66 protein-coding genes and 1 tRNA gene (2 of these 67 cut by a window edge) are annotated in these 53,285 nt (G+C 67.4%); 35 read left to right on the top strand and 32 right to left on the bottom strand.

What is annotated here, in order from left to right; translation table 11 throughout:
- From sufU to htpX, 10 genes are all read right to left on the bottom strand, one after another.
- On the bottom strand, positions 1–101 hold the beginning of the coding sequence (gene sufU / locus TMO_RS00570; RefSeq protein ID WP_014743628.1) for a Fe-S cluster assembly sulfur transfer protein SufU. The gene continues 403 nt to the left of window position 1, outside the view; the window shows 101 of its 504 coding nt (coding positions 1–101); it begins with the start codon at positions 99–101; its stop codon lies off the left edge, out of view.
- A gap of 11 nt (positions 102–112) precedes the next feature.
- Positions 113–1,357 carry a cysteine desulfurase gene (locus TMO_RS00565; RefSeq protein WP_051045281.1) on the bottom strand — a complete coding sequence of 415 codons (1,245 nt, stop codon included), beginning with the start codon at positions 1,355–1,357 and terminating at the stop codon, positions 113–115.
- Complete coding sequence (gene sufD / locus TMO_RS00560; RefSeq protein WP_014743626.1) at positions 1,357–2,706, bottom strand: Fe-S cluster assembly protein SufD; 1,350 nt, start codon at positions 2,704–2,706, stop codon at positions 1,357–1,359. The genes TMO_RS00565 and sufD overlap by 1 nt, the downstream gene beginning before the upstream one ends.
- A gap of 4 nt (positions 2,707–2,710) precedes the next feature.
- Positions 2,711–3,469, bottom strand: coding sequence for a Fe-S cluster assembly ATPase SufC (gene sufC / locus TMO_RS00555; protein ID WP_014743625.1), 759 nt, complete (start codon positions 3,467–3,469; stop codon positions 2,711–2,713).
- 93 nt (positions 3,470–3,562) lie between these two features.
- Complete coding sequence (sufB, locus tag TMO_RS00550) at positions 3,563–5,008, bottom strand: Fe-S cluster assembly protein SufB (RefSeq protein ID WP_014743624.1); 1,446 nt, start codon at positions 5,006–5,008, stop codon at positions 3,563–3,565.
- Positions 5,009–5,134: 126 nt separating this feature from the next.
- Entirely contained in the window at positions 5,135–5,572 is a 438-nt protein-coding gene (locus TMO_RS00545) for an SUF system Fe-S cluster assembly regulator (RefSeq protein ID WP_014743623.1), read from the bottom strand.
- A 150-nt stretch (positions 5,573–5,722) separates the two neighbouring features.
- Positions 5,723–7,795: a heparinase II/III domain-containing protein gene (locus TMO_RS00540; RefSeq protein WP_014743622.1), complete on the bottom strand. Its 2,073-nt coding sequence runs from the start codon at positions 7,793–7,795 to the stop codon at positions 5,723–5,725.
- Positions 7,796–7,873: 78 nt separating this feature from the next.
- Positions 7,874–8,599, bottom strand: coding sequence for a ribulose-phosphate 3-epimerase (rpe, locus tag TMO_RS00535; RefSeq protein ID WP_014743621.1), 726 nt, complete (start codon positions 8,597–8,599; stop codon positions 7,874–7,876).
- Positions 8,600–8,650: 51 nt separating this feature from the next.
- The gene (locus tag TMO_RS00530) at positions 8,651–10,276 is read right to left on the bottom strand and encodes an RsmB/NOP family class I SAM-dependent RNA methyltransferase (protein ID WP_014743620.1); all 1,626 of its coding nucleotides are present in this window, start codon (positions 10,274–10,276) and stop codon (positions 8,651–8,653) included.
- A gap of 7 nt (positions 10,277–10,283) precedes the next feature.
- Positions 10,284–11,195, bottom strand: a complete 912-nt coding sequence (gene htpX, locus TMO_RS00525; protein WP_014743619.1) for a zinc metalloprotease HtpX — start codon at positions 11,193–11,195, stop codon at positions 10,284–10,286.
- A 156-nt stretch (positions 11,196–11,351) separates the two neighbouring features.
- Between htpX and TMO_RS00520 the strand changes: the two genes are divergently transcribed.
- The 7 genes from TMO_RS00520 to TMO_RS30145 all read left to right on the top strand — a co-directional run bounded on the left by TMO_RS00520 (position 11,352) and on the right by TMO_RS30145 (position 14,810).
- Positions 11,352–11,531: a DUF1674 domain-containing protein gene (locus TMO_RS00520; RefSeq protein WP_014743618.1), complete on the top strand. Its 180-nt coding sequence runs from the start codon at positions 11,352–11,354 to the stop codon at positions 11,529–11,531.
- Between the two features lie 154 nt (positions 11,532–11,685).
- On the top strand, positions 11,686–12,069 hold the full coding sequence (locus tag TMO_RS00515; protein ID WP_014743617.1) for a hypothetical protein: 384 nt from the start codon (positions 11,686–11,688) through the stop codon (positions 12,067–12,069).
- 157 nt (positions 12,070–12,226) lie between these two features.
- Positions 12,227–12,559 carry a hypothetical protein gene (locus tag TMO_RS00510; RefSeq protein WP_145978041.1) on the top strand — a complete coding sequence of 111 codons (333 nt, stop codon included), beginning with the start codon at positions 12,227–12,229 and terminating at the stop codon, positions 12,557–12,559.
- Positions 12,560–12,577: 18 nt separating this feature from the next.
- The gene (locus tag TMO_RS32895) at positions 12,578–12,799 is read left to right on the top strand and encodes an NAD(P)-binding protein (protein ID WP_081598710.1); all 222 of its coding nucleotides are present in this window, start codon (positions 12,578–12,580) and stop codon (positions 12,797–12,799) included.
- 101 nt (positions 12,800–12,900) lie between these two features.
- Positions 12,901–14,151 (top strand): GMC oxidoreductase, encoded by a 1,251-nt coding sequence (locus TMO_RS00500; protein WP_145978040.1) that lies wholly within the window; start codon positions 12,901–12,903, stop codon positions 14,149–14,151.
- Positions 14,152–14,173: 22 nt separating this feature from the next.
- Positions 14,174–14,410, top strand: coding sequence for a hypothetical protein (locus tag TMO_RS31485; protein WP_041604761.1), 237 nt, complete (start codon positions 14,174–14,176; stop codon positions 14,408–14,410).
- A gap of 19 nt (positions 14,411–14,429) precedes the next feature.
- Positions 14,430–14,810, top strand: a complete 381-nt coding sequence (locus tag TMO_RS30145) for a c-type cytochrome (RefSeq protein WP_187297797.1) — start codon at positions 14,430–14,432, stop codon at positions 14,808–14,810.
- Between the two features lie 148 nt (positions 14,811–14,958).
- On the opposite strand, the gene acs is transcribed toward TMO_RS30145, so the two are convergent.
- From acs to TMO_RS00475, 4 genes are all read right to left on the bottom strand, one after another.
- Positions 14,959–16,917 (bottom strand): acetate--CoA ligase, encoded by a 1,959-nt coding sequence (acs, locus tag TMO_RS00490; protein ID WP_014743614.1) that lies wholly within the window; start codon positions 16,915–16,917, stop codon positions 14,959–14,961.
- 112 nt (positions 16,918–17,029) lie between these two features.
- Positions 17,030–17,389 carry a Rieske (2Fe-2S) protein gene (locus TMO_RS00485; RefSeq protein WP_014743613.1) on the bottom strand — a complete coding sequence of 120 codons (360 nt, stop codon included), beginning with the start codon at positions 17,387–17,389 and terminating at the stop codon, positions 17,030–17,032.
- 1 nt (position 17,390) lies between these two features.
- Positions 17,391–17,810 (bottom strand): EVE domain-containing protein, encoded by a 420-nt coding sequence (locus TMO_RS00480; protein WP_014743612.1) that lies wholly within the window; start codon positions 17,808–17,810, stop codon positions 17,391–17,393.
- 21 nt (positions 17,811–17,831) lie between these two features.
- Complete coding sequence (locus tag TMO_RS00475) at positions 17,832–18,116, bottom strand: YciI family protein (RefSeq protein ID WP_014743611.1); 285 nt, start codon at positions 18,114–18,116, stop codon at positions 17,832–17,834.
- Positions 18,117–18,373: 257 nt separating this feature from the next.
- Between TMO_RS00475 and TMO_RS00470 the strand changes: the two genes are divergently transcribed.
- The 5 genes from TMO_RS00470 to TMO_RS00450 all read left to right on the top strand — a co-directional run bounded on the left by TMO_RS00470 (position 18,374) and on the right by TMO_RS00450 (position 23,848).
- The gene (locus tag TMO_RS00470) at positions 18,374–19,357 is read left to right on the top strand and encodes an NAD-dependent epimerase/dehydratase family protein (protein WP_014743610.1); all 984 of its coding nucleotides are present in this window, start codon (positions 18,374–18,376) and stop codon (positions 19,355–19,357) included.
- Positions 19,358–19,487: 130 nt separating this feature from the next.
- Positions 19,488–20,327 (top strand): TSUP family transporter, encoded by an 840-nt coding sequence (locus TMO_RS00465; protein ID WP_014743609.1) that lies wholly within the window; start codon positions 19,488–19,490, stop codon positions 20,325–20,327.
- 117 nt (positions 20,328–20,444) lie between these two features.
- The gene (locus TMO_RS00460) at positions 20,445–21,608 is read left to right on the top strand and encodes an oxygenase MpaB family protein (protein WP_014743608.1); all 1,164 of its coding nucleotides are present in this window, start codon (positions 20,445–20,447) and stop codon (positions 21,606–21,608) included.
- 24 nt (positions 21,609–21,632) lie between these two features.
- On the top strand, positions 21,633–22,805 hold the full coding sequence (locus TMO_RS00455) for an oxygenase MpaB family protein (protein ID WP_014743607.1): 1,173 nt from the start codon (positions 21,633–21,635) through the stop codon (positions 22,803–22,805).
- Positions 22,802–23,848 carry a sulfotransferase family protein gene (locus tag TMO_RS00450; RefSeq protein ID WP_014743606.1) on the top strand — a complete coding sequence of 349 codons (1,047 nt, stop codon included), beginning with the start codon at positions 22,802–22,804 and terminating at the stop codon, positions 23,846–23,848. Before TMO_RS00455 ends, TMO_RS00450 begins: the two co-directional genes overlap by 4 nt.
- 11 nt (positions 23,849–23,859) lie before the next feature.
- On the opposite strand, the gene tsaD is transcribed toward TMO_RS00450, so the two are convergent.
- Complete coding sequence (gene tsaD / locus TMO_RS00445; RefSeq protein WP_014743605.1) at positions 23,860–25,017, bottom strand: tRNA (adenosine(37)-N6)-threonylcarbamoyltransferase complex transferase subunit TsaD; 1,158 nt, start codon at positions 25,015–25,017, stop codon at positions 23,860–23,862.
- A gap of 105 nt (positions 25,018–25,122) precedes the next feature.
- Between tsaD and hemC the strand changes: the two genes are divergently transcribed.
- The 5 genes from hemC to fumC all read left to right on the top strand — a co-directional run bounded on the left by hemC (position 25,123) and on the right by fumC (position 31,542).
- Positions 25,123–26,112 carry a hydroxymethylbilane synthase gene (hemC, locus tag TMO_RS00440; protein WP_014743604.1) on the top strand — a complete coding sequence of 330 codons (990 nt, stop codon included), beginning with the start codon at positions 25,123–25,125 and terminating at the stop codon, positions 26,110–26,112.
- 60 nt (positions 26,113–26,172) lie between these two features.
- The gene (locus tag TMO_RS00435) at positions 26,173–26,949 is read left to right on the top strand and encodes a uroporphyrinogen-III synthase (protein WP_014743603.1); all 777 of its coding nucleotides are present in this window, start codon (positions 26,173–26,175) and stop codon (positions 26,947–26,949) included.
- Between the two features lie 119 nt (positions 26,950–27,068).
- Positions 27,069–28,568, top strand: coding sequence for a mitofilin family membrane protein (locus TMO_RS00430; RefSeq protein WP_014743602.1), 1,500 nt, complete (start codon positions 27,069–27,071; stop codon positions 28,566–28,568).
- Positions 28,565–29,962, top strand: a complete 1,398-nt coding sequence (locus TMO_RS00425; protein ID WP_014743601.1) for a heme biosynthesis protein HemY — start codon at positions 28,565–28,567, stop codon at positions 29,960–29,962. Before TMO_RS00430 ends, TMO_RS00425 begins: the two co-directional genes overlap by 4 nt.
- Positions 29,963–30,135: 173 nt before the next feature.
- Positions 30,136–31,542: a class II fumarate hydratase gene (gene fumC, locus TMO_RS00420; RefSeq protein WP_014743600.1), complete on the top strand. Its 1,407-nt coding sequence runs from the start codon at positions 30,136–30,138 to the stop codon at positions 31,540–31,542.
- 114 nt (positions 31,543–31,656) lie between these two features.
- Here the strand turns inward: fumC and TMO_RS00415 are convergent, their stop codons facing one another.
- Positions 31,657–33,126, bottom strand: coding sequence for a hypothetical protein (locus TMO_RS00415; RefSeq protein ID WP_014743599.1), 1,470 nt, complete (start codon positions 33,124–33,126; stop codon positions 31,657–31,659).
- Between the two features lie 191 nt (positions 33,127–33,317).
- Here TMO_RS00415 and TMO_RS00410 point away from each other — a divergent pair, with 191 nt between their 5' ends.
- Together TMO_RS00410 and TMO_RS00405 are read left to right on the top strand one after the other, a co-directional pair.
- Complete coding sequence (locus TMO_RS00410) at positions 33,318–34,790, top strand: hypothetical protein (protein WP_145978037.1); 1,473 nt, start codon at positions 33,318–33,320, stop codon at positions 34,788–34,790.
- 71 nt (positions 34,791–34,861) lie between these two features.
- Positions 34,862–34,936, top strand: a tRNA-Thr gene (locus TMO_RS00405).
- Positions 34,937–35,053: 117 nt separating this feature from the next.
- On the opposite strand, the gene TMO_RS00400 is transcribed toward TMO_RS00405, so the two are convergent.
- From TMO_RS00400 to TMO_RS00390, 3 genes are read right to left on the bottom strand one after another with little or no spacing between them, the layout of a single operon-like run.
- Positions 35,054–35,311, bottom strand: coding sequence for a hypothetical protein (locus TMO_RS00400; protein ID WP_014743597.1), 258 nt, complete (start codon positions 35,309–35,311; stop codon positions 35,054–35,056).
- Positions 35,312–35,316: 5 nt separating this feature from the next.
- A complete protein-coding gene (locus TMO_RS00395) occupies positions 35,317–35,727 on the bottom strand; it encodes a hypothetical protein (protein WP_014743596.1) in 411 nt (136 codons plus the stop codon).
- A gap of 10 nt (positions 35,728–35,737) precedes the next feature.
- Positions 35,738–35,953, bottom strand: coding sequence for a hypothetical protein (locus tag TMO_RS00390; RefSeq protein WP_014743595.1), 216 nt, complete (start codon positions 35,951–35,953; stop codon positions 35,738–35,740).
- A 309-nt stretch (positions 35,954–36,262) separates the two neighbouring features.
- Here TMO_RS00390 and TMO_RS00385 point away from each other — a divergent pair, with 309 nt between their 5' ends.
- Positions 36,263–36,520 carry a hypothetical protein gene (locus TMO_RS00385; protein WP_014743594.1) on the top strand — a complete coding sequence of 86 codons (258 nt, stop codon included), beginning with the start codon at positions 36,263–36,265 and terminating at the stop codon, positions 36,518–36,520.
- 233 nt (positions 36,521–36,753) lie between these two features.
- On the opposite strand, the gene TMO_RS00380 is transcribed toward TMO_RS00385, so the two are convergent.
- From TMO_RS00380 to TMO_RS30140, 12 genes are all read right to left on the bottom strand, one after another.
- On the bottom strand, positions 36,754–37,962 hold the full coding sequence (locus TMO_RS00380) for a tyrosine-type recombinase/integrase (RefSeq protein ID WP_014743593.1): 1,209 nt from the start codon (positions 37,960–37,962) through the stop codon (positions 36,754–36,756).
- The gene (locus TMO_RS00375) at positions 37,962–38,279 is read right to left on the bottom strand and encodes a hypothetical protein (protein ID WP_014743592.1); all 318 of its coding nucleotides are present in this window, start codon (positions 38,277–38,279) and stop codon (positions 37,962–37,964) included. The genes TMO_RS00380 and TMO_RS00375 overlap by 1 nt, the downstream gene beginning before the upstream one ends.
- Positions 38,279–38,536 (bottom strand): hypothetical protein, encoded by a 258-nt coding sequence (locus TMO_RS00370; protein ID WP_014743591.1) that lies wholly within the window; start codon positions 38,534–38,536, stop codon positions 38,279–38,281. Before TMO_RS00370 ends, TMO_RS00375 begins: the two co-directional genes overlap by 1 nt.
- Positions 38,523–38,879, bottom strand: coding sequence for a hypothetical protein (locus TMO_RS00365; protein ID WP_041604760.1), 357 nt, complete (start codon positions 38,877–38,879; stop codon positions 38,523–38,525). The genes TMO_RS00370 and TMO_RS00365 overlap by 14 nt, the downstream gene beginning before the upstream one ends.
- A complete protein-coding gene (locus tag TMO_RS00360; protein WP_014743589.1) occupies positions 38,872–39,153 on the bottom strand; it encodes a hypothetical protein in 282 nt (93 codons plus the stop codon). Before TMO_RS00360 ends, TMO_RS00365 begins: the two co-directional genes overlap by 8 nt.
- Entirely contained in the window at positions 39,150–39,569 is a 420-nt protein-coding gene (locus TMO_RS00355; protein WP_014743588.1) for a Lar family restriction alleviation protein, read from the bottom strand. The genes TMO_RS00360 and TMO_RS00355 overlap by 4 nt, the downstream gene beginning before the upstream one ends.
- Positions 39,566–40,282 carry a hypothetical protein gene (locus tag TMO_RS31480; protein WP_014743587.1) on the bottom strand — a complete coding sequence of 239 codons (717 nt, stop codon included), beginning with the start codon at positions 40,280–40,282 and terminating at the stop codon, positions 39,566–39,568. The genes TMO_RS00355 and TMO_RS31480 overlap by 4 nt, the downstream gene beginning before the upstream one ends.
- A gap of 4 nt (positions 40,283–40,286) precedes the next feature.
- The gene (locus TMO_RS00345) at positions 40,287–40,688 is read right to left on the bottom strand and encodes a hypothetical protein (RefSeq protein WP_041604759.1); all 402 of its coding nucleotides are present in this window, start codon (positions 40,686–40,688) and stop codon (positions 40,287–40,289) included.
- Positions 40,688–41,101: a hypothetical protein gene (locus TMO_RS00340; RefSeq protein ID WP_014743586.1), complete on the bottom strand. Its 414-nt coding sequence runs from the start codon at positions 41,099–41,101 to the stop codon at positions 40,688–40,690. Before TMO_RS00340 ends, TMO_RS00345 begins: the two co-directional genes overlap by 1 nt.
- A complete protein-coding gene (locus TMO_RS00335) occupies positions 41,094–41,315 on the bottom strand; it encodes a hypothetical protein (RefSeq protein WP_014743585.1) in 222 nt (73 codons plus the stop codon). Before TMO_RS00335 ends, TMO_RS00340 begins: the two co-directional genes overlap by 8 nt.
- Positions 41,316–41,399: 84 nt before the next feature.
- Entirely contained in the window at positions 41,400–41,813 is a 414-nt protein-coding gene (locus TMO_RS31125) for a hypothetical protein (protein WP_145978036.1), read from the bottom strand.
- Between the two features lie 23 nt (positions 41,814–41,836).
- Complete coding sequence (locus tag TMO_RS30140) at positions 41,837–42,172, bottom strand: helix-turn-helix domain-containing protein (RefSeq protein WP_086015123.1); 336 nt, start codon at positions 42,170–42,172, stop codon at positions 41,837–41,839.
- 103 nt (positions 42,173–42,275) lie between these two features.
- On the opposite strand from TMO_RS30140, the gene TMO_RS00325 reads away from it, so the two are divergent.
- The 7 genes from TMO_RS00325 (at position 42,276) to TMO_RS00295 (ending at position 44,635) form a co-directional block, all read left to right on the top strand.
- Positions 42,276–42,506, top strand: coding sequence for a helix-turn-helix domain-containing protein (locus TMO_RS00325; RefSeq protein ID WP_041604758.1), 231 nt, complete (start codon positions 42,276–42,278; stop codon positions 42,504–42,506).
- Positions 42,503–42,763, top strand: a complete 261-nt coding sequence (locus TMO_RS00320; RefSeq protein WP_014743583.1) for a hypothetical protein — start codon at positions 42,503–42,505, stop codon at positions 42,761–42,763. Before TMO_RS00325 ends, TMO_RS00320 begins: the two co-directional genes overlap by 4 nt.
- The gene (locus TMO_RS00315; protein ID WP_041604757.1) at positions 42,763–43,032 is read left to right on the top strand and encodes a hypothetical protein; all 270 of its coding nucleotides are present in this window, start codon (positions 42,763–42,765) and stop codon (positions 43,030–43,032) included. The genes TMO_RS00320 and TMO_RS00315 overlap by 1 nt, the downstream gene beginning before the upstream one ends.
- A gap of 149 nt (positions 43,033–43,181) precedes the next feature.
- A complete protein-coding gene (locus TMO_RS00310) occupies positions 43,182–43,532 on the top strand; it encodes a hypothetical protein (protein WP_014743582.1) in 351 nt (116 codons plus the stop codon).
- Positions 43,529–43,753 carry a hypothetical protein gene (locus TMO_RS00305; protein WP_014743581.1) on the top strand — a complete coding sequence of 75 codons (225 nt, stop codon included), beginning with the start codon at positions 43,529–43,531 and terminating at the stop codon, positions 43,751–43,753. Before TMO_RS00310 ends, TMO_RS00305 begins: the two co-directional genes overlap by 4 nt.
- Positions 43,746–44,312: a hypothetical protein gene (locus TMO_RS00300; RefSeq protein WP_041604756.1), complete on the top strand. Its 567-nt coding sequence runs from the start codon at positions 43,746–43,748 to the stop codon at positions 44,310–44,312. The genes TMO_RS00305 and TMO_RS00300 overlap by 8 nt, the downstream gene beginning before the upstream one ends.
- Complete coding sequence (locus tag TMO_RS00295) at positions 44,312–44,635, top strand: hypothetical protein (protein ID WP_014743579.1); 324 nt, start codon at positions 44,312–44,314, stop codon at positions 44,633–44,635. The genes TMO_RS00300 and TMO_RS00295 overlap by 1 nt, the downstream gene beginning before the upstream one ends.
- Before the next feature lie 32 nt (positions 44,636–44,667).
- Here TMO_RS00295 and TMO_RS00290 read toward each other — a convergent pair whose 3' ends face one another.
- Positions 44,668–44,973, bottom strand: coding sequence for a hypothetical protein (locus TMO_RS00290; RefSeq protein WP_014743578.1), 306 nt, complete (start codon positions 44,971–44,973; stop codon positions 44,668–44,670).
- Between the two features lie 128 nt (positions 44,974–45,101).
- Here TMO_RS00290 and TMO_RS00285 point away from each other — a divergent pair, with 128 nt between their 5' ends.
- The 8 genes from TMO_RS00285 to TMO_RS00250 all read left to right on the top strand — a co-directional run.
- Positions 45,102–46,208, top strand: coding sequence for a toprim domain-containing protein (locus TMO_RS00285; RefSeq protein WP_014743577.1), 1,107 nt, complete (start codon positions 45,102–45,104; stop codon positions 46,206–46,208).
- The gene (locus TMO_RS00280; RefSeq protein ID WP_145978035.1) at positions 46,201–48,042 is read left to right on the top strand and encodes a hypothetical protein; all 1,842 of its coding nucleotides are present in this window, start codon (positions 46,201–46,203) and stop codon (positions 48,040–48,042) included. Before TMO_RS00285 ends, TMO_RS00280 begins: the two co-directional genes overlap by 8 nt.
- A 617-nt stretch (positions 48,043–48,659) precedes the next feature.
- Positions 48,660–49,187 carry a hypothetical protein gene (locus TMO_RS00275; protein ID WP_014743575.1) on the top strand — a complete coding sequence of 176 codons (528 nt, stop codon included), beginning with the start codon at positions 48,660–48,662 and terminating at the stop codon, positions 49,185–49,187.
- 86 nt (positions 49,188–49,273) lie between these two features.
- Entirely contained in the window at positions 49,274–50,662 is a 1,389-nt protein-coding gene (locus TMO_RS00270; protein ID WP_145978034.1) for a TerL, read from the top strand.
- A gap of 9 nt (positions 50,663–50,671) precedes the next feature.
- Positions 50,672–51,244 carry a hypothetical protein gene (locus TMO_RS00265; protein WP_014743573.1) on the top strand — a complete coding sequence of 191 codons (573 nt, stop codon included), beginning with the start codon at positions 50,672–50,674 and terminating at the stop codon, positions 51,242–51,244.
- Positions 51,245–51,248: 4 nt separating this feature from the next.
- A complete protein-coding gene (locus tag TMO_RS00260) occupies positions 51,249–51,455 on the top strand; it encodes a hypothetical protein (protein ID WP_041604754.1) in 207 nt (68 codons plus the stop codon).
- A 1-nt stretch (position 51,456) separates the two neighbouring features.
- Positions 51,457–53,067, top strand: coding sequence for a portal protein (locus tag TMO_RS00255; protein WP_014743572.1), 1,611 nt, complete (start codon positions 51,457–51,459; stop codon positions 53,065–53,067).
- Positions 53,068–53,084: 17 nt separating this feature from the next.
- A protein-coding gene (locus TMO_RS00250; RefSeq protein WP_041604753.1) for a hypothetical protein crosses the window boundary here: on the top strand, positions 53,085–53,285 show its 5' portion. It continues 66 nt past the right edge of the window; only the first 201 of its 267 coding nucleotides appear in the window; it begins with the start codon at positions 53,085–53,087; the stop codon falls past the right edge of the window.

The following is a 53,285-nucleotide window of genomic DNA, read 5'->3' as shown; positions in this document are numbered from 1 at the left end:
GGGTCCAGCCGGCCGAAATGCCGCGGGTTGCGGTTATGCTCCAGGATGATCTGCTGATAGAGCGACCGGAGGTCGTCGTCGAGGGCGGTATCGGCCGGCATGGCGGGTCTCCTCAGCCCATGAACTTCACGACCTTGCGCAACCCGTCGACCAGCGCATCGACCTCGGCGCGGGTGTTGTACATGCCGAAAGACGCACGCGCCGTTGCCGGCAGGCCGAAACGGGCCATCAGCGGCTGGGTGCAGTGATGACCGGTGCGCACCGCGATGCCCTGCTGATCCAGGATCGTGCCGATATCATGCGGATGAATGCCGTCGATGGCAAAGGACACCACACCCGCCTTTTCGCGCGCTTCGCCCACGATCTTCAGCCGGTTGATCTCGCGCAGCCGTTCATGAGCATAGACGGTCAGGTCGTGCTCGTGGGCTGCCACGGCCTCGACGCCGACCGCGGCCAGATAGTCGAGCGCGGCGGCAAAGGCGATCGCCCCCACGATATGCGGCGTGCCGGCCTCGAACTTCGCCGGCGGCGGCGCATAGGTGGTCTTCTCGAAGCTCACCGTCTCGATCATGTCGCCACCGCCCTGCCAGGGCGGCATGGCTTCCAGCAGCGGCAGCTTGCCGTAGAGCACCCCGAAGCCGGTCGGCCCATAGGCCTTGTGTGACGAGACCGCATAGAAATCGGCATCCAGCGCCCGGACATCGACCCGCATATGCGGCAGGGCCTGAGCGCCGTCGATCACCGCAATCGCCCCCGCGGCATGGGCCGCATCGATCATCCGCTGCAGCGGCAGGATGGTACCGAGTGCGTTGGAGACATGGGCCACGGCCATGATCTTTACCCGGCCGCCGGCGATCATCCGATCGAAGGCATCCTGGTCGACCTCGCCGGTATCGGTCACCGGCACCACCATCAACCGCGCGCCGGTCTGCTCCGCCACGATCTGCCAGGGCACGATGTTGGAGTGATGCTCCAGATGGGTGATCAGGATCTCGTCACCCGGTTTCAGATTGGCCCGGCCCCAGGTATAGGCGACGAGGTTCAGCCCTTCGGTGGTGCCGCGGGTGAAGACGATCTCCCGCTCGGACGCGGCATTGAGCCAGGCCCGCACGGTTTCGCGCGCCGCCTCGTAGGCCGAGGTCGCCTTTTCCGACAGGTAGTGCACGCCCCGATGGACATTGGCGTAAGAGGTCTCATAGACCGCCCGCTCGACATCCAGCACCTGGCGCGGCTTCTGCGAGGAGGCCGCATTGTCGAAATAGACCAGCGGTTTGCCGCGCACCTGGGTGGCCAGGATCGGGAAATCGGCGCGGATCCGCTCCACGTCGTAAACCGGCAGGGTCTTCTGATCGGTCATCACGCCGTCGCCTCCTTCGCGACCGTCTCGTTCAGCACGGTCTGGGCCATGTGGCGGTCGACCCAGCCCGAGACCTGCTCGCGGAAGGTCTCGAAGGGCAGACGGTCGACGATTTCCTCGGCGAAGGCCCGGGTCAGGATCCGCCGGCCTTCGGCGGCATCCAGTCCGCGGCTTCGCAGGTAGAAAAGCTCCTGCTCCGAGATGGCACCGACGGTCGCGCCATGGGCGCATTTCACCTCGTCGGCATGGATCTCGAGCTCGGGCTTGGGCAGGATCTCGGCCTCACGCGAGGCAAGCAGGTTGCGGCTCGACATCTCCGCATCGGTGCCGATCGCCCCCGGAAGGACATGGACCCGGCCGTTGAAGATGCCGCGCGCCCGGCCACCCGCCACACCCTTCCAGGTCTGGGACAGGCGGCAGTCGCGAGCGCGGTGCTCGACATTGGACCGGGTGTCGGTCTGCTGCCCGGCACCGATGGCGAAGAGCCCGTCCAGCGTCGCCGCCGCGCCGCGGCCTTCCAGGGCCACGTCCAGCGTGTGGCGCGACAGCCGGCCGCCCATGTCGATCTGGATCATGTCGAGTTCGGCATCGCCCGCAATCGACGACGCCAGCCGGTCGATATGGAAGCCCTTCTCGCCGCTGGTCTGCAGGCGGATCAGGGTCAGCTTCGCCCCGCGACCAAGGCGGATCTCAACCGTCGCATTGACGAAGGCGGTCTCGCCGGCAAGGCCGCGCCAGTGCTCGATCACCGTCGCCCGGGCATTCTCGGCCAGATCGATCACGATCCGCGGCTGCGCGACCACCGGCATGCGGGGGGCGAGGGCGTGATGGAGCAAGTGCACCGGCCGGGCCAGTTCCACCGCGCGCGGCACCAGAACCGCCGCACCATCGGCAAGCGCCGCCTGATTGAGGGCGGCAAAGCCGTCACGATCCCCGCGCGCCACCTGCCCCAGCACCGCATGCACCCGATCAGGGGCGGTGGTGAGTGCCCGGGACAGCCCGGCGACCACCACCCCGTCGGCCAGTTCCCCCACCGCCGAGAGTTCGTCGGAGAAGACCCCGTTCACCATGGCGATACGGTCGCAGTCGAGCCCCTTGGGCACGATCGGCTGCAGATGCGCCCAGGTCAGCCGCGGTGCCGCCGCATCGGCGGCGGCGAAGCTCTGGCCGTAGAGCGCATTCAGGCGAAGATTGCGCCAGTCCTCCTGGCGCGGGGTCGGCAGGCCCAGGGCACGGAACCCGTCCCGACCGGCCGCCCGCAGCGCCTCCAGCCAGTCCGGCCCGGTCTTGGCTCCCTGGGCCGCGATCAGCAGATCCAGCTTGTCGGGCGTGGCATCCAGAACCGCCATGGTCTCAGGCCTCCGCCCCGGCGAGATCCTCGACCCAGCCATAGCCCTTCTCCTCCAGTTCGAGCGCCAGCGACTTGTCGCCGGAGCGCACGATCCGGCCGCGGGCCAGCACATGGACGAAATCGGGCACGATATGGTCGAGCAGGCGCTGATAATGGGTGATCATCACGAAGGAGCGTGCCGGATCGCGCAGCGTGTTCACACCATCGGCCACCGCCTTGAGCGCATCGATATCCAGACCACTGTCAGTCTCGTCCAGGATGCAGAGTTTCGGCTCCAGCACGGCCATCTGGAAGATCTCGTTGCGCTTCTTCTCGCCGCCCGAAAAACCGGCATTGACCGGGCGCTTCAGCAGGCTTTCGTCCAGATGCACGATCTTCAGCTTCTGGCGGACCAGCTTCAGGAACTGCACGCCGTCCAGTTCGGGCAGGCCCTCATGCTTGCGGCGGGCATTCAGCGCCGCCTTCAGCAGATAGGTGTTGTTCACACCCGGGATCTCGACCGGATACTGGAAGGCCAGGAACACGCCCGACCGAGCCCGTTCTTCAGGCGCCATCTCCAGCAGATCCTGCCCCATATAGGTGACCGACCCCTGCGTGACCTCATAGCCGTCGCGGCCGGCCAGGATGTGGGAGAGCGTGCTCTTACCGGCGCCGTTCGGACCCATGATGGCGTGGACCTCGCCGGGGCGCACGTCCAGGTTCAGGCCGCGCAGGATCTCCTTGCCGTCGACGCGGGCGTGCAGGTCGCGGATGATGAGCATGTTGGTCCTCGAATGAGATCGTCCGGCGGCCTTGCGCGGCCGCAATGCGTCAGGCCCGGCAGAATCCCGGGCCGCGGGAAACGGATGGCCGGGTCAGCCGACGCTGCCTTCCAGCGTGATGCCGAGCAGTTTCTGCGCCTCGACCGCGAACTCCATCGGCAGCTCCTTCAGGACGTCCTTGCAGAAGCCGTTGATGATCATCGACACGGCATCCTCGGCCGAAAGCCCGCGCTGCATCAGATAAAACAGCTGGTCGTCGCTGATCTTCGAGGTGGTTGCCTCATGCTCGACCTGCGCCGTGGGATTGCGGCTCTCGATATAAGGGAAGGTATGCGCCCCGCAGTCAGGCCCCAGCAGCAGACTGTCGCACTGGGTATAGTTGCGCGCGCCCTCCGCCCCCTTCTGCATGCGCACCAGGCCGCGATAGGTGTTCTGGCCACGTCCCGCCGAAATACCCTTGGAGATGATCGTGCTGCGGGTATTGCGCCCGATATGGATCATCTTGGTGCCGGTATCGGCCTGCTGGGCATTGTTGGCAACCGCGACCGAGTAGAACTCGCCGATCGAGCCGTCACCCTGCAGAATGACGCTGGGATACTTCCAGGTGATCGCCGAGCCGGTCTCGACCTGCGTCCAGGAAATTTTGGAATTGGCCCCGCGGCAGGCGCCGCGCTTGGTGACATAGTTCAGGATGCCGCCCTTGCCGTCCTTGTCGCCCGGATACCAGTTCTGAACGGTCGAGTACTTGATCTCGGCATCCTTCATGGCGATCAGCTCGACCACCGCCGCATGCAGCTGGTTCTCGTCGCGCATCGGTGCCGTGCAGCCTTCGAGATAGCTGACATAGGCACCTTCTTCCGCGATGATCAGAGTCCGTTCGAACTGGCCGCTGCCGGCGGCATTGATGCGGAAATAGGTCGACAGCTCCATCGGACAGCGCACGCCCTTCGGCACGTAGACGAAGGTGCCGTCCGAGAACACGGCCGAATTGAGCGCCGCATAGAAATTGTCACCGACCGGCACCACCGATCCCACATATTTCTGGACCAGCTCCGGATATTCGCGCACCGCTTCCGAAAACGAGCAGAAGATGATGCCGAGTTCCTTGAGCTTGCCCTTGTAGGTGGTGGCGACCGACACGCTGTCGAGCACCGCATCGACGGCGACGCCGGCCAGCATCTCCTGCTCCTTGAGCGGGATGCCGAGACGCTCGTAGATCTTCAGCAGCTCGGGATCGACCTCTTCCAGGCTCTTCGGCGCGTCGGCCCTGGCCTTGGGGGCGGAGTAGTAGATGATCGACTGAAAATCGACCTTGGGCTTCTTGAGGAAAGCCCAGTCGGGCTCCTCCATCGCCTGCCAGGTCCGGAAGGCCTTGAGCCGCCACTCCAGCATGAAGTCGGGCTCTTCCTTCTTCGCGGAGATCACGCGGATGACGTCCTCGTCGAGACCCGGCGGCACGTTGTCCGCGTCGATGTCGACATGGAAGCCTTCCGTGTACTCGCGGGCGACAAGCGCCTCGACTGCGTTCTTGCTCGTCATCACTCGTCCTCCGCGCGCCCGTTCTTTAACGAACGGCCCGTCCATCGGGCCGGCGGGCGTCGCCTCTTGATCTCGTCGTCACCAGCCCGGAGACCGCCCGCGCCGGCCAGAAACTTACGGTCCGGCTCAGCCCGCCTGCGCCGCGGGGAAGGGCTGCACAGCCGCATCCGCCGCCATGTCGGCAAGGCTGATCCCTTCCAGTGCGCGGCTGATCGCCCGGTTGATCCGGATCCAGTTGCCGCGGGTCTGACACACGCTTTCCTGCCGGCAGGTGCCGGGATGTTCGATGCATTCCATGATGGCCACGGGGCCTTCCAGGCTCTCGACGATGTCGACCACCCGGATCTCGGCCGCCGGCCGCGCCAGGCGATAGCCGCCATGCGCGCCACGATGCGAAATCAGCAGACCGTCCCGCGCCAGGGTCTTGGCCAGTTTGGCGACGGTCGGCGCGGGAATGGCCAGCTCTTCGGCAAGCTCCGTCACCCGATGAACCCGATCGGGGGCGTTGGCGATATGGGTCAGAACCACGATCCCATAGTCGGTGAGCTTGGCGATTTTCAGCATCGGACGGTCTGTCCCGGGTCGGATGGGCCGGTCGGACACGAGGGCCACGGGGGCCTCGCGCCAATCAGGACTGTTCAGGTCCTATATCGGTCATCGGCGTCCGGAAGGCAAGACCCAACTTTGGCAAAAACGCAAGGCGCGGTGCGGCTTTCACGCAGTCGCAGGCGGGTCCGCGATGCCGTCGCGTTCGGCGCCCTGCGGCACCGACGGCGCCTCCGTCACAGCCGGCACCGCGCGGCGGGGATCATCGATGCGCGCAGGTCGGGCATCGAAGCCGCCCTGCGGCCGCACATCCCCCTCACCCCTGGGCTGAACCTGCTGGAACGCCCAGCGCACCCGGGTCTCCGCCCCCTCGGCGACGCCGCTCACCACCACCTGCTGGGCCGGGCGCACCCGCCCCTCATGGCCCATATGGACACTCTCTTCGATCGCGATGCTGGCGCCATCGGCCCGGACATACCAGCCCGGGCCGTGGACCGGCCGCACCAGCACGGCGGCGCCGCCCTGAATGGGTAAGGCCTTGACGGCGGGATGAAGATGGAAGCGCAGCGCGAAGCGGACCGGCGCCTCGCCACGCCCCGGCAGGGCGATAAAGCGGTCTTCGCCACGCAGATCGTCGCCGTCCGGCCCAAGATAGAAGCGGCGGGCATGGACCAGGCCGTGATCACGGAAGCCGTGATGGGTGAATTCCAGCCACTGTGCCCCCTCGTCGTCGCGGCGATCGATGGTGACCGGCGGGCCGGCCTTGCGGCGACGTTCCCCAGATCCGGCTTCGACTCGCTGCGGCCCCTGGTCTTCGACCGTTACACCGGAATGTGCAGCCGCCTGGGTGACGGCCTGCATCCAGGGCCCGGGCCTCGCGACATAGGCGCCGCAATTGACCACCAGCCGCTCGCGCCCGGTCGACATCTCGAATGACGAGAAACCGGAAAAGCCGGCCTGTCCGGCGGTGACGGGTGCCGGCAGCCCCAGATCGACCAGCACCGTGGTCCGGCGGGCGGCCAGACGCTCGAAGCCGCCGACGGCGCCGTCCAGTCGTTCCATGCCGCGGGCCGGCACATGCCCCAGCACCTGATCGACCCGGGCCGCCGGAATCTCCGGCGTACCGTTGAACAGGGCCAGCACGCCGTCACGATGACGCATCAGCCGGAGTGCTGCAGCCAGCCGGCTGATCAACTCGTCGAACCCGGCCGGCAGATCGGCGTCATGGGCGGCGGCGATCGTCTTCAACTCGACCAGATCCGAGACGAGATCGAGCTGACAGACCGGCGAGCGGGACTGATGCACGCCGTCGGCATGGATCTGACGCTCCAGCGCCTGCATCAACAGCTTCGCGATCCGGGCGAGCCTGCGCCGGCCGGCCCCCAGCGCCGCCCGCCCCATCCACAGGCCGCGGAGCGCCTGGATACGCTCGATTCCGTCCAGACGACGCCATTTGACCATCCGCTCCAGACGGTCGGCATGCTGGCGCAGTGCCGCCATCAGGCGACGATCATCGGTGCGGGCCGCCTGCAGCCGGTCGTCATCGGCGTCGATGAGGAAATTCGCATGCATCGACAGCGCCGCCAGCCGGCGGCCGGCAATGCCCGGCGACCAGACATAGGGCTGGAATTCAGCCCGGTCGGCCGCGATCCATTCAAAAACGAGTGCGCGGGCCAGCGCCCGGGCGCGGGAGCCATGGGGCCCCGCCACAGCCCTCAGATGGCCCAGCCACTGAAAGCCCTGCCAGGCGACCAGCCAGGCATCCGAGGCCTCGTCGGGCAGCCAGTCCGGCCGCGACAGCGCAGGGGTCGGGGCGTTGAAGACCATTGCCGGCGTCTCGCCCTCCGCCGACACGTCACCGCCTTCCAGCAGGGCCGCATCTTCAGGGCGCGCGGTATCGTCCAGGATCGGCTCAGGGGCTGGCGGCTGCGCCGGCACCGGGGTCAGCTCGATGTCCGGCTCGTCGTCGCCCCGGGCCATCCCGTCCTCGTCGGGGCGAAACGGGTCCGGGCCCAGCTTGTGACTGGCTTCCACCACCTGCCCCGCCAGACGGAAATGCCCCTGTACCATCTCCACGCCGCGGTGCGGGTCGCCCGGGCGCAAGGGTTCCAGCACGCGTTTCAGCCCGCCGCGCGCATCCGGCAGCGGGGCCACGAACCACCGATGAGCCAGCGCTCTCAGACGATCGCCGGCGCCAGGCAGCGGACTTCCGGGCGGCGGCATGCGCGTGATCGCGGCCATGGGCCTCTGGTCTCTCGATTGCGGGGGGAGAAAAGGAAGACGCGTAGACGGAGACGGGATCGGAAGGGGAGGGCGGCATCAGCCGCCGGTGCGCCCCCGATCTGCGCCGGCGCGCAATGCCCGGATGTTCGGAGCGTAAGCCTCGGCACCGCCCTTGAAGGCGGCCGACCCTGCAACCAGCACATCCGCCCCGGCGGCGGCCACCAGGGCCGCCGTTTCGGGCGTCACGCCACCGTCGACCTCAAGATCTATCGCCCGGCCGGTGGCATCGATCTTCGACCGCAGGATGCGGATCTTGTCGAGCTGGGACGGGATGAAGCTCTGGCCGCCGAAGCCGGGGTTCACGCTCATCACCAGCACCAGATCCAGATCCGGCAGCACATAGTCCAGCACCTCGGGCGGGGTGGAGGGGTTGAGCGACACCCCCACCTTCACCCCCAGCGACTTCACCAGCTGCACGCTGCGATGCAGATGCGGCCCCGCCTCGGCATGGACGGTCACGATGTCGGCCCCGGCCTCGACGAAGGCCGGGATGTAGGGGTCGACCGGTGCGATCATCAGATGGACGTCGAACACCTTCTTCGACCACGGCCTCAGCGCCTTCACCACCATCGGGCCGATGGTCAGGTTCGGCACGTAGTGGCCGTCCATGACATCGACATGGATGTAGTCGGCCCCCGCCTGATCGATGGCGGCGACCTCATCGCCCAGCCGGGCGAAATCGGCCGACAGGATCGACGGCGCAATCCGGATCGGTGCCTGGCTGGGGGTGGCGGAGCGGCTGCTGGCGGCGGATGCGGTCATCAGGTGGGAAGCCTCCGACGGGGCCGTCATGACGGCTGGTTACGGGTGGTCTCAGGCGGCGTCGCGGCGTCGCAGACGGACGGCGAAGAACCCGTCCATGCCGCCGGCATCGGCAAGCAGGGCGGGCGTGGTGCGCAATTCGCCGGCGGCATTGATCGCAACGCCGAGCCGGGCAGGAAGTTCATCGGCACCGATCGGCACGCGTTCGGCGTCAAAACCGCGGTCGAGCACCCGGCGGACAAGATCCTCGCCCTCCGACGGTTCCAGCGAACAGGTGGCATAGACGACCACGCCGCCCGGTTTCACCAGTTTCAAAGCCGCCTCAAGCAGCTTCTCCTGCAGCTCCGCCAGTTCCGCCACCTGATCCGGGCGCTTCGACCAGGCGAGGTCGGGGCGCCGGCGCAGCGTGCCGGTGCCCGAGCAGGGGGCGTCCAGCAGCACGGCATCGGCCGCGCCCTCGGGCCGCCATTCAAGAAGATCGGCGGTCACCGGCGTGACGTCGGTGAAGCCCAGCCGGGCCATGTTCTCACCCAGGCGCATCATCCGCCGGGCACTGCGATCGACGGCGGTGACATGGGCCCCGGCAGCCGCCAGCTGTGCGGTCTTGCCGCCCGGCGCCGCGCAGAGGTCGTAGACCAGCTTGCCCTTTACATCGCCGAGCAGCATGGCCGGCAGGGTGGCGGCCAGATCCTGAACCCACCACGCCCCTTCGTCATAGCCCTCCAGCCGGTCGACACCACCCTCGGCCCGATCGAGGCGGACGGTGCGGCCACCGACGGCACGGCCGCCGAGCTTTTCGGCCCAGGCCGCCGCCTCGCGCGGGTTTCTGACCGACAGATCGATCGGCGGCTCGCGCAGCAGCACCTCGGCGATGGCATCGGTCGTCTCCACCCCATAGGCCGCCTCCCACGAGGCACGCAGCCAGCGGGGCAGGTTTTCTCGCTTGGGATCGATCTTCGCGGCCGCGGCGATCTGATCGCCCTCGGCCGCCAGCCGGCGCAGCACCGCATTGACCAGACCCGAGAGGCCACCGAGCCCGCCCGCTTGGGCGAGGCGCACGGCATTGTCCACCGCGGCATGATCCGGGGTCGACAGAACCCTGAGATCGGCCAGCCCCAGGCGCAGGACATGCATGGCCTTTTCGGGTGCCGGCCGCTGCATCACCCGGCCGAGCAGCCGGTCGAACTCGCCCTTCCGGCGCAGCACGGTCGCGACCAGCATCCGGGCGTGGGCACGGTCGCGCGGCTCCAGCCGGTGGAAGCCCGGATGGGTGGCGACCGCATCATCCAGCGGCCGGCCGTCATCCAGCACATCCATCAGCAGTTCGGCCGCGATGGCCCGCGAGGGCGTCGGCTCACGAAAGTCGGCGCGGGGCCGCGGCTCATGGGCGTGATCGCGGGCCGCACGATAGCGGTCGTTCCGGGGCTTGCCGCCCTGGATCCGGCCGTCGCGATCCCCCTGATAGCTCCGGTCGCGGCCCTGGGGCGGACGGGCGCCGCGGGGGCGGTCACCGGCAGCCTGATCACGGGCGGGACGGTCGTCATGAGAGGGCCGGGCATCACGAGAGGGCCCGGAATCACGAGAGGGCCCGGAATCACGAGAGGGCCCGGAATCACGAGAGGGGTGGGCGCCGCGGTCGTTGCGGCGGTCGTCCTCGGGGCGGCGGGGCGGGCGCATCCGGCGCTCAGCCCCAGGGGCCGCGGCGCGGGCCGCGGGCAAAGCCCACCGGCGCGCCGGCCGGCGCGGTGCCCACGGTCATGGCGCGCAGGCGCGCCACCCGGTCGGCGGTGGTCGGATGGGTGCGGAACAGGCTGTCGACGGCGTTGGATTTCAATGGGTTCACAATGAAGAGATTGGCCGAGGCCGGGTTGTGTTCGGCGTGGCCGTTGACCACGCGGCGAGAGGCGTTCTCAAGACGGGTCAGCGCCGAGGCGAGCCAGTCGGGCCGGCCGCAGATCTCGGCACCGATGCGATCGGCCTGATACTCGCGCGAGCGGCTGATTGCCATCTGCACAAGAGCCGCGGCGACGGGCGCCAGCATCGAGATCAGCAACACGCCCACGAAGCCCAGCGGATTGGGGTTGCCGTTGTCGTCCCGCGAACCGCCGAAGAAGAAGGCGAAGTTGGCGAGCATGCCGATCGCACCTGCGATGACCGAGGTCACCGTCATGATCAGGGTATCGCGGTTGCGGATATGGGCAAGCTCGTGGGCCACCACACCGGCAACTTCTTCAGGCGACAGCGCCTGCAGCAGGCCGCGGGTCACCGCCACGGCGCCCTTTTCAGGCGAGCGGCCGGTCGCGAAGGCATTGGGCTGCGCCTCTTCGACGATGTAGAGCTTCGGCATCGGCAGGCCGGCATTGGCGGCGAGCCGTGCCACCATGTCGTACAGTTCCGGTGCCGCACGCGGATCCACTTCGCGCGCACCATACATGCGCAGCACCAGCTTGTCCGCGTTCCAATAAGCGAAACCGTTCATCACCACGGCGATCAGCAGCGCAATCATCATGCCGCTGCCACCGCCGATCAGATAGCCCACGACCATGAACAGCCCGGTCATGACCGCGAGCAGCACTGCCGTTCGGATGTGGTTCATGGGATGTGTCGAGCCCGGATGGAGGACGAGGCCGCAGGCGGCTTCCGCATCGGGCGGGGGTGCGCCGCCGGAACGCCTGACATATATGGACAGGCACGGGGGCTTCAAGCGAAACCGCCCGCATCGGTGTCATGCAGTGCAGGAGGATCAAAGGCTATGACCGAAAAGACGCAGAACGACGCCGGCCGCGCCGTAGCCCCGGACGCGCCCCCCGCGACGGACACGACCACCCCGGCACCCGCACCGGAAAAGCCCACCGAAATCGGCGGCCCCAAGGGGCTTGATCCGGTCCGTTACGGCGACTGGGAACGCAACGGGAAATGCGTCGACTTCTGAGAAGGTTGACGGCCGTTCACCCCCACTTCGACCCGCCCTGTGCAGGGCGTTGATCGGCGGCAGGATACGGTGTGGAAATGCGCGCCCGGCGGTCTCAGCCCCCGGGCCGCTCCGCATCGACGGGTCACACCAATCCGCACAGAAAGGGTCGTCCATGAACGCCCTCGCCGCCTTCCATCTGCGTGCCGCAGCGATCTATGTCGCTCTCGGCATGGCCGCGGGCATCGCCATGGCCGCGAGCCAGCACTTTGAATACGGGCCTGCCCACGGCCATCTCAACCTGCTGGGCTTTGCATCATCCGCCATCTATGGGCTGGTGCTGAAGGACCGCCCCGATCTGGCAGCCACCCGCTTTGCGGTGGCACATGCCATCCTCGCCCATCTGGGACTGGTGGTGATGACAATCGGTCTCACCATCCTGTTCTCGGGCGACGTCGCGACGGGTGAACCCGTGGCCAAGGCAGGTAGCGTCCTGGTCCTATTGGGTGGGCTCGCTTTCATCAAGCTCGTATTCGCCGCGACGCGTCGCAGTATCTGAATCAATCTGCGGGCAACGGCATCGCCGGAGCGGTCTGATCAGATCGGCTGACGATCGAGCATGGCCCGATCAGGGTTAACATGCTATTCGATAAGCGGACGTCCGAGCCCGCTCGGCCGAATCGCATACAGGCACTGAAATCAGGAGAGGCCTGCCCGTGAATCGTCGCACGTTCCTTTCATTGTCAGCCGGATGCGTCACCGCCGTGACAGCTAGTGCCGCGTTGGCACTGCCCGCGGCGCCACAGACGGCAGACTCCCTCGCCAAGCTCGGCAGGCGGGCCATCGCGGATCTTCCGGCCGCTGACGTTACCGCTTTGCGGGCAGAAGGTAAGCGGCTTCCTCAGCGCGACATGAGCGCCCTGCGCTCGATGAAGAGGGAGATTGCCGAAGATTTTCGTCAGGGCCGCACGGTCCAAATCGGCGGTATCTCCTTCTCGCGGACCGAGACATCAATCTTCATCCTGGCCGCCGATTCCACCGGGAAGTGATTTTGAGGTTGTTTTAGAATGACATCTGGATTCATCGATGCGCGCAACAGTGACGCAGGCGACCTGATTGAGGCATCTGTCTGTATCGTCGGATCCGGCGCTGCCGGCCTGACGCTTGCACGCAGACTGGCCAAATCCGTCAAGGATGTGGTTCTCATCGAATCGGGGGCTTTTCACTCGAGGGAGAGACCCAGAACCTCTTTGCAGGACGGAATCTCAGCCTGCCGTACTACAACCTGACCGCCTGCCGGCTCCGTTACTTTGGCGGGACCACCAATCACTGGTCAGGCTTCTGCCGCGCAAACGACGAGATCGACTATGACGGCAGGCCAGAGCTCAACTTGCCGAAGTGGCCTGTCGGCTATGCTGAGATCGCCCCGTACATTGCCAAGGCCGCCGAGCAGCTTGGGATTTCGTCCAAATTCTTCGACCCCCAAGCGATCTTCGAGAATCGGGGAGTCCCCGTGGATGAACTCGTGGATCGCAAATCGGAGATTCTTCAAACAAAAGTCTTTCAGATTGCCCAAGATATTCGCCTTGGGCCCAAGTATCATGACGAACTCGGCGCGTCCCCAAACCTGCGTATTTATCACCATCTGAATCTCACACAGGTACGCCTGAGATCTGATGGCAAGGAAGTCAGCCACCTGGACTGCGCCACGCTCAATGGCCGCAAAGTTCAAGTGCGCGCAAAGGTCTTCGCCTTGTGCTGCCATGCCATTGAAAATGCGCGTCTGCTGCTGACGTCGAATGACGTCATGAATGTCGGCATTGGCAATGCTCACGACCATGTCGGTCGCTATTTCATGGACCACACTCACATTTTTGCGTCACGTTTCATTCCGGGCCCGGAGTTCCCTGCGGCCTATGATCGTATGTATGCAGACCTCTTTCATCTGAATGCCAACGTCGGCTTTACGGATGATTTCATCCGTAAGGAGAAGTTGCTCCAGTATTATTGTCGCTTCAATCCCGTATACATGGACCCCCGCACTCGCGAAGCTATGGGGTACGTCCGCGACGGGTTTATGGCTCCTGGTGACTTCGCATACCTCCGAGATGTCGCGACAATGCTCGGCGAAGTTGGAGGAGTGACCCGCTTCAGCCTCTCTCGCACCAACCTCCGCCACATTCAGCCCGATTATTACGAGCTGGAACATCGCCTCGAGCAGGCGCCGAACCCGGACTCCCGCGTGGTTATCTCGGATCGGCGAGATGCTCTCGGAAGCCTTATTGCGGACCTCGACTGGCGCATCCTCGATGAAGATGTCCGGTCGTTCAAGATTGGCCAGGAACGCATTGCTTCCGAGTTTGCCGCTCTTGGTTATGGACGGGTGGAACTAGAGGAAATCACCAGAGACCTGGTGGAGTCCCGTATCGCCGGCCACTATCACCAGATCGGCACAACCCGGATGAGCGATGTCCCCGAAGATGGCGTGGTGGACCGAAACCAGCGCGTCCATGGCGTCGGCAATCTTTACATAGGTGGCAGCTCCGTCTTCCCGACTGCCGGCTACTCGGGACCGACTATGATGATCGTCGGCTTCACCATCCGTCTGGCCGAACATATCGAAAAGCAGCTTGCTGCCTGACAGCTCTCAGGGTGAAGACATCATGATGAAACGTCTGCTTGCCATCGTCCTGGCGCCCTTGATACCTCCTTTGTCCGTGCTGCTCTGGCGCGGCCCTGGGCTTGGCGTCGCAGCTAATTTTATTTTGGCTGTCGCAGGTATCACCGTCTTCTTTGGCTTCTATGCCGGCCCGGGCTTGGCCATCTACGGGCTCGCAATCCTTCACGCACTCCTCCTTTCCCTTCTGGCGGGGCGCTCCAGTCCCGCCATCGCCCGATAACTGCCGGAGGCAACCTGAAATGAAGAAATGGATGGTTCTGCCTGTTCTGGCTTTGACACTCACAGCGTGTGGTGATGACGCGCCTGAACTGGATCAAGCCGCAGTAGATCGAGGCAAGCGCATTGCAGAAAACTGCACTGCCTGCCATGCTTTGAGCGGCACAGCAAATATGGTCGGCCCCACCCTCTCTGGGGTGATTGGCAGAAAAGCTGGTCAGGTGCGAAATTACGACTATTCGGAAGGAATGAAATCTTCCGGTATCACATGGACTCCTGATGAAATTACCCGTTTTATCATGGATCCGATTGGCGTCGTCCCCGGCACCAAGATGGCTCTCAGCCCACTGACGAAAGAAGAAGCCTCTGACGTGTCAACCTACCTGCAATCAATTTCTCGCTGATATTCATAGCTATTGGACCGGATATTTTTCGTCCCACTTTTCAAGCCGCATCGACCGTCGGCTGCAAGCACTGATAACCTGATGAGCTGATCAGGCCTTCAGAATGACGGGACCACAGGAGAAACCTCTGGTCCCGTCATACCGCCTGTCACTTGTTCATGCGGTTGCCGACCAGATCGTCGACCACCGTCGGGTCCGCCAGCGTCGAGGTATCGCCCAGCCCGTCATGCTCGTTGGCGGCGATCTTGCGCAGGATGCGACGCATGATCTTGCCCGAGCGGGTCTTGGGCAGACCCGGCGCCCACTGGATCAGATCCGGCGTCGCGATCGGGCCGATTTCGTTGCGCACCCAGGCCACCAGCTCCTTGCGCAGCTCTTCCGACGGCGCCTCGCCGGCGATCAGGGTGACATAGGCATAGATGCCCTGGCCCTTCAGCTCGTGCGGGTAGCCGACCACGGCCGCCTCGGCGACCTTGGCATGGGCGACGAGCGCGCTCTCGATCTCGGCGGTGCCCATCCGGTGGCCCGAGACGTTGATCACGTCGTCGACCCGGCCGGTGATCCAGTAATAGCCGTCCTCGTCGCGCCGGCAGCCGTCACCGGTGAAATAGAGGCCGGGGAAGGTGCTGAAATAGGTCTGGGCGAAGCGCTCGTGATCACCATAGACCGTGCGCATCTGGCCGGGCCAGCTGTCGGCAATGCAGAGATTGCCCTCGCAGGCGCCGTCCAGCGGCTTGCCTTCATTGTCGACGATCAGCGGCTTCACGCCGAACAGCGGCAGGGTCGCCGATCCCGGCTTGAGGTCGGTGGCGCCGGGCAGCGGCGCGATCATCAGACCACCGGTCTCGGTCTGCCACCAGGTGTCGGTGATCGGGCAGCGGCCGTCGCCGACCACGTCATAGTACCAGCGCCAGGCTTCCGGATTGATCGGCTCGCCCACCGAGCCCAGCAGGCGCAGCGACTTGCGCGACGACCGCTTCACCGGCGCCTCGCCCTCGCGCATCAGGGCGCGGATGGCGGTGGGTGCGGTGTAGTAGATGGTGACGCCGTATTTGTCGACCACCTCCCAATGGCGGCCGGCATCGGGCCAGGTGGGCACGCCCTCGAACATCAGCGTGGTGGCGCCGTTGGCGAGCGGCCCGTAGAGGATGTAGGAATGCCCGGTCACCCAGCCCACATCGGCCGTGCACCAGTAGACATCGTCCTCCTTCAGGTCGAAGACGGTCTTGTGGGTCAGCGAGGCGTAGAGCAGATAGCCGGCGGTGGTGTGCAGCACGCCCTTGGGCTTGCCGGTCGATCCCGAGGTATAGAGGATGAACAGCGGATCCTCGGACTCCATCGGCTCCGGCGGGCAGTCGTCGGAGACACCGGCCACCGCCTCGTGCCACCAGACGTCGCGGCCGTCCTTCATCGCGACAGTGCCGCCGGTATGGCGGACCACGATCACGGTGCCGACGCCGCCCGCGTGGTCCAGCGCCTTGTCGGCATTGGCCTTCAGCGGCACCTTGCGGCCGCCGCGCAGGCCCTCGTCGGCCGTGATCAACACGGTGGAACCGCAATCCTCAATGCGGCCGGCCAGGCTGTCGGGTGAGAAACCGGCAAAGACCACGGAATGGACCGCCCCGATCCGGGCGCAGGCGAGCATCGCCACCGCGGCTTCCGGGATCATCGGCAGATAGATCGTCACCCGGTCGCCCTTCTTCACGCCCTGTGCCTTCAGCACATTGGCGAAGCGGCGGACATCGGCGGCCAGTTCGGCATAGGTGATCAGGCGGTTCGGCGCCTTCGGATCATCCGGCTCCCAGATGATCGCCGTCTTGGCGCCGCGGGTCGCCTCGTGGCGGTCCAGGCAGTTCCAGGCCACGTTGATCTGCCCGCCCTCGAACCAGCGGATCGACACATCGCCGGTGAAGTCGGTGTTCTTGACCCGGTCCCAGCGCCTGATCCAGTCCAGTGCTTCGGCCTGCTCGGCCCAGAAGCCTTCCGGATCCGAAATCGAGCGCGCGTACATCTCGTCGTAGCGGGCCTTGTCGATCAGGGCCTCACGCGCGAAGGCCTCCGGAACGGGATAGAGCGTCTTCGGCTCTGCGGTCTTGTCGTCTGACATGGGCTGGGTTTCCCCCTCGGTCGGATCCCTCGCGGCCGCGGTCAGGCGCGGCAGCGTCACTCAGCGCCCGGTTGAAATCCGGACGTCACACTTACACGTGGCAATGCGGCCGTCAGTCCGGCCGGATTGCATGCAACACCCCGTCCCCGTCGCACTCCAGCGCCAGCGCCGGCAGCCGCAGCCCCCGGCAGGGGCCGGCGACACAGAGCCCGTCATCGGGACGGAACCGCGCGCCGTGGAGCGCGCAGATCAGCAGGTCGCCCGTCCGGTCGAAGAACCGGTCAGGCGTCCAGTCCAGCGAGACGCCGGCATGGGGGCAGGCATTCTCATACGCCCGAAGCTCCCCCTGCCAGCGGATCACGAAGACCCGGAATTCCTCGGGCATGCGCCCGAACACGAAGCCCCGGCCGCCGCCTTCCGGCACCTCTGCCGCCGGGCAGAGCCGCAGCCGGCGCCCCCCGTCATCCTGCATCTCAGACACCGGGCTCGATGCCGGCCAGACGGCAGATATGGTCCCAGTGCTCGTCCGAGACCGGCATCACCGACAGCCGGGACTGGCGCACCAGCGCAATGCCTTCCAGCGCCGGATCGGCCTTGATCTCGGCCAGCGTCACCGGCCGCTTGACCGCCGTCACCGGCGCCACGTCGACCATGCCGAAACGGCCCTTTTCGTCCGACGGATCCGGATAATATTCGCGGACGATCTCGACAATGCCCACGATCTCCTTGCCCTCGTTCGAATGATAGAAGAAGGCGCGATCGCCGGTCTTCATCGCCTTCAGATTGGCCGAGGCCTGATGATTGCGCACGCCATCCCAATGGGTACGGCCATCCGCGACCATCCGGTCCCAGGAATACTTGAACGGTTCCGATTTCACCAGCCAGCGGGCCATCGCGTCGCGTCTCCCGGCCGGTCAGCGATTGTCGAAAACCTTGCGCCACGGACGGATCGTGACGCTTTCGAACAGCCCGGCCTTTGCGTAAGGATCACCGGCAGCGAACTCCTTCGCCTCCTCCAGCGTTTCGGCGTCATAGATCAGCAGGCTGCCGATCATCGTGGCACCGTCGTCGGAGAGGAAAGGTCCGGCCAAGACCACCTGCTCGCCCTCTTCCTTGAGAAAGGCCACATGGTCGGGGCGGTTCTCAAGGCGTACGGCCTCGTGGCCGGGCTTGTCGATACAGATGATGGCGAACAGCATGGGGGCCTTACTCCTCGGCAGCAGGATGGTTCGGGCGTCGCCATTCTGCGCCGATGACGTCCTGTGCGGCAAGTCCGGGACGGCCGCGACCGCCAGGACCGCGTTCCAAGGGGGTCTTTCACCCTCTCCCTCCCCGGAGCGGTGGCCCGCGGAACGCGCCATGGTTGCCGTCGGTTGTCCTTCACACATCATGACATTGGCAGGCCGGCCCCGCGCCCCCTACCTTTGGCGATATCGGTCCGGAGCGGGAGACGCGCATGGTCGACAGCGGCAACAGGCAGGCCCTGATCCTTGGGGCGGCGGGCGGGTTCGGCGGCGCGATGGCGCAGGAGCTGGGCCGGCGCGGCTGGTATCTGCGGCTTCTGGTCCGTGATCCGGCCCGGCTCGGCCGGCTGGGCCTGCCGGAAGACGCCGATATCGTGGTCGGCGACGCCCGCGACCCGGCGCTCGTCGCCCATGCCGCGCAGGGCATGGATGCGATCGTCCATGCCGTGAACCTGCCCTATCCGCAATGGGACCCGGCGATGCGCCGCATCACCGCGGCCGCGATCGAGGGCGCCCGCGCAAGCGGTGCCCGCCTGGTCTTCCCCGGCAATGTCTATGCCTTCGGCCGTCAGGATGCCCGGCCGCTGCATGAAGAGGCGGAACGCCGCCCCGATACGGTCAAGGGCCGGTTGCGCGCCGATCTCGAGGCCGCCATCGAGACGCTGGGCCGCGAGGGCGCGGCACCGGTGTTGATCCTGCGCGCCGGCGATTTCTACGGCCCGACGGTGCGTAACGGGCTGACCGACATGATCTTCGCCAGGCTGGCGAAGGGACAGGCGCCGCGCTGGCCGGGGCCGCTCGACCTGCCGCACCAGTGGTGCTTCGTGCCCGACCTCGCCCGGCTCACTGCCGACCTGCTCGAGGCGCCGGAACGCCTGGCCCCCGTGGAGCATGTTCATCTGACGGCCCAGCTGTTCGACACGCAGCGCCGCTTCATGGAGATGGCGGCGGCTGCCGCAGGCCACCCCCGGCTCGGCCCGAAGCGCCTGCCCTGGTGGCTGCTGCGCCTGGCAGCCCTGACCGATCCGGTCGCCCGCGAGCTGCTGGAGCTGCGCTATCTGTTCGACGATCCGGTCGTGCTCACCGGCAATCGTCTTCAGGTGCTGGTGCCCGATTTCCGGCCGACGGCGCCCGAGCGCGCGATTGCGGCCACCATGGCCGCCCATGCACAGGATGTGCGCCCGGCCCAAGGTTGACGGCAGATGCGGAACTGACGGCAGATGCAGGGCGGCCCTGCGTCGGGCGCGAGGGAAATTCGGGTGACCGGCAGGCGGGCGGGGCGTACACCCCAAGGTACCCCCGCCCCTATTCCGGCTTCTGCGCGTCATGGACATCCTGTCGGCCTTCCTCACCCATCCCGTCGGCCCGGATCTGCTGCTGGCCCTGTTCGCAGCCGCGGTCGTGGCCGCCGCCATCGACGCCATTGCCGGCGGCGGCGGGCTGATCACCCTGCCCGCCATGCTCGCAGCCGGCGTGGCACCTGCCACCGCGATCGCCACCAACAAGGTGCAGTCCTCGATGGGCACGGCCATGGCGGCGATCACCTATGTCCGCTCGGGCCAGGTACGGGTGCGCGAGGTGGTGCCGCGGATCCTGACCGTGCTGGCCGGGGCGGCCCTGGGGTCGCTCGCCGTCCAGTCGATCGACCCCTCGGCACTGGGCCGTATCCTGCCGGTGCTGCTGGGTGTGATGGCCGCCTATTTCCTGCTCTCGCCACGGGTGGGCGACATCGATGCCGAGGCCCGCGTGCCGGGCTGGGTCACCGGCTGGATCGTGGCGCCGCTGATCGGCTTCTATGACGGCTTCTTCGGGCCCGGGACCGGCTCCTTCTTCATGCTGGCGCTGGTCGCCCTCGATGGCCGCGGCATGCGCCGGGCCGTGGCCGAGACCAAGCTGCTCAACCTGACCAGCAATCTCTCGGCCCTCGCGGTCTTCGCGCTCGGCGGCCATATCGACTGGATGCTGGGGGCGGTGATGGCCACGGGTGCAATCATCGGCGCCCGTATCGGGGCCGTCCTGGTGATCGCCCGCGGCACCCGGATCGTGAAACCGCTGCTGGTCTGCACCTGTCTGGCACTCTCGGCACGCCTGGCCTGGACCGAATACCGCGCCGATGCGGCACCGCCGCCACCGGCCGTGAGCGCAGAAAACCTCGCCACGGAGTGACCCACCGGATACGTTCATGAGCGGCAGGGCTTTGCGCCCCTGGACCCGACGGGTCGGCTGCGCCTAAGATTCCGCAGCCCGATCCAGCCCGCAGGTCACGGGAGCCTCTGCCGCCACATGACCCAGGTCGTGGACATACCCGCCGCCTTCCGGGACGGCTTCGCCCGGGCCCGGCTTCTCGATGCCGGGCTGGCGGAGCGCTATGCCCGTCATCTGAGCCTGGGCGACCCGCTCGCCGATGCGGCGGTTGCGGCTGCCGCCACCGCACGACAACGCCCGTGGATCCGGATCGGGCTTGACCAAGGTCTGGCCGGGCTGGATGACGCGCCACAGGCGCTGCGCGACCTCTTCGCGCATGCCACGGACGTCCCCTACTGGTTCACCCAGAGCCGGACCCTGCCCGGCTGCCGGGCCTTTCACGGCAATTCCCGCATGTTTCTCGCGGCCTTCGTCGCGGGCTCGCTGGTCGAAGCCTATTCGACCCTGATCGCCAAGGCCTTCATCACCAGCGGTCGGCTGGGGGATCAGGCCGGCCGGCGCTTCCGCCAGAACAACCAGTTGCTGTCCGAAATCTTCCTGCCGGGCGGGCTCGGCGAGTTCGGCGAAGGTTGGAAAATGGCGCTGCGCATCCGGCTGATGCATGCCCGCCTGCGCCTGCTGACCGCGCGTTCCGCCGACTGGAACCACGAAGACTGGGGCACGCCGCTCAGCGCCGCCCATATCGCCTTCATGAATGCCGCTCTCTCGGGCCGGCTGCTGGAACGCGCCCGGGTGCTGGGTGTGGAGCTGTTCCCTGAAGAGCGCCGCGCCTTCATGATGATCTGGCGCATGGCCGGCCATCTGACCGGCGTGCCGGCCGAGCTGCTGCCGCGCCATGAAATCGAGGCCCAGCAGCTGTTCCGGATCGGCCGGATGATGGAACCGCCGCCCGAGATCGAAGGCATCGTGCTCGCCAACGGCCTGATCAATTCCGCCCCGATGGCCGCCGGGGTCGATGATCCCGACCTGCGCCGCAGGCTGGTACGGCAGCTCTACGGAATCTCGCGCGGGTTAATCGGTGGCGATCTCGCAACCGCCCTGCACTTCCCCGAGACCCGCGGCATGGATACCCTGACCGCGATCCGGCTGCGCAACCGGGCCGATCTGCTGCTGCGCCGGCATATCGGTTTCTATGACCGCCGCCGCCGTGCCGGCCAGTTCACCCAGCTGCTCGATCTCTCTTTCGAAGGGCTGGACACCGGCCTTCCCCAAGCGGCGGCGGAGGACGAACTCCCCGCCTGACCTGACGTCTGCCCGGAGCCACGCATGCAGATCCCGAGTGCCTACCAGGACGGCATGGTCCACGCCCGCCGCATCGATCCTGCACTGACCGAAACATATCTCCGTCATACCATGATCGGTGATCCTCTGGCGGATGCGGTGATGGCGGCCTTCCGTGACGTACCGGCTCCGGTCCAGCGCGACTGGATGCACCGGGGCATGGATGGCGGCCCGATGGCCGTAGCCGATGCCCCTGCCGCCTGGCGCGATTTCCTGGCCGAAACCGAGCGGGTGCCGGACTGGTTCGATCCCGGCTTCACCGGCCCGGGCTGCCGGGCTTTCCATGGCAATTCCGAGATGCTCATTGCGGCCTTCGTGGGCGCCGTGCTCGTCGAGGGGTTCTCCACCCTGATCAGCAAGTCCTTCTCGATCACCGGCCGGCTGGTGGACCAGGGCGTGCGCCGGCTGAAGCAGAACAACCGCCACATCTCGGAGATTTTTCTGCCCGGCGGGCTCGACCGCCATGGCGACGGCTGGAAGATGTCGGTCCGCATCCGGCTGATGCATGCCCGGCTGCGCGTACTGCTGGCCACGGCCGAGGAATGGGACACCCCCGCCTGGGGCGTGCCACTCAGTTCGGCCCATATCGCTTTCGCCACCGCCGCCTTCTCGGGCGGATTGCTGGATCGCGCCCGCAAACTCGGCGTCGAGCCCACCGAGGACGAGCGCCGCTCTTTCATGATGATCTGGCGCTATTCCGGCCATCTGATGGGGGTGGCGCCCGAGCTGCAGGCGGTGGACGAAGCCGCCGCCATGCGTCTCTTCCGCCTGGGCATGGCGGCAGAGCCACCGCCGGATCTGGAGGCGATCCTGCTCGCCAACGGTCTGATCAATTCGGCACCGGTGGTCGCCGGCATCACCGATGCGGGCCAGCGCCGCAAGCTGGTCCGCCTGATCTATTCGGTGTCGCGGGGCATGATCGGCGATCAGCTGGCCGATGCGCTGAACTACCCGCCCGCGCGCAATTTCGGTGCCCTGGCGGCCCTGCGCCTGCGCAACCGGGCCGACCGGGTGCTGCGGCGCCACGTCCCCGCCTGGGATCGCCGCCGCCGCGCCTTCCAGTTCGCGCAGATGATCGACCTCTCCTTTTCGGACGGGGCCGGCAACGACTACCGCATGCCCGCCCATCTCCATGCCGAAAAGGACCGCCCGTCGTGACCGTGCCCCGGACCACCGACATCCCGCCGGTGCTGGTGCTGAGCACCGGGCGATGCGGATCCACCATGATCTCGGACCTGCTCTCCCGGCATCCGGCGGTGCTCAGCCTGTCGGAATTCTTCGTGCCGCTCGGCCCCGAGGCCTTCGCCCGTGACAGCATCGACGGCGACGGCTTCTGGCGGATCCTCTCCCGCCAGAGCCCGGCGCTCCGCGCCATGCTCCGCGACGGCATCGTCGTCGATGAAATGCTCTACCCCTATGATCGGCCGGGCATGCGCTACGGCCTGGCGGATCTGCCGCCGATGATGATGGTCACCCTGCCGCATCTGACCGACGCCCCCGAAGCGCTCTACGATGCACTGGAACCCGTGGTGCGGGCGCGGCCGGCGATGCCGCTTGCCGATCAGTACCGGGCCCTCTTCGAAGAGCTCGCCGGCCGCCTCGGCCGCAGGGTCTGGATCGAGCGTTCCGGCGGGTCGCTGATGCTGGCGGCCAAGCTGCTGCGCCTTTTCCCCGACGCCCGCGTGATCCATGTCCATCGCGACGGCCGCGACACCGCGATGTCGATGGAGAAGCATCACAATTTCAAGGTGCTGGTCGGGGCAATGAAGGCGGCCCGCCGATTGGGCGTGGATGCGACCCGCGACTTCACCCGCGATCGGGGCCGGCAGATCGATGTCCTCTCCCAGCGGATGATCTTCCCGTTCATCAATGCCCGCCGGCTGGCGGAGGGCGTCACCCTGCCCGAACTCGGCGCCTTCTGGAGCCTGATGATCGGCCTCGCCCGCGAGGTTCTGGACCCGCTGCCGCCCGACCGCCTGCTGACCGTCGCCTTCGAAGACGTTCAGCGCGCGCCCCGTGAACAGCTTCAGGCCATGATCCGCTTCATCGATCCCGGCCTCGACGATCCGGCCTGGCTCGACGAGGTCTCGGCCATCCCGCGCCCCGCCCGCTCCCGCGCCGCCGACCTGCCGCCGGACGTCTACGCCGCCCTCACCGAAGCCTGCCGGCCGGGGCTGGAGGCGTTGGGCTATCCCGTCTGAACACTGGCTTCCTAGCCCCGATGGCGTCCCCGCCCGCCGGCCACGATCTGCTCGGCATGGGGGTCGAGCGGCCAGCGAGCGCGGGGGATCAGGGCCAGGCCGTCATCGGCGGACAGGTCGCCACCCGCCGCCAGATGCTCCAGACCGGCCCAGGCGATCATCGCCCCGTTGTCGGTGCACAGCCTGACCGGCGGCGCCACCAGATGCAGGCCGCGCCGGGTGGCGACATCGCCCAGCCGGGTGCGCAACGCAGTGTTCGCGGCGACACCGCCGGCCACCACCAGCGCATGGCCGCGGCCATGGCTGGCCACGAATGCCTCGGCCGCGCGGCCGACCCGGTCGGCGACGCTGTCGGACACCGCGGCCTGAAAGCTCGCCGCCAGATCGGCGACGTCCTGCCGGCTCAGCACCCGGATCCGCTCCGCCTCCTGACGGACCGCGGTCTTGAGGCCCGAGAACGAGAAGTCGCAATCCGGCCGGCCGATCATCGGCCGCGGAAAGGCAAAACGGGCGGGATCGCCGTCGCGGGCGGCCGCTTCGACCGCCGGCCCGCCGGGATAGCCGAGGCCCAGCAGGCGGGCGGTCTTGTCGAAGGCCTCGCCCACCGCATCGTCGATGGTGGCGCCCAGACGGCGATACTGCCCGAGGCCGGTGACCTCGGCGATCAGGCAATGGCCGCCCGAGACCAGCAGCAGCAGGAAGGGAAAGGCGACGCCATGGGTGAGGCGGGCGGTCAACGCATGCGCCTCCAGATGATTGATGCCGAGCAGCGGTACGCCCGCGCCCAGCGCCAGCCCCTTGGCGGTCATCAGACCGACCATCACCCCGCCGATCAGCCCCGGGCCCGAGGTGACGGCGATGGCATCCAGATCGCCCAGCCCCAGCTTCGCCTCGTCCAGCGTCGCCGCAACCAGCCGGTCCAGATGGTCGATATGGGCGCGTGCCGCGATCTCTGGCACCACCCCGCCGAAGCCCTGATGCTCGTCGATCTGCGAGAGCACCAGATGGGCGCGGATGGTGCCGAGCGGCCGCCCCTGCCCCGGCTGCGCGGCCGGATCGGACACGACCACGGCCGCCGCCGTCTCGTCGCAGCTGGTCTCGATACCGAGACAGATGCGGGGACGTCGGGCGGCGGCGGGATCGGAAAGGCTGGCGGCGGACGCGGTCATCGGGCAGGGTTCCGGTTCGCGGGTGGGACCGCGGCAAGAGGTAGCGGCTCGGGCCGCCGATTACCACTTCCCAAACCGCACGTCAGGCACTAACACAGGGCCATCATGGTCACGCATCCGCTCCTCCGCATCGGCACCCGTGGCAGCCCGCTCGCCCTCGCACAGGCGAACGAGGTTCGCGGACGGCTGGCTGCACTCGATCCGGCCCTCGCCGCAGCCGGCGCGGTCGAGATCGTCATCATCCGCACCACCGGCGATCAGGTCCAGGACCGGACCCTGGTCGAACTGGGCGGCAAGGGCCTGTTCACCAAAGAGATCGAAGAGGCACTGATTACCGGCGCCATCGATCTTGCGGTCCATTCCATGAAGGACATGCCGACCGAGCTGCCGGAAGGCCTGACGATCACCGCCCTGCTGCCGCGCGAGGATCCGCGCGACGCCTTCCTGTCGCTCAAGGCCCGCCGCCTCGACGACCTGCCGGCCGGGGCCGTGATCGGCACCGCCAGCCTGCGCCGTCAGGCCCAGCTGCTCGCCGCCCGCCCCGATCTGACGGTCGTGCCGCTGCGCGGCAATGTCCAGACCCGGCTGTCGCGCCTGCGCGAGGGACGCATCGACGCCACCCTGCTCGCCATGGCCGGGCTCAACCGGCTGAAACTGACCGAGGTCGACCGCAGCCCGATCGATCCGGCGGTGATGCTGCCGGCGGTGGCCCAGGGCGCCATCGGCATCGAGACCCGCAGTGCCGACGACCGCACCAATGCCTGGGTGGGCGCGCTCGACGACGGCGAGACCGCCCTGGCGGTGATCGCCGAGCGGGCGCTGCTCGCCGTGCTCGACGGCTCCTGCCGCACGCCGATCGCCGCCCTCGCCCGCCGCGACGACGACGGCCGCCTGGCCCTGACCGGCCGGGTCGCCAGCCCGGATGGCGGCACGCTGCTGGAAGAGGCCGGCATGGCCGATGTCGGTGCGGCAGACCGCGCCGCCGCCGAGGCCCTGGGCCGCCGGGTCGGCACGGCCCTGCGAGAGCGGGCGGGAGAAGACATCGCCCGCTGGGCCGCCGGGGTGACCGGTCAATGGGTCCCCGGCGCCACCTGACACGCCCCGCCGCCCACATCGTCGCCTGCCCTTCCGCCCGAGATCGGAGCCCGCCCCGCCATGCGCATCCTGGTGACCCGTCCGATAGACGACGCACAGACGCTCGCGGAACAGTTGCATCGCCTGGGACACCAGGCGGTGATCGCACCCCTGATGACCGTCCGCTACCGGCCGATCCCCGATCTTGAACGGGTGCTGGACCGGGCGCAGCGGGTGCTGCTGACCAGCGCCAACGGCGCCCGGGCGCTGGCACGGGCGACCGACCGTCGCGATCTGAAACTGGCCACCGTCGGCCGCGCCACCGCCGAGGCGGCGAAGCGTGCCGGCTTCACCCGCATCGATGTCGCCGGCGGCGACGCCGACCGGCTGGCGGAACTCTGTGCCAATTCCTACAAACCCGAAGACGGCCCGCTTGCCCATATCGCCGGCAGCGTGGTCACCGGGCGGCTGGGAGAGCAGCTGGGCGCGCTGGGCTTCACCGTCGAGCGCCGGGTCGGCTATGACGCCGCCGCGATCGGCGAGCTGCCGCCGCCGGTTGCAGAGGGGCTGGCACAGGGCCAGCTGCCGGTGGTGATGCTGTTCTCGCCCCGCACGGCCCGGCTGTTCCTGGACGAGATCGAACGCCTGGGCATCGGCGCGTCCTTCTGTCGCATCGATGCGCTGTGCCTGAGCCCGGCCGTGGCAGAGATGGCCGCCGGCCTGCCCTGGCGGCGGCTGCTGGTCGCCGCCGAACCCGCAGGGGATGCGATGCTGGCGCTGCTCGATCAGGCCGGCCCCAATTCTCAGGCGCCCAACCCGCAGGCCACGCCCCCTCAATCCGCCATGCCGCAGGGCTGACCCTTTCGCGAAACGGGGGAACAACGCGTCGGGCGGGAACACCGTCGGCCCCTCGCGGCTTGCCTATGGGTGCCCGATGGGCGACAAAGGGTGCAAGCCGACCAGACGGAGACCGCCCGATGACCGAAAGCCGGACGCCGCCCTCCGGGAAGAAGACCGGCCCCGAGGCCGGTCGGCCCGACGCTGCCACGGCCGAAACCGAAGGCACCGCCGCACCGAAGGGTGCGGCGTCGACGCCTGCGGAGCCGACGCCTGCTGCCCGGACCGGCGCCGACGACGCCACGTCCTCACCTGCCGGAGGCGCGGATGCCGCCGGCAAGGCCGGGGCGCCGAAGCCCGAGCCTGCAAAGGCGGCGCCTTCGAAGGCCACCCCCCCGAAGGCAGACGCATCGAAGGCTGACATCCCGAAGGCGGAGCCTGCAAAGCCCGAGACGCCCAAGGCTGCGCCGGCCGCCGACGACGCCCCGCCGGCTGCCCGCATCGTTACCCCCACCGACCAGTGCGCCCAGCCGCGCGACCGGGTCGGCCGTGCCGCCCTCGGCGTCTCGATCCTGGCGCTGGTGCTGGTGGTGGTGGGCGGCGTGGTGGTGACCGCGGCCCCCGACAGGGTCCGGACCATGCTGGGTGCCGCCCCGGCCACCGTCGAGCCCACCCTCTCGGACCGTATTGCGGCGCTGGAGCAGCGGCTCGACCAGGGCCCGCCCGACACCGCCGAAATCGAGCGGCGGCTGGGTGCCGTCGAAAGCGGCCTCGGCAGCCTGGAAGACGACCGGCTGGGAGAGCGCATCGGCGCCCTGGAAGACGCGGTCGCGCGGCTCGAGGCCCTGACCGAAACCGTCTCGAAGCTGGAAGCGGAGCTGTCGCGCACCAACGAGACCGTGGCGCGGATCGGACCGCTGGAGAACCGGCTGGCCAATGTCGAAGGTGCGGCCCGCAACCTTTCGGATCGCGCCGCGATCGCCGAAAGCCGGCTGGCGGATACCCCCACCGCCGATGCCATGCGCCTGACCGCGCTGGCGCTGGCCGATGCCCAGCTGTCGGACGCGCTCGATGCCGGCCGCAGCTTCGAAGGCCCGTTGGGCGCGATCCGCGCCCTGGGCCGCGGCGATGGCGAGATCACCGACGCGGTCGGGCAGCTGGCGCCGCATGCGGCCGACGGCGTGTCGACCCGTGACGAGTTGATCGCACGCTTCCAGGCCCTGGTGCCGACCATCCTTCAGGCGGCGGAAACCAAACCCGCCGAGGGCGACGTGGTGGGCGGGGTGCTGGCCGAACTGCGCGGCCTGGTGACGGTGCGGCGCACCGGCCAGGAACAGACCACGCCGGCCGCGGGCGCGCCTGAAGGCGATGCCGACCTGACCGTGGCCGCGATCGAGCGGCGGCTGAAGGCAGGTGACCTCGCCGGTGCCGTCGCCCGGGCCGAAGAATTGCCGCCGGCTGCGGCAGAGCGTGCCGCCGCCTGGACCGAGGCCGCCAGGGCACGGCTGGCGGTCGAAAAGGCCGCTGCAGCCCTCGGCGATGCGGTCGCCGCCCGTTTCGAGGCCGGCGCCCGCGAGACTGCCGCCGTCCCCGCCGCCGGCGAGGCCGGTTCCCGGAATGCTGGTGAGGCTGCCCAATGATCCGCGTCATCCTGCTCGTCCTGGTCATCATTGCCCTCAGCCTGGGCGGCGCCTGGATCGCCGACCATCCCGGCAGCTTCTCGGTCGACTGGCTGGGCTGGCGGGTGGAGACCAGCTTCGCCGTGGCGCTCGCCGTGCTGGTGGTGGGGCTGGTGGCGCTCGCGATCGTCGTCCGCCTGCTCTCGGGCCTCGTGACCGGCCCGAAAAGCTTCCTGCGCCGTCGCGCCGAACGCCGCCGCCGCCGGGGGCTGGAGGCCATGACCCGCGGTCTTGCCGCGGTCGCCGCCGGCGATGCCCGCGACGCCCGCAAGCTGTCGGCCCGGGCGGAACGCCTGCTCGATGCCCAGCCGCTCGCCGATATGCTCGCCGCCCAGTCGGCCCAGCTGGCCGAGGATCCGGCCGAGGCCGAGCGCCGCTGGACCCGGATGCTGGAGCATGAAGAAACCGCCGAACTGGGCCTGCGCGGCCTCGCGGTGATGGCCCGCCGCCAGGGCGACGGTGCCGCCGCGGTCGCCCGCGCCCGCGAGGCGCTGGCGAAGCGCCCCGGCACCCGCTGGGCGCTGGAAACGGTGTTCGAGGTGAAGCTTGCCGAAGGCGACTGGGCCGAGGCCGAAGCCGCATTGACCGCGCTTGAACGCCACAAGCATCTGGACCGCGAGGAAAGCCGGCGCCGGCAATCGGCGCTGGAGATCGAACGTGCCCGCGCCGACAGCGCGGCCGGCCATCACGATGACGCCACCACTCGTGCGCGCACCGCGGTCAAGCTGGCCCCCGGCCGGCCCGAGGCCGCCATCACCCAGGTCGAGGTCGCGATCGCGGCCGGCAAGCTGCCGGTCGCCCGCAAGCTGATCGAACAGAACTGGGGCGCCGCGGCCCATCCGGAGCTGGGGCGGCTTTATGTCACCCTGCTCGGCGGCAACACCACGCCGACCGAGCGGGTGCAGCGCGCCCGCGACCTGGCCCAGATCGCGCCAACCCAGGCCGAAAGCCGGCTGCTGGTCGCGGAAACCGCGCTTGAAGCCGGCATCCTGGGTGTCGCCCGCGACTCGGCCAACAAGATCGCGGTCGCCGATCGCGACACCCGTGCGGAGCGCATTGCCGCACGGGCCGCCGAAGCCGATGGCGACTGGCAATCCGCCGCCCAGGCCTGGCACCGCGCCGCCGATGCCCGCCCGGCGCCGGGCTGGATCTGCAGCCGCTGCAACACGGTGCACACCCGCTGGCACGCCGTCTGCGGCAGCTGCGGCAGCTTCGACACCGTCAGCTGGAGCCGCCCCGCCACGGTCCCCGCCGCCATGCCCGCAACCACCGGCCCGGCACCGGTGGTCGGCAGCGCCGCCGCGACCCCGCCGATGGATCCCGCCGCCCCAGGTCGACCACCCGCTGCGGCCTGAGACCGGGCCCCGGGGGCTGCAACCTCGCGACCAAGGTCGGTCAACCCCCCGGAATGTTTGACGCGGGCGCCGCGAGGGGCGCATATACCGGGCGGATGGATAAGCCCGGACGCGGGCGGCCGCGCCATCTCCGGCCCTCCCGCGGACCACTTGCCGATGGAGCCTAGGACGCGATGACCGAGACCACGCCGAAGACGCGCGTCGAGAAGGACACGATGGGGTCGCTCGACGTGCCAGCCGACCGCTACTGGGGTGCCCAGACCCAGCGGTCGCTGCAGAACTTCAAGATCGGCGGCGAGAAGATGCCGGTGCCGCTGGTGCGCGCGCTGGGCGTGCAGAAGCTGGCCGCGGCCCGGGTGAACATGGCGCTGGGCGCACTGGACGCGAAGGTCGGTGAGGCCATCGTCGCCGCCGCCCGCGAGGTTGCCGACGGCAAGCTCGACGATCACTTCCCGCTGGTGGTCTGGCAGACCGGCTCGGGCACCCAGACCAACATGAACGCCAACGAGGTGATCTCGAACCGCGCGATCGAGATGCTCGGGGGAGAGATCGGCTCGAAGAGCCCGGTTCATCCGAACGATCACGTGAACTGCGGCCAGTCGTCGAACGACACCTTCCCGACCGTGATGCATATCGCGGCCGCGGTGGAAGCGACCGGCCATCTGATCCCGAGCCTGCGCCATCTGCACAAGGCGCTGGCCGACAAGGCCGAGGCCTTCGCCGAGATCATCAAGATCGGCCGCACCCACACCCAGGATGCGACGCCGCTGACCCTCGGTCAGGAATTCGGCGGCTATGCCCGCCAGATCGAATACGGCATCGCCCGCGTCGAGGCCTCGCTGGCCCGCGTCTACGAGCTGGCCCAGGGCGGCACCGCGGTCGGCACCGGCCTGAATGCCAAGATCGGCTTCGCCGAGGCCTTCGCCGACGAGGTGGCGAAGATCACCGGCCTGCCCTTCATCACCGCGCCGAACAAGTTCGAGGCGCTGGCCGCGAACGACGCGCTGGTCGAGCTGTCGGGCGCCCTGAACGTGCTTGCCGCCAGCGTGATGAAGATCGCCAACGACATCCGCTTCCTGGGCTCGGGCCCGCGCTCGGGCCTGGGTGAGCTGCTGCTGCCCGAGAACGAGCCCGGCTCGTCGATCATGCCGGGCAAGGTGAACCCCACCCAGTGCGAGGCGCTGACCATGGTCGCCGCCCAGGTGATGGGCAACCATGTGACGGTGACCGTCGCCGGCTCGAACGGCCATTTCGAGCTGAACGTCTTCAAGCCGGTCATCATCTACAACGTCCTGCAGTCGATCCGCCTGCTGGGCGACGCCGCGGTCAGCTTCGCCGACAACTGCGTGGTCGGCATCGAGGCGAACACCCGTCGCATCGACGAGCTGATGCGCAACTCGCTGATGCTGGTGACGGCGCTGAACCCCTATATCGGCTATGACAACGCCGCCAAGGCGGCCAAGACCGCCCATAAGGAAGGCACCAGCCTCAAGGAAGCGGTGGTCAAGCTCGGCCTGCTCACCGAGGACGAGTTCGATCGTTATGTCGATCCGAAGCTGATGATCGGCCCCAGCGCCTGAGCCATCACGCAGCGGAACGACCCCGTCGGCAGGCGGGAGGAGACGCCACGGGCGGCATCGGATCTCCGATGCCGCCCGTCGTGTATCCGGCCCGGGCCTTTCAGGAGCGGCCCGTCATTTCACCCGGATGCGGTTTAGAAGATCCACGATCCGCGCCTGATCGAGCGGCTCGTCCAAGGCCACGCAGATATGGCCGTCGAGGCGGATGGAGCTGAGGCTGGCGGGCAGCGGCGCCGGCTTTGCAGGCACGGAGACCGGTTCGGGCCGCGGTGCCGCCTGCGGCTGAGGGCCGGCTGCGGGCCTTGCCTGGGGTTGGGGCTCCGGTTCGGGTTGGGCCTCCGGTTCGGGGGCAGGCACCGCCTCGGGCTCCGCGGCCTCATCCCCTCCGAACAGCCGCGAGAAGAAGGCACCCACGGGATCCCCCTGCTCCTCGGCAGGCGCCTCGGCTTTGGCCGGCGCTTGATCGGCGGGTTCCGCCGGCACGGCCTTCGGGGCGGGCGGCTCGGCGGTTTGCGGCGTCTCGTCAGCCTGGCTGTCGAACCAGCGCCCGATCCCGGCAAACACAGCACCAATGCCGGTCTCGCCGTCGATCTCGCCGATCGCGGTATCGACGACCGGCGGTGCATCGGGATCCGGCGCGCGCCGGCCCCGTGCCGGTGCCGGCGTTGTTTTCACCGCATCGACCTCGGCAACCTCGTCCGCTGCGGCCCGGGCATCGGCTTCGGCCGCAGCATCGATCAATGCCTGGTCAGGCAGGCTGGTCGCAAACAGAACGCAATGCGCATTCGCCGTTTCCGCCCGCACCCAGTCCAGCCGCGCGCGCGGGCCGTCATTCAACGCCACATCGAGACTGCCACCGCTGCCGACCGTATAGGCGAAGCGCTGGAAATAAAGCGGCAGCGCCTCTTCGAGTGCCGCCACAGGGTCCGGTGGTCCATCGGCCCCTGCTGCATTCTCCGGGGGGGCCGCCGCAGACACGACGGCCGGTTCAGCGGTACGGTTACCACCACCTCCGACCCCGTTCAGGAGCCCGCTCACCACCGAAAACGCTTTGGCACCTGCGGGATCGACCCTGGTGTCCGCCTCATCTTCGGCAGGTGCCGAGAGGTCCAGTCCGGCCAGGCGCGGATCGGCCGCCCGCACCGGAACGGTGGCAGGCTGACCTTCCGACGTTTTCACGGTGGAGGTTGCCGGCTGCCCCGACGGTGCCGCCTCGGTCACGGCCTCGCTGGCGATGGGGCCCGCATCTACGGCCGTCTTCTCCTCAGGGGCAACGGGCGGCGGTGCCAGCAACGCTGACCGGCTTTCCGGTGTCAGGCGTTGCAGACGCACCTGCCCCCGTGGCACGGCACCATAGAGGTCGCCGTAATCGGCAATCGCCCGGTCATAGATGCCGTAGGGCTGAACCACGAAGCGCGACGGCTGGCGCTGCAGCGCCGGCCAGTCGATCCGCACCGGAGACTGCCATTCGGCCATCAACCCATAGCGGGGCGGCACCAGCGGTTGCAGCAGCGGCGCACAGCCCCCCGCAGGCAACAGCATGGCCAGAACCGCAAGCCGGCGGGCAGATGGGCACAAGGTCATGGGCAGGGCATATCCGTCTGGCAGATGCGGCTGACCGACAGTCGGCCACGGGGACCAAGGCAGGTCAAGCCCGCCCCCGTGGCAATATCATGGCCCGCAATTCCTGGCCCCACTGATTCGTAATCAGTTGCCGCAGCGGGGGATGATCGGCTGTGATGCGCGGGCCCGCCCCCTTTGCAACCGGAACGCTGATGTCACCCTCTGTCCCCGCCCTGTTGCTCGCTCCGCTGCCGGTTCTGCTCGCCATGGCCCTGCTGGCGTTGCGACGCAGTTCGCTGGAAGCAGGGCTCGCCGGTGCCGGGGTGGCGGTGCTGATCGCGCTCGGCAGCGGGGTGGATGTCGCCTCCCTGATCGATGCGGGGCTCCGCGCCGGCTGGATCGCCTGGACGGCCGTATCGGTCATCCTCGCCGGGCTGGTTTTCGATGCCGTGGCCTCGCCTGCCGCCGCCCTTGGCGGGGAGCGCACGGTCGCCGCCGATCCGGCGCGCTATCGCCGCATCTTCACCGCCTGCATGCTGATCGGCCCCTTCGCCGAAAGCGCCACCGGTTTCGGCGTCGGTGCCGTGGTGACGGCCGCCCTGCTCCGCCTTGAAGGGCTGCCGCCGATCCGGATCGCGGTGCTGTCGCTGTTGAGTCAGCTGCTGGTGCCCTGGGGCGCACTCGCCATCGGAACCCAGGTCACGGCCGCCCTGCTCGACCACGACCCGCATCTGCTGGGCGCCGCAACGGCGCTGCTCTCCGCCCCGGTCTATGCCGGCGCACTGATATTGCTGCGCCTTCAGACCGCGGCGTCCGGCATCCGCCCGCGGGGGCGTGACCGGTTGGCCGATCCACTGCTGATCGCCCTCACCATCCTGCTGCTCGCCGGCGCCAATCTGCTGATCGGGCCCGAAACGGCGGCACTCGCAGCACTCGGCCTGCCGATTGCCGTCGATCTGCTGCTTCGCCGGCGGCAGTCGGGCGGGCAGGATGCCACCATCACGGCACTTACCCCCTATCTGGTGCTGACCCTGGTGCTGCTCGCCACGCGGCTGATCGACCCGCTGGCCGGGCTGCTCCGCGGACCGATGATCCGGCCCTTCGCCGACCTGCCGGGCTGGGCACCGCTGCATCATCCCTCCCTCTGGCTGCTCGCGACCGGTTTCGGCGTTGCCCTCCATGCCCGCCGGAAGGGCATCATCGGCGCGGCGCGCACCGGCCTTCTGCGCAGCCTGCGCCCGGCCGCAGCCACCTTCGCCTTCGTGCTGCTGGCGGGGCTCTGGGCCGCAGGCGGCGCGCCTGCACTCCTGGCCGAGGCCTGGGCCGGCGCGACCGGGGCAGCCGCCCCGGCCATCGTGCCACCGCTGGCCGGGATCGCGGGCTTCCTGACCGGCAGCAATGTCGCGGTCGCCGCCATGATCGCCCCGCTCATCGGCGCCCTGCCCGGGCTCGATGCCGCCACGACCACGGGACCCCTGCCCCTTGGTATCACCGCCGCCCTGCTGGCCGCAGGCGGTATCGCCACCATGATCTCGCCCATGCGTCTTGCCATGGCCGCAGCCCTTGCCGGCGCATATCCCGCCGACGAAGCGGCCATCCGCCGGGCGGCCACTCCGCTGCCCGTAGCGATCGCCCTTCTGCTTGCCGCAGCCGCGGCGGCAGCCGGCTTTGCGGCCGCAGCTTAACCGCTTGCCAAACCCGGCTTCCGGCGCTATCGTCCGCGCCGTCCGGAGAGGCTCGCCCATCTCCGCACCGCGCCGGCGTAGCTCAGGGGTAGAGCAACTGATTCGTAATCAGTAGGTCGTAGGTTCAATTCCTACCGCCGGCACCAGATTTCAAGGGGTTAGCGCCTGTTCAGGCGGGTGCGTTCAACTCTGAAGAGTTGAACGTTCAACTTCAAAAAACAGGCCGCATGCAATGATGCGCATGCGGCCTGTCCCTTGTCAGATTACAGCTCGCAGAATTCCCAGCTGGAAACGATACCGACCCGGACGAAGCCGAAATCTTTTTCGAGCGCCCGGGCGACCTGTGCCACCCGGGCGTTGTCGCCGATCGAGGGGGCCGCCTCGACGGTATCGGCGAAGTCGGGGATCAGGTCGCGCACATAGACCAGAGCGACCAGCTCGCCATTCCTGGTGGCGCCGAGGGCAATCCCTCGCCCCTTGTAGTGATGCTGAAGGGCATCGGGTACCGGATAGACATTCATCTGTATCACTCCGACCAGTGGTCACAGGTTTTGTTCAGGCTCGCCAGCCCGCATTTTCCGGCGAGCATCACCCATGGATATTTACCGGCATAGCGGTCGAAGCTGATACGATCGGTCGCACCATCCAGGATCCAGGTCTTGCCTGATATCGATCCGCAGTTCAGCTTTCGGCTGCGCTCGTTGCCGAGGCTTTTCGACCAGTGATCCGAAATGCGGATAATCGAACGCGCGGTCTTGAAGTAGATGGACAGCCCGCGCGACTGAAAGAATGCATTGCTGTTCTGGGAAATGTAGGACAGGACATAATCCTGTCCGTCGATGTCCACGGTCTTTCCAAGATTACGCCGATCTACGAATTCGAGAAGTGCCCGGGCAAGCGCCGGATCGATGGGCTTGAATTTCGCGATGCTATTCATAGCTATGCCCTCAACCGGCGAGATATTCCGCGCACCAGCGCTTGACGTCCTGCCAGTCGCCTTCGGTGACGATGGTGCCGTGGCGCTGCACGGCCCAGTGATTCCGCCCGTAGCGGTGGAGCATGAGATACGAAGCGTCGGCGCCGAGCTGGTCGAAGAGGCGATGCAGATTGGCGGCGGACGGGGCAAAATAAATGCGCTCATAGAGCTTCGCGTTCTCGGGCATTTGACAGGCCTTTCCGATCCTGTATGATCGCTTGGTTCCCCCGGGCCACCGGGGATGGACCCTACCTGGTGAAGAAGCCGAATGTTCCCCCGGGCTACCGGGGATAGACCCTATTTCTCTTTCAGCTTCGACAGGTAGGCCGGGCGACCGGTAATGGTGAGGGGCGGTCTTCGGGCCGCCCCTTTCTGTTGGGCGCCCCGCTTCGTCATGTCATAATTTTTATGACATCATCGAACGCCCGTCAACAGGAAAATGCGGTGGCGAACGCGGCAAGATTGTCATAATCTATATGACAAAGGAGGCCCCGCCATGACCACGATCAATCTGACTGCATTCAATCGCCTCGCTGAGCGCGTGTACGGGACGGCGCGATGGCAGAGCGCTTTCGCCCGGGATGCGGGCGTCACCTATCGGACAGTGCGCCGATGGCAGGTCGAGGGTGAGCTATTGCCTGACGATGTCCTGATGCTGCGGGATGCGGCCGCGCGGCGCGCAGCCGCTGCCGCAGCCGCGGCTGCCGAAATTGAGCAATTTATGGTTGACAATAATATCAGTCAGGACGGATGATGTTTCTGTCGCACCGGGGCTTCGGCGCCGGTGTCGTTGGGTTGAAACTGGCACTTTTGTAAGCGTCAGTTCGGCGCGACGAAGCACCATCGGGGATCGCCGACGGTGTGGTCACCAGCCCGCTGGCTGGTGTTGGATTGAAACTGATGCTTTTGTAAGCATGCAAAGGCCGACTGCCACATCGTGGCTCACGGCCAATCAAGAAGGGCGGCTCCCTTGCGGGGCCGCCCTTTTTATTCGGCGCCGGCGGCTTCGGCCTGCGGCGGCGGTGTCTTGGTCTCGCGGGCTTCATGGGTCACCAGCTTGGCGATGGCGCTGTCCGCCATCTGGCCGGTGAGGGCCATATAGTGGTGCAGGATGCGGGTCGCGTGCTCCAGGTCGTGGCCGGTGACCGCGCAGATTTCCGGGATCGTGGCGCTGGCCTCCGCCAGCCGGGTGACCGCCGTGTCGCGCGCGTCCTGGAAACGCGCGGTGACGACGGTCGGCGCCAGCCGCGCGGCCGGGCCGTCGCGGAGGCCCTGGAAGATCCGCCGGAAATGGTCGGCCGTCCACGGCCGGCCGGCGCGATCGAGGATGACCCGCTCTGACCGAAGCAGCCGCGCGCGGGCCATGGCCCGGCGCACGCGATCGGCAAGGCGGGGGTGCAGCGGGATGTCGACCTGCGCCTTGGTCTTCGCCTGCTGGATCCGGACCCGCAGACCTTCCGGGGTCTCGATCAGCTGGCGCAGGGTCAGCGACAGGATATCGGCCTGGCGCTGGCCGACATAGATCCCGATCAGCAGCGCATCGGCGATGGATGGCTCACCGGCGGCATCGGCCGCGGTGATCAAGGCCGCCTCTTCCTCGCGCGTAAATACGCGGACGCGCGGCGGGGTGGAAATCATTTCCGGGGCGCTGGCCGGATTTTCCGGGCACCACAGCAGGTGTGTCCGGTCCAGGCTGCACGCATAGCTGTAGAGCAGGCGCAGCACGCGGAGGATGGCATTCGCGCGGCTGTGGCTCGCCTGATAGAGCTGGGCGTAGAAGTCGGCGACCATGCCCCGGGTGATCGATCGGGCCGGCTCGCGCCCCGCCCAATCGACGATCACCCGCAGGCACAGGCCGTATTCGTACCGCGTTTTGGGGGCGAGCCGCTTGAAGCGCAGGCTCGCTTGATAGTGATCCGCCAGGGCGGCGAGGCTGGTGGTGGTCTTGTAGGCCGCCGGCTGCCGGCCGGCCTGCGGCGCCGGGGTTTCGCCCCGGCGCCAGCGGGCCACTTCGGCATTGATCCGGCCGGCCGCGGCGGCTGCGTCGTGTTCCGTGGTGCACGGCGTGCCGTCGGGCAGCCGCAGCCGCACCAGCGGCCAGCCGGCTGCGGCCAGGCTGGCTGACGGCTGCCAGTAATAGACCGTGCTGGTCTTGTACTGGCGCCGCCGCAGATAGGGCACCTTGACCGTGGCCATCAGTGCAGGGCCTTCCGCCGCCGGCCGACCTGGCCGGCCACGCGGGCCGCGCGCTCGCTCAGGCGCCGGGCGCGGTCCGCGTCGGCCGGGGCGGCTTCAGGGGCTGCCGGCGTGGCAGCGGGGGCGGCGGGAAGGCCCTGCCGCTCCCGCAGCCAGCGGTCGACGGCGCGGGGATCCCAGAGCCGGCCCCAGACCGGCGGCGGGAAGCCGTCGGCCTGGAGCTTCGGCAGCCGCCGATAGATGGTGTCCGGGCGGACCCTGAAGATCTGCGCCAGGTCCGCCATGGTCAGCAGCTGGGGCGGGACGTCGTCAGCCATCAGCGCTTGCCCTCCCGCAGGAGCTTGAGCGAGACCGCGCACAGCAGGCTGCACGTCAGCAGCTTGCGGCGGGCGACGTCGTCGGCGCCGGCGGCGATGGCGCCTTCCGCTTCGGCCGCGAAGCCGATGGCCCGATAGGCGAGCTGGCCGGCGGAGGGCTGGGAGAGAAGGTGATGAATCGCCTCGGGGTGCTCCGCGGCCTTGGCCAGGTCAGCGGCGTGGGCGCTGGTCCAGGCTTCGATTTCAGAGCGATTCATGGCTGCGCTCCCCTGTGAGCGTGAAAATCCGACGTTCCGCGGCGCGGATCCAGTTCTTGGCGAGCTGATAATAGCCGCTGGTGCAGGTGGTCCGCGCGCCCAGGACAAAAAGCGTCATCGCGTGATGGCCTTCAGTCATGCGTGCCGCGGGAACATCTGCGATGATGCCTTGCAGGAACCGCCTCATCTCCGTTTCTCTGTACTTCGTCTGTTCGATCTGGTCAGCCAGATCGTGAGTACTCCGGGACTTGATGCGTGCGTCAATGTTATTGATCTTGCCGCTGATCTTGCCGATCAGGTAGCGCAGGCCGGGCACAGTGCCGGCAGGGAGGCCCTTAGCCATGGATCACCTCCACTTCCCGAAGGCTGATCCACCGGCGCCGGCCGGCTTCCGTCACCATCGCCAGCCCCCCGGCGATGGTGGTGGCCTGGTCGACATGGGGCAGACCGTCGGCGCCGATCCAGCGGACCCGAGTTCCGGCCCGGATCGCCGGCGACGGGGCCGGCCGGATGGCGGCGGCGAAGGCGCGGGCGCGATCGGCGAGCAGCAGACGCGCGGCGCAGGACGGCAGGCCGCGCGCGGCGCGGGCGGCTGCCAGATCGATGATCTGAGTCATGAGGGATCGTCCTCCTGGCTGCCCGGCATGAAGCCGCCCCATGTGCGATCGGGCAGCGGCGGCATGGTCAGCCCGGGCAGCTGCGCGCGGATCTTGACCAGCGCGTCGTCTGCGGCCGCGGCCGCCTTGACGCGGTAGTCCTGGTGATTCACGTCGCCTCGGGCGTAGCCCTCGGCGATGAAGGCGAGGGCGGAGATGGCGATTTCGAGCGCCGTGGCTTCGGGGCGGCTGTTCCAGGCGTGGAGCAGCGCGTCGGGGCCCCGATAGGCGCCCTTGTTGAGCAGCAGATCAACGGGGCCTTCAGCGAGACATCGGACACAGCGGGCCGTGTGATACCCGCCGAAATCGTCCTCGTCCATAACGGCGCGCGCCCCGCAGAAAGGGCAGGGCTTCAGCTGATCGGGGGTGATGGTCATGGGGTGGCCTCCCCTTCATCCGCCGCGTCCAGCTTCCGAAGGACCTCGGAAGCCTGCTGGACGGCGGCATCCATCTCGTGGATGACATCGGCGGGGATCGCCGATTGCGTGAAATTCACCTCAGCGGCGAAATCGGCATGGGCCGTCAGCAAAGCGCGGAGCGCGTCCAGAATATCATCGGCCGCCGTCCAGACTTCGTCGTAGGCGGCGAAGATCCGCTCTTTCAGCAGGTCGCAGCCGGAGAAGGGGTATCTTTCGCGATGATGCAAAAAGATCGCATATGCGATGACATCAAGAAGCGAATATTCCCTGTCGCTGCGCAGATTGGCGATCAGCCGTTGCACCAGATGCGATGTCGGACATTCAAAAGGATTATGCCAGCCGGTGCGGCCGGACGCAGTGAGGCGCTGCCTGACCTGCTGCATCAGGTCGACGCAGATCATTTCTTCCGGTGTCGCGCCATAGTGCTGGTCCAGCGCCTTCAGCGCCTGAGCCAGTAGGGACCGCAGATCCCGCTTGCCCCAGAAGGTCACCGCCGAGCTGTCATCGTCGCCCGGATGGTGCATGAAGGGGCCGCGGACCTGGTCTCCCGACGGCAGGGTCACGGGCAGATGAAGCCAGAAGCGCAGGCCGGTGAAATCCTGGCCGTCGATGGTCTTCGAGATGATCTCGATCTTGTCGGTCATCTCTTCGGCGTAGACGTTCACGCGCATGACATCAATCCTTCCCCGCGAAGTTTTCATCAAGAAGTCGCTTCATCAGCGCCCGTCGGGTCACAGAATTGATGGGCATCATTTCATAATGAGTCACGGCAATTGCGCACTTCAATTCGTCGCGAGCGCAGAAGCCGGCGGCGATCGTAATTTGGTGACTGCTCAGAGAAGCCGCCTTACTCACGGCATCAAGATAGGCGCGGGCGGTGATGTGCGCGATAGCGAGAGACCGTTGCTGATGCTGTGGTGATGGATATCGACACGGAGGAGTCATGCCATCCATGATGTCTTCCCAGACCTCCTTAGCTGCGGTCTGAGGTGTGGCGCCGTCTCTGCGGACGTGACCGTAGACGCCGAATTCATTCCAGATCATCAGGCATGCGCTATATGCCGCAGGGCTGTCCATCACACCCCCTCCGTCAGTGCCCGCAGCAAAGCGGGCACCAGCAGCTTGTCGGTGATGCACGAGAGCGACGCGTCGTTGATCCACATGGCCGCCGTCGCGGCCGGAACGCCGTCGACTTTGTCGGCGTAGCCGATGGTCAGGGCCGTCATCTTGTCGGCCGGGAACACCGTGCTGGACAGAAGCTTATCAATCTGTCGTGCCACGCCCACGCAGGCCTGCACGGCTGCGGAGGCCTCCGCGCGCAGAGGCACCGACAGGGCGGAAACAGGCGTCGGATACATCGACATGATCCACCCCTGCACGGCCTGAATGGCGGCTTCGGGGCTGTCGCCCGGCATGCACGCCGAGGCGGTCATCCGGTGATCGCGGATGATCATGATCGTGGCGTGATACTGCGTGGGGGTGTCAGCCATTGACCACCTCCAGCAGCTCCAGGGCCTGCGACGGGGAGCGCAGGCGGCTGTCGACGATGCGGTCGGCCGTGTCGTACCAGCGGTCGAGGATGTCGGGGGCGAAGCGCGCGGCCAGATCCGCGCGGGTGCAGCTGCCGGCGGCGACGCGCCGCGCGGCGATGGCCCGCACCACCTGTTCGCACAGGTAGGCTGCGGGCAAGTCGGAAAAGGACATGAGATTTAGCCTCTCAGGGTTGAGATGCCTTCATCATGCCAATTTGGTATAAGCCGTCAATCGCGAATTAATGCCATTTTGGTATTAGATCCAGCGCAAGGCCCGGGCGCCGACCAGCCAGAGGCCCGCAGCCGCAGCCGAACCGGCGTATATCATCGGCTTTATCAACTTTCGGCTGTCGGATATGCGCATGTCGGTCATTTCAGGGCCGCCACTCGACCAGTAATATCCGGACAAAAAGCTGATGCCGATAAAGTATACAGGCGCAATCCAGGCGGGTTGAAATGTGAACAGCCATCCATAAATCGCGAATGAAAACAGAATGCAAATAGAATAATGCGGCTCTCTCTCGTAATAAATAACCTGCGTTTCGACGTGATCTGATTTTGGCGCCCACCGTATCATGGCAAGCGAGGAATGCATGAATATTAAGGCAGCGGCTGGGATGATAAGTCCGTAAAATCCATCGATAAATAATCCGGCTTCACGAGGTGTCATTGCATTTCCGCTCCTTGGTGAGATTAAGAAGTGCCGTTTTTTGTGGCTCCGTTTGTATGTGGCTGTTGTTCCGCCAGCGCACCAGCAATTCTAATAACATTCTCTTTATTCGGCGCACTAAGCGCCCGATACAAATCAAGGATTGCTTGCTCGTCGGGGGCGAGCCCGGGCTTCGGCGCTTCGAGAATTTCGGTCGGCGTGCATCGGAGCGCCTGGGACAGCCGATTGAGCCAGTCGACGGTCAGCCGGCGATGCCCCTTCTCCAGCCTGTCAATCTGGGATTGAGACGTGCCGGCACGCTCCGCAAGCTCTGCCTGCGAAAGCCCCTGTTTCTCTCGGATTTCACGCAACCTGGACATGTATATATTATACCGATGCGGTATATCTGTGCCCAACACCAAGGTGGCATGCCGATTTCGATCGCCTGTTGACGCGTAATGCCAAATTGGTATTGTCGTGGTCATGGATCTGATCACCTATCGCCGCACCCATAAGCTGACGCAGGAAGCCCTCGCCGACCGTATCGGCGTGAGCCAGCCCGCTTACGCGCGATATGAAGCCGGCCAGCGGGTGCCGCGGCCGGCCATCATGGCGCGCATCGTGCAGGTCACCGGCGGAGCGGTGACCGAGGCCGATATGTATCGGGCGCATGTCGCCCGGGCCGCCGCCGCCGGCGGCAAGGAGGCCGCGTGAGCTGCAAACACCTGACCTTTGACGCCACGGTGACGGTCGCGCGGCTGGAAGACATAGGCCAGTACCGGGCCGAAGTGCGCATCCACTGCTCTGACTGTGGCCTGCAGTTTCAGTTCTTGGGGCTGACACCGGGATATCAGCCGGCAGCCGCGAATGTCAGCCTGGACGGGCTGGAGGCTAATCTTGCGATCGCGCCCAAAGGGAGTCATCCGACGCCTTTCGCGGTGCTGATCGGCGATCCAGCGGCCCGCCATTGATGACCGCCCCCGTCCCCCGCCCCTCCCCATCCGCCCTGACCGCCCACCTGGCCGCGGCCCTGGCTGCGGCCGCGGCTGCGCAGGGCGTGACGCCGGCGACGCTGGCGATGCGGGCGGCGGGGGATGCGCGGCTGGCCCGCCGGCTGGCCGCCGGCGGAACATGCCGCCTGACGACGTGGTGGCGCGCCACCTGCTGGCTGGCGGACCACTGGCCCGAGGGCGCGGCCTGGCCCGACGGTGTTCCGCGACCGGGGAGGGTGGTGCGATGACGCGGCCGCTCTTCCCAGCCTGGGTTCCCGAGACGCGAACGGCCGGGGTGGCAGCCCCGGCCGTGCAAGGCGTTCTGCACCTGATCTGCGACCGTAGTGTGCCCCCCTCCTTCCGCGAGCAACTTTCGCGGGAAAGGAACAGGGGAACCATGACGGCGGTGACCAGGGATTTGCGGGCGGCAGCCGCCCGCACCGATGCGACGGTGATCGGGCAGCGCTGGGCGGAGGCGCTGCGGCGCCGGTATCCGGCCGACGCCGCGAAGGCGATCGCGCGGGATTTCGGCTGCGAGGTTCGAACCGCGCGGTCGTGGCTGGCCGGCCAGGCGCCGCGGGCCGATGCGCTGGCGCTGGGCGCGGTGCTTCACGGGCCCCAGCTGGTCGCCGAGGTGCTGATGCCCGAAGCCACCCGGGATGCCGAGCGCCGGCGGATCGCGCAGGCGATCGAGGATGTCGGCCAGACAATCGACGAGCTGCGCCGGCGGCTGGGAGGGACGGCATGAGCGAGTACACGCGCGTGGTGCGGCTGCTGGTCAGTGCCTATTCGCTGGAGGGCCCCGTCCGGCTGCGGCTGCGGGTGCGGATCTGGGTCGCTTCGGCCCTGCTGCACCTGGTGCTGGTGATCCTCCGCACCGGTGAGCGGTGCGGGGCGGTGAAGTGGTGGATCGTGCGGCGGCTTCAGGCCGCGGCGGTGTGGGTGATGGAGGTGGGACGCGATGAGTGACGGGAGCACGGATAAGCGGGGGCAGACGACCCCGGAAGAGGCCCTGGAATGGTGCGTCGGGGAGGCCAAGCGTGCCGAACGGGAGCGCGAAGCCAGGGCAGCCGATCGGGCAATCAAAAACAAAATCGGGGCCATTCAACGGCTGCTCGATGAAATGTCCCAGATAGATCAAGCGGCACTTCGCAAGATCTGGGAAGAACAGTGCGACAAGCATCGGGACTGGCTCATCAGCGTCATCGGCCCCCAGCCCCTGCCCGGGTTCAAAAGCCTCGCTCACACGTATTTGACGGCGTTTGATGACGTCGCCCGTGGCAAGGGACAGGCGCGGCATGGTATCGCGCTTGACCTGATGCAGCAGCCGGTGATGCAGATCGGCGCGATGGTCGGTCCGGGGCATTGCCTCGGGCAGGTTGTGAAAAAGGTGCAAGAGGCAGCCCTGCTGCATGGGCAGGGCGAAAATGCCGTCGCCCGCGTCGAGCTTCTGGGCGCTATCAATTACGCGGCGTTCGCCATCCTGCTGCTGGGTGGCATGGATGATACCTCGGATATCCCGTTCTGATGCCGGCGCCGCTCGCCTCCCCCTCTGACCTGATGCTGCACATCCGTGAGCGGCTGTGCGAGCAGCTGTGCGCGTGGGCGGACAGCTGGGGATGGGAGCCGGACGACGACTTCTATGACGCCGGCGAGTGGTTGTGGATCGTTCGCCGCGATCCGGAGGTTCGGGCGGCGCTGGCGGATGCCGGCCTGGAGCTTTCGGACAGCAATCTGGACTGGGCCGCCGGTGTGATACTGGAGCACACCGGCGACCCTTGGCCCGACGAGGGCGATTGTGAGTGGGACGAGGACTACGAGGACGACGACGAGGAAGGGGGGCAGGTATGAGCCCGCCCCCCTTCCTGGTCTGCCGTCACCTGTCAGGCCAGATCCAGGTCCAGCCCGAGGCACAACCCCTCCACGTGGTGCGTGAAGGGCCAGCCTGCGCAGCGGATGATCTTGATCCGCCGCGGCACCTGCACATGCAGGGGGGCGAAGTCGTCCAGGAAATAGGTCAGGGCTTTGGCGCGGCCGCGCATTTCGAGCACACCATTGTCCTCGCTGATCGAGTAGACGAAAGTGCCGGTGCGGCGATCGCGCAGATACTGGAGGACATCTTCCGGGGTCGCGAAGGTCTCGGTGCGGGTGGCGGTGGTCGCGTCGCCCTGGATCTCGATCGTGTACATGGCGTCAGCCCTTCGGGTGATATGCGGGGCGTCATTGCCTCGCCTCATGTCATAAAAAATATGACATTCTTTGCGGCTGCGCAAGTCATATTTTTTATGACATTCACGATTTTTTCGGGGGCAACGACATGAGCCAGCGCCCCGCCCTGATGCCGATTTCGACGATCGTCGACCTGCTCACCGCTCAGATAGAGCCGCTGGTCCGCGAGCTGCTGCCCCATGGCAGCCGCCACGGCCACGAGTGGCGGTGCGGATCGCTGGCCGGCGAGCCCGGGCAGTCGCTGGCTGTCAACCTCAAGGCACGCACGGGCGTGTGGGCGGATTTTTCGAGCGGCGAAAGCGGCGACGCGCTCGACCTGGTCGCGGGTGTGTGCTGCGGCGGGGATAAGACGCAGGCGATCAAGTGGGCACGGCGGTGGCTGGGAGTCGAGGACGGCGACCCGGCCGAATTCGAGCGCCGGCGGCGGATCGCGGAAAAGAAAGCCGCGGCCCGGAAAGCGGAAGCTGAAGAGGAAGCACGCCGAGCGCGCGAATCGGCCGTGCGCATCTGGATGTCCGCCTCTAGCGAGCTGCTGGGCACGCCGGTCGATCGCTATCTGGCCGGCCGGGCGATCGAGCTGGCGCGCCTGCCCTGGCTGCCCGGGGCGATCCGGTATCACCCCGGGCTGTGGAATGCCGAGACCGGGCAGAAATGGCCGGCCATGGTGACGTCGATCGTGGGGCCGGACGGCAAACAGATGTCCACGCACCGGACGTGGCTGGAGGTGCAGCGGGACGGGCGCGTGCGGAAGGCGCCGCTTGACGAGCCGAAAAAGACCCTCGGCGGCTTCCGCGGTGGGTGGATTTCGCTCTGGAAGGGGGCGATCGCCGGCGCCGACGGGCGCCTGCGGAAGGCCGCACCGATCAGCCGGGTCAAAGGCCCGATCGAGATCGACATCACCGAGGGGATCGAGGACGGGCTGTCGGTGGTGGTCAGTGACCCGGCCCTGCGGGTGATCGCGTCGGTGTCCGGCGGCAATCTGGCCAATCTGCGGCTGCCCGAGAGCGCTGGCCTGGTGCTTTGGGCGCAAAACGACCCGCCCGGGTCGGACGCGGCGAAGGCCTTCGCGGCCGCGGCGGCGGCGCTGGGCGAGCGGCATGCGTCGGTCAAGGTCGCCCGGCCGCCGGCGGAATACAAGGACGTGAATGACATGCTCATCGCGTCAAAAAAGCTGAAGGAAGAGCGTCATGGCTGACGGGGCGGATAATGTGCGCGCGCTCCGGGCGGCGGCAGGGCCGGTGATATCGCCGGCGACGCCGGCGGAAGCGGAAGGTAAGAAGAAATCGGGCGGTGGCGGTGGCGAACCTATGCTGCCCGAAGGGGTACCAGTAATCCCCCTCGGTAAAGAGGGGGAGACATTTTATTACCTCAATGAATTGGGGGAGTTGATCCCCCTGAAGGCAAAGGATCATTCGCGCCTCAATTTGCAAAGTCTTTGGGGCCGTCAGCTGGGACAGCTCTACGAGTATTGGCCCCGGATGGTGCAGGACAAAGAAACCGGTGCCTGGAATATTTCCGGGTGGAAACCGGAGCTGGTGGCCGAAGCCCTGATCCATGACGCGAGTATGCGGGGCGTGTGGTCGCCCCGTGAAAAGGTGCGCGGCCGGGGCGCCTGGTCCGGCGCGGATGGCGAGTTGGTGATGCACCTCGGCGATACGCTGATGGTCGTGCCGCCCGAAAAGGGCGAGGCCTGGCGCCAGCAAGAGCCGGGCGAAGTGCTGGGGCGGGTCTATCCGACGGCGCCCTGTATTCTGCGGCCACACCCGGTCGCGCAGCCGGGGGGAGAAAAGGGGCCGGCCGGCGAAGTGCTGGACATCCTCAAGACCTGGTCCTGGCGCCGGCCGGAGCTGGACCCGTATCTCACCCTGGGATGGATCGCATCCGCCTGGCTGGGCGGTGCGATCGCCTGGCGCGCCATCATCTGGCTCACCGGTGGCAAGGGCACCGGCAAGAGCACGCTCCAGAACTTCATCAAAATGCTGTTCGACGAGCATGCGCTGTTGAAGAGCGCCGATGCAACCGAACCGAGCCTGCGGCGCACGCTCAAGTATGATAGCTTGCCCGTCGCAATCGACGAGGCGGAAAGCGAAGAAGACAACAGGCAGATGCATAAGCTTGTCAAGCTTGCGCGGAATGCTGCGACCGGTGCCTTGAGCATGCGTGCGGGTAATGATGGTGGCGCCGAGCATTTTATCTTGCGGTCTTCTGTTCAATTTTCGTCTGTTCTGATCCCACCTCTTTTGCCGCAGGATCGCAGCCGGATTGCGATCCTTGACCTTTTGCCGCTGGGCGATAGGCCCGAGCCCAAGATTACCGAGCGCTGGGCGCGCGATCGGGGATCGCAGCTTCTGCGTCGTCTGATGGACGGCTGGTGGCGCTGGCCCGAGACCGTCGAGGCATACCGCGCCGCCATGCGCCAGGCAGGGCACGATGCCCGCGGCCAGGACGTCTATGGGACGATGCTCGCGGCCGCGGACCTGCTGTTCCACGACCTGATTCCCGAGCCGGGGGCACTCGACGGCTGGGTCGAGATGTTGGCGAAGTCGGAGATGACACCGGACGGCGAGGCGAGCGACGAGGCGTCGTGCCTTACCCACCTGCTCAGCTCGACCCTGGACAGCCCGCACGACCGCCAGCGACGGACGATTGGCGACTGGATCCGGATCGCCGCGGGGACGCACCCCGACTATCAGGGGGACGAGCGCCTGCGCCTGGCGCGCCGCCTGCTCCAGGAAGCAGGGCTCGCCGTCCATTTCGAGCCGCCGCCGACACGGTCGGCATGGCTGCGGGTCGCCAATCAGCATCAAGGGCTTGCCAGGATTTTCCAGGGCACGCACTGGCAGCAGCGCGCCGCCGCGGATGGCGTCTGGGTCCAGAGCCTGCGGCGCCTGGAGGGCGCCCGGGTGCCGAAAAAGACGATCTGGATCGGGGCCACGTGCAGGGGGTCGGAAATTCCCCTCGCCCTCTGCCTGCCCGAGCCCGAAAGGGCTCGCTTCACACCGACTTCGGCCGCGCCCTCGCCGGCGTAGCCAGCTGATCACCGGCCGCAGAGGGGCGCGGCCGGCCGCTTTCGACGTCCTCACCTCGCCCCGACCCTTCGACCCGGTGGCCCCGCCCTCCGGTTTTTTTGGTGGCCCCGCCCAGACCCAGGACGGGGCGTTCAGAAAGAACGCAGCGCCGGGGCTGGGGACGGCGAGACGTTAGGCAGATGTTAGGCAGGGCGTTAGGTGCCAAGCATCTGAAAACAAAGGAAAATAATAGGAACCTAACGCACCTAACGGACCTAACGCACACTCACATAATGCATGTGGGTGTGCGCATGCGTGTGAAGACATGCCGTTAGGTGCGTTAGGTTGTTAGGTATTCTTCTAACTTATTGAAAATAAAGAATAATAGACCTAACGACAGACCTAACGCACACCTAACGACAGCCGAACGCGGCAGGGGCCGGGCGGGCCCGGCGGGAAAAAGGGATTAAATATCAGTGGTTTATGCAGTGAGTGAGCGGAAAGAGGGGCTGAAAGCGGCGATGGAGGCGGCAGAGGCGGCGGGGGCGATGGATCCCGCGCGCGCGCGGCCGGCGCCGGCTGCGCAGCTGCCGCTCCTGCCCGCTGAAGTTGAGCCAGAGGGGGACGCGGAGGGCGATATGTCCGACGTCCTCACCACGGGGGCGGGGCCACTCGACCAGGCCCTGGCCGATTTCGGCGCCGGCCGGGGCACGCCGCGCCGTTCGGCCGGCCGGCCGAAGGGGGCGCGGAACAGGTCGACCGAGGAATGGCGCAAGCTGTTGCTGTCGACGCACCGGTCACCGCTGCTGGTGCTGGCGGACATCTACTCGATGCCGGTCGAAGAGCTGGCCGCGAGGCTGCACTGCGACCGGATCGAGGCGATCAAGATCCAGATGACCGCAGCCCGCGACGTCGCGCCGTACCTGCACCAGCGCCTGCCGCAGGCCGTCGAAATCACGGGCGACGCCCTGCCAATGATGGTCCTTCAGATGCCGAGCGCGGCCGCGGCGCCGGGCGACGGGGCCGTTCATGTCGTGGATCTGACAAGTGAGCAATATCAACAGCTTAGCGGCGACGCTCGCCGCGAGTTGAACGCGAGCGAGTTGAACGTGACTGATCAACCCATTGATATTGCTGGCGAAAATGCCAGCGATACCACTGATTAGGGATTAGTAGTGTGAGGACACCGCAGGTCTTCCAATGGTCTCCACCGGGGCCGATCGCAGGCGCGTTCGTGGCCGATCGAAGCCCCGTGTCAGCGATCATGGGGCCGATCGGCTCCGGCAAGACGGGCGCCTGCGTGGCGAAGCTGCTGGCCCTGGCCTGCGAACAGGGGCGTAGCCCTGTCGATGGAGTGCGCTACAGCCGGTGGGTGGTGCTCCGCGATACGTATCGCCGGATCAATCGGACGGTGCTGCCGAGCTGGTTCGGGTGGGTGCCTCATGATTTCGGTGTCTTCAAGAGCGGCGGGGACAATGCGCCATCGGCGCACCACCTGCGCTACCAGCTGCCGGACGGGTCCGTCGTCGACAGCGAGGTCATGTTCGCCGCGATCGGTGACAACGATGTCGAGCCGTTCACCCGCGGTTTCGAAATCACGGGCGGCTGGCTTAATGAGGTCGACCTTCTGAGCCGGGACGTCCTGACCTTCCTGCCGGGCCGGACGCGCTATCCGTCCAGACGGCACGGCGGCCCGACCTTCCGCGGGATCATCTGCGATTTCAACGCGCCGGACACGGATCACTATCTGCGCGCCGATTTCGTCGACGATCCGAAGCCGGGATATCGGCTTTTCGTCCAGCCCGGTGGCACCGATCCCGGCGCCGAGAACGTCGAAAATCTTCCGCCGGACTACTACGAGCGCGCGGCCGCGGGGCACGATGAGTGGTACGTCCGGCGGATGATCCACAATCGGTGGGGGGCGAGCCGTGACGGAAAGCCGGTGTTCCCCGAGTTCTCGGAGGCCCAGCACATGGCGCCGGCGCCGATCGAGCCGGCCCCCGGCGTGCCGCTCCGGCTGGGCGCCGATGCGGGCCTCACCCCTGCCGTCCTGATCGCGCAGCAGCTGCCGACGGGGCAGTGGGTGATCCTTGATGAGCTGGTCGGAGACCTGGGCGGTATCGGCGCCGTGCGCTTCGGCGAGGCGCTGGCGCGGCTGCTGCGGGATCGGTACCCGGGGCACCAGGTGGGGCAGGCCTGGGCCGATCCGGCCGGCACCAGCCGGGCCAGCACCGACGAAGAGAGCTGGATGGACGCGATTTCCGCAGCGAGCGGCGTGCGCTTCCGCGGGACGGTGACGAACGGGCTGCTGCCGCGGCTGGAGGCCGTCCGTGCACCGCTGGGGCGGATGATCGACGGCCGGCCCGGGATCCTGATCAGCCCGAGGTGCCGGACCCTGCGTCGGGCGCTGCTGTCCGGCTATGCCTACAAGCGCCAGCGCCTGCCCGGCGGCGGCGAGCGGTACGAGGACGTGCCGGCGAAGTCCGAGCACTCGCACATTGCCGATGCGCTGCAGTACCTGCTTCTGGGCGGCGGCGAGTGGGTCGAGGCGACCCGCCGCCGCCAGGACCAGCGGGACCGGCTGATGGGCCACGCCGGCGGCCGGCCGGTTGTCGCTCCGCACGACTTCAGCGTCTGGTGAGGGGCTGCGATGACCGAGCACATGACCAGCGCCCGGGCCACCCCCGCCGCCGCGACGCCGGCGCCGGGGAAGCTGCTGCCGCCGTCGGAGCTGGCGCGGCTGTGGGCGCTGTCGGACCCGCAGCTGTGGATCCTGATCTTCAAGGGCGACGTCGTCGTGGGCGGGGTGGTGCCCGACGACGGCCGGCGGCGGTGGTGGCGGCTGTTCACCCGCCCGGGCTGGCGGCACGTGCTCGCGCTGGCCGCGATCGGCGCAGAGGACAGGCCGCTGACCATGGTGGTCGACCCCGTGGCGGGCCGAATGCTGGTCAGGATCGACCCGCGGCCGCTGGGCGACGCGGTGCGGGACGAGCTGGCGGCCGGCGGCTGGGCGCTGGCGGTGCCGGTGCCGGCCGGCCTGGCCCAGGCGCCGGTCTACCGGCCGATCTATACCTGCGCCGGGGTGATGGCGCACCTTGTCGGGCTGCGGTCCTGGCGGGTGCTGACCCCCCGACAGCTCTACCGCCGGCTGCGCCGCGAGGGTGCCCGGCCGATCCTGTCCGCCCCCACGCCCGGGGGCGTCGAGTTGAAAGGGGAAGGGTGAGGGGATGTCTGCGCTTCTTTCGAAACCGAAGGGTCCGGACCCGGAATTGGTGGCGGCCCAGAAGCGGCAGGCGGAGGCCGCGGAGCGGCAGTCCGCCAGCCTGAAGGCCGAAGAGGACGCCCGGCGGCGGTCGATCACCTCCCGGTCAAAGGGCCGGGCGCTGCTGCTGTCGAATGACGAACGTGGTGTGACCACGACGACGGGAGGCTGACATGGCAGCGATGGACGTGCCGACGCTCATCAAACGGGCGGATCGGGCGTGGGAAAGGAACGCGGCCTGGCGAAGCCTGCACCAGGAGGCCTACCGCTATGCGCTGCCCGAGCGTGACCCGATCACGACGACGGCGGAAGGGGCGCGGAAGTCGGATGCGGTCTATGACAGCACGGCGATTGGCTCCGTGAGCCGCTTCGCCAATCGCATTCAGGACGTGGCGTTCCCAGCCCGCCAGCGCTGGGCGACGCTTGATGCCGGATCGGATGTCCCGGAGGCTGACCGGGACGAGGTGCAGAAAGCGCTCGATGAGGTCGAGCAAGTGCTGTGGAGGGAGGTGCATCTCTCGAATTGGGACGTCGCCCTCAATGAGGCGCTGCACGATCTGAGCGTCAGTACCGGGCTGATCCTGGTGCAGTCGGCGCACGCCTTGAGAAGGAACTCAGGCGCGAAGATTCAATGCCAGGCGGTTCCGGCGCCACTGGCTGCCCTGGAAGAAGGCCCATTCGGGATCGTTGAGGGCGTCTTCTGGAAACAGAAGGTGGTGGTCCGGGACATCCTGCGTCTGTACCCGGATGCCGATCTGCCGCCCGAGCTGGAGCGGCGGCGGTTGGAAGATGAGAACGCCGAAATCGAGCTGGAGACCGCGACCTATTACGACGCCGAGGACGATGGATACCGCTTCGACGTGCTGTGGCGCGGCAGCCCGCCGGCCCGGCTGGTCGCCCGAATGCACAACACGATGCCCTGGATCTGCTTCCGCTGGCTCAAAGCGCCGGGCGAGGTCTATGGCCGTGGGCCGGTCATCCAAGTGTTGCCGGACATCAAGACGGCCAACGCCGTGGTCCGGCTCGTGCTTCAGGCGGCATCGCTCGCGATCGTGCCGGCTTTCACGGCCGTGGATGATGGCGTCCTCAACCTCAATACCATTCAGATCCGCCCCGGGGCCTTGATCCCGGTCGGATCGAATGGCGGCGGCCGCGGGGCATCCCTGCAGCCCCTGCCGTCAGTCGGCGACGTGCGAATGTCGCAGATCGTGCTGTCTGATCTGCGGCAGAACATCAAGGACGCGCTCTTTGATCGCCAGCTGCCGCCGGAGACCGGGCCGGTCCGCTCTCCGACGGAAATCATGGAGCGGACCCGCGAGCTTCAGCGCGATATCGGGGCGGCCTTCGGGCGCCTGATCAGTGATGGGGCAGAGCCGGCGATTGCCCGCTTCCTCGATATCCTGAGTGAGGCGGGGGAAGTCGCCCTCCCCCTGAAGGTCAACGGGCGGGAAATCGCGATCAAAGCAACGAGCCCGTTGGCTCAGGTCCAGAACCTGGCCGACGTCCAGACGGTCACGCAATATCTGCAAATACTGGCGCAGATATATGGCCCTGAAGTTGTTCAGGAGGCTGTCAAACGCGACGACTTCTATGACTGGCTCGCCGACAAGCTGGGCGTGCCTCAGAAGCTTCTGCCGACCGTCACGGAGAGGCAGAAGGGGCGCGAGGATGCGCGCCAGGGGGCTGAAGCGCAGATGCTGGCCACCAGCCCCGTGGCGGCGCGGGTGGCGGACAATCTGACCAAGCCGGCGCCGGCAGGCGCGCAGAACAAGGGGGCAGCATGATTCCGGGATGGGAAGACATGGACAATCTTGGCCCGGCGGCCGTTGCCGAAGTGCAGCGGCTGAAAGGGCTTCAGGCTGAATCGGATGAGCTGGACAGGGTCTTTGCGATGACCTTCGGCACACGGGCCGGGAAAAAGGTCATCGAATACCTGCGGTCGGTGACGATCGATCAGCCGTCCTGGGTGCCCGGTCAGCCTGCTGACCACGGGTATATGCGC

Origin of the sequence: Tistrella mobilis KA081020-065 (genome assembly GCF_000264455.2) — a bacterium.
GTDB classification, from domain to species: Bacteria; Pseudomonadota; Alphaproteobacteria; order Tistrellales; family Tistrellaceae; genus Tistrella; species Tistrella mobilis.
Note: the sequence above shows the minus strand (reverse complement) of the source record. Positions and strands in the feature narration are given on the sequence as shown.

Bases quoted from the DNA above. Each gene is read 5' to 3' on its own strand.
- TMO_RS00565 (WP_051045281.1), bottom strand. From the start codon at position 1,357: ATGACCGATCAGAAGACCCTGCCGGTTTACGACGTGGAGCGGATCCGC.
- sufD (WP_014743626.1), bottom strand. From the start codon at position 2,706: ATGGCGGTTCTGGATGCCACGCCCGACAAGCTGGATCTGCTGATCGCG.
- sufC (WP_014743625.1), bottom strand. From the start codon at position 3,469: ATGCTCATCATCCGCGACCTGCACGCCCGCGTCGACGGCAAGGAGATC.
- sufB (WP_014743624.1), bottom strand. From the start codon at position 5,008: ATGACGAGCAAGAACGCAGTCGAGGCGCTTGTCGCCCGCGAGTACACG.
- TMO_RS00545 (WP_014743623.1), bottom strand. From the start codon at position 5,572: ATGCTGAAAATCGCCAAGCTCACCGACTATGGGATCGTGGTTCTGACC.
- TMO_RS00540 (WP_014743622.1), bottom strand. From the start codon at position 7,795: ATGGCCGCGATCACGCGCATGCCGCCGCCCGGAAGTCCGCTGCCTGGC.
- rpe (WP_014743621.1), bottom strand. From the start codon at position 8,599: ATGACCGCATCCGCCGCCAGCAGCCGCTCCGCCACCCCCAGCCAGGCA.
- TMO_RS00530 (WP_014743620.1), bottom strand. From the start codon at position 10,276: ATGCGCCCGCCCCGCCGCCCCGAGGACGACCGCCGCAACGACCGCGGC.
- htpX (WP_014743619.1), bottom strand. From the start codon at position 11,195: ATGAACCACATCCGAACGGCAGTGCTGCTCGCGGTCATGACCGGGCTG.
- TMO_RS00520 (WP_014743618.1), top strand. From the start codon at position 11,352: ATGACCGAAAAGACGCAGAACGACGCCGGCCGCGCCGTAGCCCCGGAC.
- TMO_RS00515 (WP_014743617.1), top strand. From the start codon at position 11,686: ATGAACGCCCTCGCCGCCTTCCATCTGCGTGCCGCAGCGATCTATGTC.
- TMO_RS32895 (WP_081598710.1), top strand. From the start codon at position 12,578: ATGACATCTGGATTCATCGATGCGCGCAACAGTGACGCAGGCGACCTG.
- TMO_RS31485 (WP_041604761.1), top strand. From the start codon at position 14,174: ATGATGAAACGTCTGCTTGCCATCGTCCTGGCGCCCTTGATACCTCCT.
- TMO_RS30145 (WP_187297797.1), top strand. From the start codon at position 14,430: ATGAAGAAATGGATGGTTCTGCCTGTTCTGGCTTTGACACTCACAGCG.
- acs (WP_014743614.1), bottom strand. From the start codon at position 16,917: ATGTCAGACGACAAGACCGCAGAGCCGAAGACGCTCTATCCCGTTCCG.
- TMO_RS00485 (WP_014743613.1), bottom strand. From the start codon at position 17,389: ATGCAGGATGACGGGGGGCGCCGGCTGCGGCTCTGCCCGGCGGCAGAG.
- TMO_RS00480 (WP_014743612.1), bottom strand. From the start codon at position 17,810: ATGGCCCGCTGGCTGGTGAAATCGGAACCGTTCAAGTATTCCTGGGAC.
- TMO_RS00475 (WP_014743611.1), bottom strand. From the start codon at position 18,116: ATGCTGTTCGCCATCATCTGTATCGACAAGCCCGGCCACGAGGCCGTA.
- TMO_RS00470 (WP_014743610.1), top strand. From the start codon at position 18,374: ATGGTCGACAGCGGCAACAGGCAGGCCCTGATCCTTGGGGCGGCGGGC.
- TMO_RS00465 (WP_014743609.1), top strand. From the start codon at position 19,488: ATGGACATCCTGTCGGCCTTCCTCACCCATCCCGTCGGCCCGGATCTG.
- TMO_RS00460 (WP_014743608.1), top strand. From the start codon at position 20,445: ATGACCCAGGTCGTGGACATACCCGCCGCCTTCCGGGACGGCTTCGCC.
- TMO_RS00455 (WP_014743607.1), top strand. From the start codon at position 21,633: ATGCAGATCCCGAGTGCCTACCAGGACGGCATGGTCCACGCCCGCCGC.
- tsaD (WP_014743605.1), bottom strand. From the start codon at position 25,017: ATGACCGCGTCCGCCGCCAGCCTTTCCGATCCCGCCGCCGCCCGACGT.
- hemC (WP_014743604.1), top strand. From the start codon at position 25,123: ATGGTCACGCATCCGCTCCTCCGCATCGGCACCCGTGGCAGCCCGCTC.
- TMO_RS00435 (WP_014743603.1), top strand. From the start codon at position 26,173: ATGCGCATCCTGGTGACCCGTCCGATAGACGACGCACAGACGCTCGCG.
- TMO_RS00430 (WP_014743602.1), top strand. From the start codon at position 27,069: ATGACCGAAAGCCGGACGCCGCCCTCCGGGAAGAAGACCGGCCCCGAG.
- TMO_RS00425 (WP_014743601.1), top strand. From the start codon at position 28,565: ATGATCCGCGTCATCCTGCTCGTCCTGGTCATCATTGCCCTCAGCCTG.
- fumC (WP_014743600.1), top strand. From the start codon at position 30,136: ATGACCGAGACCACGCCGAAGACGCGCGTCGAGAAGGACACGATGGGG.
- TMO_RS00415 (WP_014743599.1), bottom strand. From the start codon at position 33,126: ATGACCTTGTGCCCATCTGCCCGCCGGCTTGCGGTTCTGGCCATGCTG.
- TMO_RS00410 (WP_145978037.1), top strand. From the start codon at position 33,318: ATGTCACCCTCTGTCCCCGCCCTGTTGCTCGCTCCGCTGCCGGTTCTG.
- TMO_RS00400 (WP_014743597.1), bottom strand. From the start codon at position 35,311: ATGAATGTCTATCCGGTACCCGATGCCCTTCAGCATCACTACAAGGGG.
- TMO_RS00395 (WP_014743596.1), bottom strand. From the start codon at position 35,727: ATGAATAGCATCGCGAAATTCAAGCCCATCGATCCGGCGCTTGCCCGG.
- TMO_RS00390 (WP_014743595.1), bottom strand. From the start codon at position 35,953: ATGCCCGAGAACGCGAAGCTCTATGAGCGCATTTATTTTGCCCCGTCC.
- TMO_RS00385 (WP_014743594.1), top strand. From the start codon at position 36,263: ATGACCACGATCAATCTGACTGCATTCAATCGCCTCGCTGAGCGCGTG.
- TMO_RS00380 (WP_014743593.1), bottom strand. From the start codon at position 37,962: ATGGCCACGGTCAAGGTGCCCTATCTGCGGCGGCGCCAGTACAAGACC.
- TMO_RS00375 (WP_014743592.1), bottom strand. From the start codon at position 38,279: ATGGCTGACGACGTCCCGCCCCAGCTGCTGACCATGGCGGACCTGGCG.
- TMO_RS00370 (WP_014743591.1), bottom strand. From the start codon at position 38,536: ATGAATCGCTCTGAAATCGAAGCCTGGACCAGCGCCCACGCCGCTGAC.
- TMO_RS00365 (WP_041604760.1), bottom strand. From the start codon at position 38,879: ATGGCTAAGGGCCTCCCTGCCGGCACTGTGCCCGGCCTGCGCTACCTG.
- TMO_RS00360 (WP_014743589.1), bottom strand. From the start codon at position 39,153: ATGACTCAGATCATCGATCTGGCAGCCGCCCGCGCCGCGCGCGGCCTG.
- TMO_RS00355 (WP_014743588.1), bottom strand. From the start codon at position 39,569: ATGACCATCACCCCCGATCAGCTGAAGCCCTGCCCTTTCTGCGGGGCG.
- TMO_RS31480 (WP_014743587.1), bottom strand. From the start codon at position 40,282: ATGCGCGTGAACGTCTACGCCGAAGAGATGACCGACAAGATCGAGATC.
- TMO_RS00345 (WP_041604759.1), bottom strand. From the start codon at position 40,688: ATGGACAGCCCTGCGGCATATAGCGCATGCCTGATGATCTGGAATGAA.
- TMO_RS00340 (WP_014743586.1), bottom strand. From the start codon at position 41,101: ATGGCTGACACCCCCACGCAGTATCACGCCACGATCATGATCATCCGC.
- TMO_RS00335 (WP_014743585.1), bottom strand. From the start codon at position 41,315: ATGTCCTTTTCCGACTTGCCCGCAGCCTACCTGTGCGAACAGGTGGTG.
- TMO_RS31125 (WP_145978036.1), bottom strand. From the start codon at position 41,813: ATGACACCTCGTGAAGCCGGATTATTTATCGATGGATTTTACGGACTT.
- TMO_RS30140 (WP_086015123.1), bottom strand. From the start codon at position 42,172: ATGTCCAGGTTGCGTGAAATCCGAGAGAAACAGGGGCTTTCGCAGGCA.
- TMO_RS00325 (WP_041604758.1), top strand. From the start codon at position 42,276: ATGGATCTGATCACCTATCGCCGCACCCATAAGCTGACGCAGGAAGCC.
- TMO_RS00315 (WP_041604757.1), top strand. From the start codon at position 42,763: ATGACCGCCCCCGTCCCCCGCCCCTCCCCATCCGCCCTGACCGCCCAC.
- TMO_RS00310 (WP_014743582.1), top strand. From the start codon at position 43,182: ATGACGGCGGTGACCAGGGATTTGCGGGCGGCAGCCGCCCGCACCGAT.
- TMO_RS00305 (WP_014743581.1), top strand. From the start codon at position 43,529: ATGAGCGAGTACACGCGCGTGGTGCGGCTGCTGGTCAGTGCCTATTCG.
- TMO_RS00300 (WP_041604756.1), top strand. From the start codon at position 43,746: ATGAGTGACGGGAGCACGGATAAGCGGGGGCAGACGACCCCGGAAGAG.
- TMO_RS00295 (WP_014743579.1), top strand. From the start codon at position 44,312: ATGCCGGCGCCGCTCGCCTCCCCCTCTGACCTGATGCTGCACATCCGT.
- TMO_RS00290 (WP_014743578.1), bottom strand. From the start codon at position 44,973: ATGTACACGATCGAGATCCAGGGCGACGCGACCACCGCCACCCGCACC.
- TMO_RS00285 (WP_014743577.1), top strand. From the start codon at position 45,102: ATGAGCCAGCGCCCCGCCCTGATGCCGATTTCGACGATCGTCGACCTG.
- TMO_RS00280 (WP_145978035.1), top strand. From the start codon at position 46,201: ATGGCTGACGGGGCGGATAATGTGCGCGCGCTCCGGGCGGCGGCAGGG.
- TMO_RS00275 (WP_014743575.1), top strand. From the start codon at position 48,660: ATGTCCGACGTCCTCACCACGGGGGCGGGGCCACTCGACCAGGCCCTG.
- TMO_RS00265 (WP_014743573.1), top strand. From the start codon at position 50,672: ATGACCGAGCACATGACCAGCGCCCGGGCCACCCCCGCCGCCGCGACG.
- TMO_RS00260 (WP_041604754.1), top strand. From the start codon at position 51,249: ATGTCTGCGCTTCTTTCGAAACCGAAGGGTCCGGACCCGGAATTGGTG.
- TMO_RS00255 (WP_014743572.1), top strand. From the start codon at position 51,457: ATGGCAGCGATGGACGTGCCGACGCTCATCAAACGGGCGGATCGGGCG.